The sequence below is a fragment of the Rouxiella sp. T17 genome, from assembly GCF_036663475.1.
Taxonomy (GTDB): Bacteria; Pseudomonadota; Gammaproteobacteria; order Enterobacterales; family Enterobacteriaceae; genus Rouxiella.
The window spans coordinates 56,932-114,602 of record NZ_JAWUEA010000025.1; the positions used below are offsets into that span (position 1 = coordinate 56,932).

Sequence of the window (57,671 nt, forward strand, 5' to 3'; positions counted from 1 at the left end):
CCAACGCTAATGCCGCGACTTTGCAGACGCGCGGCGGTGTCTTCTACCTTGGCGCGGCTGCCGCAATAAATAATGCCGCTTTTGCCGCGCTGGTCTTGAACAAAGCGCAACAGCTGATCCAGCGGTTTAAACTTTTCAACCAGCGTGTAACGAATATTGGGGCGGTCAAAACTGCTGACCTGAACTAACGGATCGTTGAGTTCGAGCAGGCGCACGATGTCATTACGCGTAGCCTCGTCGGCAGTCGCCGTCAGGGCGATGACCGGCAGTTGCGGATAGCGTAGTTTCAGCTGGCCGAGCGCGCGATATTCGGGACGGAAATCATGGCCCCACTGAGAGATACAGTGCGCTTCGTCGACCGCCAGCATCGCCGGATTCCACTGCTGCAACTGCTCGAGGAAATCGCCCATGGTCAGACGCTCGGGGGCGATATAAAGCATTTTAATGCGCCCGCTGCGACAGCCGTCCATGACGTCGAGCTGCTGCTCGCGAGTTTGGGTTGAGTTCAGACAACCGGCTTCTACACCGGCGGCCATCAGCTGATCGACCTGATCTTTCATCAGGGAAATCAGCGGAGAAACCACCAGCGTCAGTCCGTCCATGACCAGAGCAGGAATTTGATAACACAACGATTTACCGCCGCCCGTAGGCATAACGACCAGACAGTCTTTGCCTGATATCGCCGTGTTGATGATCGTTTGCTGACCCGGTCGGAATTGCTGATAGCCGAAGGTATCGCGTAGCACCTGTTCTGCCAGCAACTCTTTATCTATTACTGCCGCCGTTGACACTCTCTTCCCCAAAATTTATGACACTCATGCGCGATAGCCGACTAACCTGCTGGATTAACAGCGGATTAGCGAAAATACCGCGCCGAGTTTGGCTAGTGCCGGTGAGTCTTTTACATCATATCGTTGAGTATGATACCAACACCGACGCGAGTCTGCTTGTAGTTGTAGTCAATCAATGACTCCCCGTAACCGCTGAACACCTGGGTGTAGAAGCGAACGTGAGGGGTAATCGGATAGCTCCACGCCAAATCACCGCCGCCGTAACCGGTGTTCCAGTTGTAGCGCGTGGTCAGGCTGATCACACTGTCACCCAGCGCGTAGCCTATTTTAAGCCGGTAGTAACCCATATACTTGGTCATGTCCGGATTATCGTCATTATTTTCGTTTTCTGGAATGCGGTACCACGGTTTAAGGTCAACCTGCCAGTTTCCGTTTTGCGCCATAAAACGCGCATAGACGCGGTTCCAGCTGCGAGAGGTCGGATCGGCACGGCCATTCGACTGGTGGTTAACACCATATTCCGCTTCACGCAGGGTCCAACCCAGCGCTTCGTAATCTGTAGCCCAAGCCAAAAACAGCTGCGGCTCGTAGTTGGTTTCGCGGAACGGCGAAGACTCGGCGCTGTTCGACAGCTGCCAGAACGATTTTTGCGTGTAAGACGCGCCCAGCACCGAGTTATCACCGGCAATGCCGCGCCACAGTGGGAACGCCAGACTCAGCTGAAACTCGACCTCATCATTTTTCGCATTATCCGCCCAGTTATAGGACTGAATCGCGTCTTTGTTGATGTGGTTGGTGTAGGTATAAAGAATGTAGTTTGATTCGTAAGGATAAAGCGTAAAAGGGTTGTCGTGCTTTTGCAGCATGTTGGCGATCACGCTGCCACGCACGCTTGGCGTATCATGCACGTCCTGAATCTTTGCTTCATCAGCGTGGCTGATTAAAGGTATGGCTAACATGGCAGCGCCAACGGCCCAAGAATTACGCATTCTCTTCATCCCAAAATAAAAATGTTTTGTCAGTCGACGGCATTCTCAAGGTTTGCCGATTGATTTATTTTTCAAAAAAACAGGACATTCTACACACAATTTCACGTCGCGTTAGGTTTAGCATTGGTAAGCTGGAAATCAATATTTTTGCGGCCTAAAATCAACAATTAATTTACAACTTGCCCACGCCTTTTTTTATCGATCAGGAAATTTTCATGTCTGTAACGCCGTTGACGCACGATTCCGCCCGCCAGCTGATTGGCCGGATTTTCATCTATGACATGCCCTTCAACCGCGAGCTTGGGCTTGAACTTCAACGGCTGGAAAAGGATTACGCCGAGCTGAATTTCAAGAACCAACATCGTCTGGTGGGTAACGATGTGCAGAAAATTCTTCACGGCGGCGTGATTGCTTCCGTGCTCGACGTGGCGGCCGGACTGGTCTGCGTCAGCGCCGCGCTGGTGCGTTTCGACAAACCCGAGCATCCGCTGCTGGAAGCCGAGCTGCGCCAGCGTTTATCGAAGATGGGCACCATTGACCTGCGCGTCGACTATCTGCGTCCGGGCCGTGGCGAGCATTTTACCGTCAGCAGCACGCTAATTCGCGCGGGTAATAAAGTGTCGGTGGCGAGGGTTGATCTGCACAACGATCAGGGATTACATATTGCCACCGCCACGGCGACTTATCTGGTGGGTTAGCGAACTTTTTATTCACTCGATTTCTCGTCACTCGCCTTAGCAATAATCATTATTTATTGATTATTAACCACTTATCAGGACATTGTCATGGACGCCAAACGCACCCGACAGGGCGTGATTTTTGCTTTTATCGCCTATTTTATCTGGGGCCTCGCGCCCGCCTATTTCAAGCTGCTTAAACAGGTTCCCGCCGAAGAGATTCTGACCCATCGCGTCATCTGGTCGTTCTTTTTTATGCTGCTGTTACTGTCGCTGAGCCGCAGCTGGGGCGACGTGCGCAAGGTATTTGCGATGCCGAGAAAGGTCTGCATGCTGCTGATAACCGCGCTGCTGGTCGGCGGAAACTGGCTGCTGTTTATCTGGGCCATTAATCACAATCATATTCTTGAGGCCAGTCTGGGCTATTTTATTAATCCACTGGTGAATGTGTTGCTCGGGATGCTGTTTCTTGGCGAACGTTTTCGCCGCCTTCAGTGGGTCGCCGTGGTGCTGGCGTTTGCGGGCGTGGTGGTGCAACTGTGGGTCTTCGGTTCCTTGCCGATTATTGGTATCGGCATTTCGCTGACCTTCGCTTTCTATGGCTTGCTGCGCAAGAAAATCGCCGTCGACGCGCAGTCGGGTATGCTGATTGAAACCCTGTGGCTGCTGCCTGCCGCCGGAATTTATCTGTTCTTTATTGCCCACAGCGCGACCAGCAATCTGGCGGCCAATCCGCTGTCGCTGGACCTGCTGCTGGCGGCGGCCGGGATTATCACCACCATCCCGCTGCTCTGCTTCACCGCCGCCACCTCGCGACTGAAATTCTCGACGCTCGGTTTTTTCCAGTACATCGGGCCGACGCTGATGTTCTTGCTGGCGGTGATGTTTTACGGCGAAACCGTTAAGCCGTCGCAGCTGGTGACCTTCGCCTTTATCTGGGGCGGGCTGGCGTTCTTTATCGCCGATGCCCTGCGTCATCAGCGCCAGCAAAGAATTGCCAGCGCCACGGCGGAAAAAGGACTACCAAGCCAAACGGTCAATTAGAGGAGACGGGCGTGGCGCTGCGGGAAATAAAGCGCGCCATCGCCGGTCCGGTCACGATAATGGTCAGCAGCCGCAAGGTTTGCATCGCCATAATAAACGAAATATCTACGTGACTGCCCGCCGCGATAATTGCCACCGTGTCCAGCCCGCCGGGACTGGTGGCGAGATAGGCAGTCAGCAAATCAACGTTGATAACTTTGGTAATAACCCACGCCATCGCGCCGCACAGCAGCATCAAGCCGATAATCGAGGCGATCATTTGTGGCAGCGTGCGCAACGCCAGTTTGAAGATGGGACGGGTAAACCGCAGGCCCACGCTCCAGCCGATAAAGGTGTAAGCCAGCGCCAGCAACCATTCCGGCACCTGAAGTTCCAGCGTGCCGGTGGAATGCACAAACGCGCCGACGATAGCCGGGATCAGCAGCGCGCCGGACGGGATCCGCAAAATCGGCGCCAGCCAGACGCCCGCCAGCGCGAGCAATGGCGTGGCGAGAAAACGCCAGTCCAGCGGCGGGAACCACACCACGGACGCCGCGCCGGACACGGCATCGCCAAGACTCATGCGCGCGACAAAGGCGGCGGCCGTCGCGACGAATAACACCCGCAAATACTGCATAAACGCCACTAAACGGACGTCGGCGCCGAAATCACCCGCCATCGCCACCATTGCGCTCGCCCCGCCCGGCGAAGATCCCCACGCGCCCGTCGGCCCCGGCAAGTCGCTGAATTTCACCAGCAACCAGCCCGAAAGCCCGCTGGCGAGCAGCGTGCAAACCAGCACCATCAGCACTAAAAACCAGTCGTGCAGCAGCGGCGGCAGAATCGACGGCGACAGCGCCTGCGCAATCATGCAGCCGATTACGCCCTGCGCGATTTTAAAGAAAATGCCCGGAATACGCACCGTCGCGCCGAAAATCCCCATCACCACGCCCACAATCATCGGCCCTAAAAGCAGTGCCGCCGGAACGTTAAAGTATTGGAAGACAAAGCCCAAAATCAGCGACGCCACCACCAGCACGCACCACTGGAGGCGGGGCGCCATACTTTCCATAAACATTGATAAGATCTGCGTTAAATAAACAATGGGGATATTGTTAACATATTTGGGCGGGAAAGGGATACGAAAGGGGCGGAATTTCCCCGGCGAACCGGGGAACGTGTGACTGGGGAAAGCGGTTATTGAAAAACGCTGTTCACTAAAAATGCTATTTACTGGAGATGCTGTTCAATGAAAGTAAAAACTACAGCCAGTTTTTCCGTTTGAAATAAAGGTAAGGCGCGAGACCCGCGAGCACCATCAGCAGCAGCGCCGCCGGATAACCAAAGTGCAGCTTCAGCTCGGGCATAAATTCGAAGTTCATGCCGTAGCTCGACGCGACCAGCGTAGGCGGCAGGAAGACCACGGAGACCACCGAGAAGATTTTGATGATGCGGTTCTGCTCGATGTTGATAAAGCCCATCGCCGCCTGCATCAGGAAGTTCACCTTCTGGAACAGCGATTCGTTGTGCGGCAGCAGTGATTCGATGTCGCGCAGCACTTCACGCGCCTGCTCCAGCTGTCCGCCCGGCAGACGCGCCTTGCGCACCAGGAAGTTCAGCGCGCGCTGGGTATCCATCAGACACAAACGCACCTTCCAGCCGATATCTTCCAGCTCGGCCAGCGTCGAGAGCGCAGCGTCGTATTCGTCGCCCTGCTGCCCTTCCATAATCACGCGGCTCAGCTTTTCCAAATCGCTATAAATGTTTTCTATCTCATCCGCCAGCTGTTCGATTTTGGTTTCGAACAGATCCAGCAGTAGCTCGTAGGCGTTGCCGTCGGTCAGCTGCTGATTACGTGCGCGCATGCGATAAAGGCGAAACGCCGGCAGCTCGCGCTCGCGCAGCGTGTACAGACGACCGTCACGAATGGTAAACGCGACCGTGCTGTTGCCCGCGTGGTCTTCGGCATCTTCGTAATAAAAGAAGGAGTGAATATGCAGCCCGTCTTCATCTTCGAAGAAACGCGCCGATGCCTCGATATCGTCCAGTTCCGGCCGGGTTGCCAGACTTTGCCCCAGCTCGTGCTGAACGCGATCGCGCTCCAGCTCGTCAGGCTCAACCAAATCGACCCACAGAGACTCTGACAGCAAAGCCTCTGATTCATCCAGTTCCAAACGGGATAAGCGGCTATTTTCTAATTTAAATGCACTCAGCATGTGCCCGTTCTCCCTAATGGTGTCAGCCTAATGGCGACAGGAATAGACAACGCTTTGAAGCACAAGGGGGAAACACGGGGTGAAGCTCACCGTTATGTTTCAGACCCGATTCAGGTCTGACTCACAGCGACGGGGTGAGGTCGCTGACAACCAAATTAAGCAGGATTCATTGATCCGCTCTCCGGCCGTCAGCAAATGAGGACGGCCTAGGAGTGGAACCTGCTTAACAGATTATTGAGCCAGTATCGACTGGGTGCGTCCAAGGCGAAAATCCTCATAAATAATAGTGCGCGCATGTTACGCCGAGAAGAAAAAGACTGTCAACCGGCAACATGTCTAAAATCGCAACATTTCGGCACGATTTTCAACCTGCCATCAATAGCCTATACAGATACCCCCATGAGGATTTATTGACTACACTGATTGGCAAACAGCGTCACTCCTAACTTCTTGCATGCACACTTCCCGGGAATAAAAATGATAAAGCAGATCTCCAGCGAAAACCTGACCCAGCTTGCCACCAAGGCCATCGAATCACCCCGTTTACGCAGCAACCTTAACCTTCACCCAGACGTCAGCGATCCCGTCCAGCGCCTTGCTATCGTCATGGAGCCCGAGAGTTATGTGCGCATTCATCGCCATCCTCACACTTGGGAAGTCCTTACCTCGCTGGCCGGCCGTTTTGTTGTATTGATTTACAATTCAGAAGGGGAAGTCACAGAAAGAGTGGTATTGGGAGAAGAAGCTCAAGTAATAGAAATACCCGCCGGAATCTGGCACAGCGCCCTCTCCCTCGACAGCGGCAGCGCCTTCTTCGAACTGAAACAGGGTCCTTACGTCCCCGTTCCCGAAGAAGACACCTTCCCTAACAGCCCAGCCGAAGGCGACGAAAAATCCCACGCCATCATGGCCTGGTACGCCACCGCCAAAGTCGGCGATAAGATCAAGTTTTAAGGTTTTAACTACAGCTCTACCCGAGGGCGCAAGCGTCGCGGCTATATTGAGTGCGGACAGCGCGCAGAACCCGCAGCATACATGAGTATGTGAGGAGTTCGAGCACTGCCCAATCTCAATAGAGCAAGTAAGCTAGCCCGTCCAGAATAACTTCAAGGGCGCAAGCGTCGCAGGCATATTGAGTGCGGACAGCGCGCAGCAAGCGGAGCGTACATGGGTACGTGAGCATTGCGAGCACTGCACAAGCTCAAAATGGCAAGCAAAATAGCCCGCCTAAGCTTACGCGCCGTTAGACTGCGTCTAAACGGGCGTAAGCCATCACCAGCCATTTGATGCCTTCGTTGGGAAAGGCAACTTGCAGCCGGCTGTGATCCCCACTGCCTTCCATATTTACTATCGTGCCTTCGCCGAATTTCGGGTGACGCACGCGCTGCCCTAGCTTGAAGCCGCTGTCGTTTTCCGCGACCACCGGCGTTCCCATGCTGCGATGGTTGACCTTGCGAGTCACGCTGGCACGCAGACGCACCTCTTCGACACAGTTTTCGGGCAGCTCGCCAACAAAGCGCGACGGACGGTGATAAACCTCTTTACCATACAGTCGGCGGGTTTCGGCGTACGTCAGCGTCAGCTTTCTCATCGCACGCGTCACGCCCACGTAAGCCAAACGGCGCTCTTCTTCGAGACGACCGCCCTCATCGAGCGACATCTGGCTCGGGAACATGCCCTCTTCCATGCCGACAATAAAGACCTGCGGGAACTCCAGCCCTTTGGCCGAGTGCAGCGTCATCAGTTGAACGGCATCTTGATAAGCATCGGCCTGGCCTTCGCCCGCCTCCAGAGACGCGTGAGAAAGAAACGCCTGAAGCGGCATCATGTCCATATCTTCATCCTGATAGCTGAACTGACGGGTTGCCGTCACCAGCTCCTCAAGGTTTTCGATACGCGCCTGGCCTTTTTCGCCCTTCTCCTGCTCATACATGATAAACAGGCCGGAATCTTTGATAACGCGGTCGGTTTGCACGTGCAGCGGCATCTCGGAGGTTTCATGCGCCAGCGCGTCGACCAGCTCGGTAAAACGCTGAAGTGCGGAGGCAGCGCGTCCGGCCAGCGCTTTTTCTTGCAGCAGCGCGCGCGTGGCCTGCCACATTGTCAGCTGGCGATCGCGGGCGGTTTGTCGCACCACGTCGAGCGTGCGGTCACCGACGCCGCGCGTTGGCGTGTTCACCACGCGCTCGAAGGCGGCATCGTCATTGCGATTGGCCATCAAACGCAGATAAGCCAGCGCGTCTTTGATCTCCTGACGTTCGAAGAATCGTTGACCGCCATAAATACGATAAGGCATCGCCATTTGCAGCAGCGCCTCTTCCAGCACGCGCGATTGGGCGTTGCTGCGATAGAGAATGGCGCAGTCTTGCAGCGCGTTGCCGTTTTCCTGCCACGCCTTGATGCGATTGACCACGAAGCGGGATTCGTCCAGCTCGTTGAAGGCGCAATAGAGCGAAATCGGCTCGCCCTCGACGTCTTCGGTCCAGAGGTTTTTACCCATTCGGCCACTGTTATTGGCGATTAAGGCGTTGGCGGCGCTGAGAATGGTGCTGGTCGAACGATAATTTTGCTCGAGGCGAATAGTTTCGGCGCCCGGGAAATCACTCAGGAAACGCTGGATGTTTTCGACCTGCGCGCCGCGCCAGCCATAGATTGACTGGTCATCGTCGCCGACGATCATCACGTTATTATTTTCACCGGCCAGCAGGCGAATCCAGGCGTACTGAATGCTGTTGGTATCCTGGAATTCGTCGACCATCAGGTTGGTAAAGCGCTCGCGATAGTGCTGCAAGATGTGCGGCTTGTTCAGCCACAGTTCGTGAGCGCGCAGCAGCAGCTCGGCGAAATCGACCAGACCCGCGCGATCGCAGGCTTCCTGATAGGCCTGATAGATGCGTAACCAGGTAGCTTCCACCGGATTATTATAGCTTTCAATGTGTTGCGGACGCAGACCTTCATCTTTTTTGCCGTTGATGTACCACATTGCCTGACGTGGCGGCCACTGTTTGTCGTCGATGTTCAGCGCCTTGATGATGCGCTTGAGCAGACGCAGCTGGTCGTCGCTGTCGAGAATCTGGAAATCCTGTGGCAGATTGGCGTCAAGATGGTGCGCGCGCAGCAGGCGGTGCGCCAGCCCGTGGAACGTACCAATCCACATGCCACCCTGACTGGTGCCGATCAGCTGTTCGATACGATGGCGCATCTCGGCGGCGGCTTTATTGGTAAAGGTTACCGCCATAATAGAATACGGCGAGCAGTTCTCTACCGACAGCAGCCAGGCGATGCGATGCACCAGCACGCGCGTTTTGCCGCTGCCCGCGCCCGCCAGCACCAGCAAATTGCTGCGCGGCGCGCCTACGGCCTCGCGTTGTTTTTCATTTAGGCTGTCGAGCAGGTCAGAAACGTCCATAAGCACCGTTTGTCCGGATAGAGAAATGCATCCCCGCGCTGTGCGTTGCATTTTTGCAAAATACGTTTACAAAACATGTTTACACAATACGTTTACAACATACGTGCGCGCAACGCGAGGAGGTTTACTGCTGTTATATACAGTATTTTAGCCGAAATGGCTACCTGCGGATTATAGCAGCGTGGTCAGCGATGCCAATTGGTTGATCTCGATGTGGGGCAGCAGGCGCGCATCGCGGGCGGTCATCAGATTGTGTTCGCGCAGGTTTATCCAGCAGGCCTGCATGCCGCAGCGCACCGCGCCGGCGACGTCGGTAGTGAGATCATCGCCAACGTGAAGAATATTTGCCAGCGGCACGTTTAAACGCTCGGCCGCCAGGTGGTACATGTCGCGCCACGGTTTTGATCGTCCATCGCGTCCGGCCACCAGCGTAAATTCAAAATACTTTGAAAGCCCGAACAGGTCAGGATTGGCATTGCCGTTGGTGATCGCCACCAGCGGGAACTTTTTGCCGAGCGCGGCGAGCGTGTCGTGGGTTTCTTGCGGCACGTCAATGCGGCTGCGCCACTGGGCGAAGTTTTGCATGGTGGCTTCGGCACCCGCCGTCGCTTCGGCTTCACTCAGTCCGCGACGCAGCATGGTGAGATGCAGCGCCCTGTGCCGCCACGCGGTAACATCATGATAAATCTCGGCATCCTGTTCAAGCAGCTCTGCCCGCACCGCCTTCCACTCTGCCGCTTCGATATCCGCCGTAGCCGGATGATACTGGCGCAGAAACGCCATGGTTTCCGATTCGGTACGCACGATGACCGGATAATTGTCGTAGAGCGTGTCGTCGAGATCGAAAGTGATCGCGTCGATCTGTCGTAGGGGACGATAAAACTTCATCAGGATTTTCCTCGTTTAGCGCGGGGATGCGCGGCATCGTAAACGGACGCCAGATGTTGGAAGTCGAGGTGGGTATAGATTTGGGTGGTCGACAGATTGGCGTGGCCCAGTAACTCCTGAACCGCGCGCAGATCGCCGCTCGACTCCAGAACGTGAGTCGCAAAAGAGTGGCGCAGCTTGTGGGGATGAATATGGCTGTTCACGCCCTGCTTGATGCCCCACTCGGCAAAACGTTTTTGCACGTTGCGGGTAGAAATCCGTCGGCCTTGATTAGAGAGAAACATTGCGTCATCTTCGGGACCAAACAAATCCCGCAGCGCCAGCCAGTTTTCGAGCCAGGTCACGGCGGTGCGGCCAATCGGCAGCTTGCGCTCTTTGCTGCCTTTACCCATCACCCAGACTTCACCGGAAGGCAAATCGACGTGGCCGATATTAATGCCGACCAGCTCGGAAAGACGCAGACCCGCGCCGTACATCACTTCCAGCATCGCGCGGTCGCGCACGGCTAAAGGATCATTGAGGTCGATATCCAGCAGTTGCCCGACTTCGTCGACATCAATATTTTTCGGCAGGTGCCGCGGCGCACGCGGGGTCGAAATCCCTTTTGCCGGATTGGCCTTCAACACGCCTTGATAGACCTGCCAGTCGAGAAAACTGCGCAACGCGGACATGCGCAGCGCCAGACTCGACGCGCCGAGACCGGCACGCTTGCTGCGCGAGGCCAGCATTCTGACCTTCGCGGCATCGAGGTCGCGCCAGTCGGTAAGGGTTAACTCTGTCGCCATGCCGATCAGCGCCTGCAGCTGATGATGATAACTGCTCTGGGTCAGCGGACTTAGCTGACGTTCAACGCGCAGATAACGCAAAAACGCGTCGACGGCGGGTTGCAGAGGCGAATCGGCGGGGGCAATCATACGCGTTCAATCCAGCGCGAAATCAAACCGGGCAGCATTTTGGCGAGCTGGTCGAGCATCACCGTGCCCATTCCGGCCTGATAATGCTGGGGATCGCGGCTGCTGAAAATCAGCATGCCCAACTCGCCGTGATCGCCCATTAATGACAGCGCGACGGAACCGACCGCCTTGGCCTGTGGCAGAACCAGCAACAGCTCTGGCCCGTTCAGGCTGCCAAGATAGTGCTGGGTGTCGCCAAGCCGTTGAATACGAAGTGATTCAAACGCACTGCGGTTTAACGCCAGATGCGTGAAATCAGACGGCGCGCCGATGCGCCAGCTTTCGCTGAACAGTCGAATATTGGCACCGGCCAGACCAAAACCGCGCCCCCAGCGTTGCAGGCGGTTAAGCATGTCCTGCAAGCTGGTGGCATCGGCCAGATTGGCCTGCAATTCAATGAGTCGCGCAAACAGCGTTTCGTTGATGGTCGCCTGCTCCATCAGCAGCGTGATCTCTTCTTCGAGCTGCGCGATTTGATGGCGCTGACGTCCGAGCTGCCACTCCACCAGCGAGGTGCTGCCTTTCACCGGATGCGGCACGTGCAGCTGTTCTACGCTTCGCGCGTTTCTGATAAAGAAATCCGGGTTTTGCAGCAAATACTGCATGACCAGCTCGTCATCGAGTTCGGTTACGCTATCAATCTGGTCATCGAGATTGTTCATAGATGAATAAATCCGTCATAAACATGGGTGGCAGGACCGGTCATATAGAGCGGATGACCCGGGCCTTTCCAGCGAATGTCGAGGCTGCCTCCCGGCAGTTCTACCTGAACTTCTTCTTCCAGCAAGCCTTGCTGAATGCCAATCGCGACTGCCGCACAGGCGCCGCTGCCGCAGGCCTGCGTTTCGCCCGCGCCGCGCTCGTAAACCCGCAGCTTGACGCTGTTCGAATTGAGCACCTGCATAAAGCCGACGTTCACGCGCTCGGGAAAACGCTCGTGACTTTCGAGCAGCGGACCGAGTTGTTCAACGCTGGCGGTCAGCACGTCATCGACCTGCAACACGCAGTGCGGATTGCCCATCGACACCACGCCGCACAGTACGGTGTGCTCTTCCGCCCGCAAAATGTAGGTTTTCTCGGGTTTCGGCGCGCGGAAGGGAATTTGCTGCGGCTCGAAAATCGGCTCGCCCATATTCACCGTCACCAGCTCGTCTTCGGTGACCGTCAGCGTCATGCGGCCGTTCTGGGTGCTGACCTGAATGTCGCGCTTGTTGGTTAAGCCTTTAATCCGCACGAAACGGGCGAAACAGCGCGCGCCGTTGCCACACTGCATCACTTCGCTGCCGTCGGCGTTGAAGATACGGTAGTGAAAATCCAGCTCGGGATCGTAAGGCGGTTCGACGACCAGCAGCTGGTCAAAGCCGACGCCACGGTGACGATCGGAAAGTCGGCGGATCAGTTCGGGAGAGAAGTAAACATTTTGGGTGACGGCGTCAACGACCATAAAGTCATTGCCCAAGCCGTGCATTTTAGCGAACTGCATATCTTACTCCGCTTGACGCCTGGCCATCGCCAGACGTAATGATCCTGTAGCCTGATGATTAGTATTGCGACGAGCTGTTCTTTTGCGCGTCACGATCGGGAGAGACGCCCGGCGTGGCCGACGGCTGCTGGTTAGGCACCACGACTTTTTTGGCGCTGGTTTTGTCGGCCGGCGGAAAATAGAGAGGGCCTTTCAAGCCACAGCCGGAGAGCGCAAACAGGACCATCGAGGCCAGAGACCAACGGAGTGCGGTTTTCATATTCAGCGTTTTCATGTTGTTTGTTTTCATTTTAATCGGGATCTGCGAGTCACCGTCCAAGCTCTCTATAATCGCAGGTGGATCATGAAAAGCAATAGGAATCGGATATCAAAACAGGGAACGACCGAGGCTGCATTTAGCGCAGAGGCGGTGGATCAGTGGATTTGAAACTGCTGCGCCAGATTGGCCGCCGCCAAGCCTGCCTCTGGCGCGACGGCTGCCAGCTGAGGCAGCACGTTGCTGCGAAAAGGGATCACCTGCGTGCGGCCGTCGAGTGAAACAATCTGGTAAAACTGCGGCAGATTAAAGTTCACAAAGCTCGAGCCGTAGGTAAATCGGTCGTGTGACGACGAGTAGAAACGGCTGACGTCGCGCACCAGATCCTCTTTACTGCCTTCGCAATGGTGATAAACCTCGACGCGGTTCGACTCGTCGAGAATATAGATGGTAAAGCCGCCGTCTTCGCTGGTGGACTCGAAGAAGAACTGAATGATCCCTTCGCTGGCGTAGCCATCCACCGCCGACGGCAGATGCACCTGCGAAGTATCGACTTTTATGGAGCGGCCGTGCAGCTTGTTGTTCGAGATAGCGCCGTAAAACTCGATGGCGTTTTCGAGTTTCTGCACGGAAACGCTCAGACGTTCGAAGAACAGGCCCCACGTTTGCCCAGAAACTCGCACCGCTTTGAATCGGCCCGGCTCCAGACGTTTGCTCGACAGGCGCAGCTCGATGCATTCAGAGACTAACTGCTGAATTCGGGTGCGGATTAAGCCGCGCAGGTGCTGGCTGTAGCAGAATACTTCGACGGATTCGGGCGGCGCGGCGTCTTGATGCATCTTGCCGAGAATGGTTTTCAGCGCCTCGAGCACAGCCTGCTCGCTGTTGAAATGCAGCGTTCGCACTTCGTTCCACGAGTTGCGATAGAGCAGGTCGATACTGCCGACCAGACACTGCTGCTGCTCGCCGAAGCTGAAAACGTCGAGTTTACGGAAGTCAAAATGCACCACCTGATTGCGGAACGCCGCGGTCGGATCGTGTTCGAGATTGACGATAATCGACAGGTGGCGAATTTCGCAGGGGCTGTACAACGCTTTCGGCGTTGGCGCGGGCAGGCGAATCGGGAAGTTGTGCGACACGTCGGCGACCAGCTCGCGCAGCTTGGAAATATCACACAGATTGCTGCTCTTTATATGCAGACGGGTCGTCGGCGTCAGCAATCCGTTGAAATAGGCCCACGCCACCAGCTTGCTCAGATAGCGGTTATATTCCAGCGGCTGATGGCTGATGATTGAATCCATCGACGGCGACTGGTTATAAAGATACCAGCCGGTACGATTGGCGCGGCCAACGGGTACATGAATAAAGGTCAGGTCGCTTTCGGACAGGTCGGGAGAAATTTGCGGATTGACCAGCGTGACCTTGCCCGGCAGCGCTTCAAACGCGGCGTAGAGTTTGCGGGTCAGCACGCCGATATCCTGCGGACTGGCGCTGACGCTGAGATTGTTGCGGCGCGCAAAGCGGATAAGATTTCGATAGCTTTGCATCATCGCGTCGAGCAATTCGTTGTGCGCTTCACGCACGCGCTCGATTTTCCAGTTGGCGCGGTTGTCGAGAATTTCAAGACGCTCGGCGCTCCAGCCCCATTCGCTGACCAGCTGGGTCAGGATTTCACGTCGCCAGCCGACAGAAGCGCGCGCGCGCGAAAGCTTCTCGCACACTTTGAGATAGAAACAGCGGCGCACTAAATCGAGGCGGGTGAAATCTTCAATTTGCGTCAGATAACGGGTAACGCGGTCCAGCATCATGCAGTAAGCGTCGAGCCCAAAACAGACGATTTCGCCCTGATGCAGGCGCTGTTTGATATCCATCGCCAGCAGTTGGGTATTCGGATATTCCCAGGAATAGGCTTCGAGCAGCAGCGTTTTCAACACGGCTTTATAAGGCGAGTCGATACTTTTATAGAGCTGCCACAGGCTGGCACCGAAATACTCTTCGGCTGAGAGCGTGCTCAGCCCGCCGAGGTCGAGCCACTCGTTCGGGGTCAGCGCGCCCTGTGAATAAAGGGAGAGCACGTATTCGTCGTAATGCGGCTCTTCTTCGCCGGGCACCATATTCCACAGAATACGTTTACCCGCGAGGCGCACGGCGGTACGGTAAAATTCGTCGAGCAGCAGAATATGTTGCGTGGAACCGCAGTCTTCACCGCTCAGGCTGCCGCTTTCATTATGACGGAAACGGTTTTCGTCGATCATGAAGAAGCTGACTTCAACGCCCAGCGACGCCGCCCACTGTTCGAGCAGCGAACATTTTTGCTGCAGGCGGTTGCGCTCTTCGTTGTCGAGCCAGGATTGGTGGCAGACCCAAATGTCGAGATCAGAGCTTTGGCTCTGGCCAATAGAGGAGGTGCTGCCCATCGAATAAACGCCGGTTATCGGCAATTCGCCCTTTATGGTCGGTTCGATCGGGTGAGCGCTTTTTTCTTCGAGGTCGTTCAGCCAGGCTTGCTGGGATTCATCAGGCGTGAAGATGCAGACGCCGTGGGGCACTTTACCTTCAAGGTAACCCGGCATCAGTGGATGATGATGATGTAACAAGATGGGCAACAGACTGTAGACCTGCTGGAAAGCGGGACCCTGAGCCACAACGGCGCGATCAACGCGTAGCTGATTTATTGCATCCAATCTTTGCTTTAATGTCTCGATGTAGAGGTACAAGACTATTCGCCTGATTTTCAGTGTTTGGAAACAACCCCGTCTCCAAATTCGTCGTGAGCTTTTACTAAGCTTTAATTTATATTATGAATTGACGAATATTTGCTGGAAACGTGATCAATTTAACACCTTGCCGTTTGACGGTAAAGGAAGTAACGCACCACAATTACTGTTGCGTCTTTATACATTTTACTTCCTTATACGTCACGCCACAAATTTCCCTGTTTACCCGCACTAACTCCCCTGAACGCTGACACCTTGACACTGTAGGTGTTAGGATGGTCCGCGAAATTAAAAAAAACGGTAACAAGCATGTTAGACAAAATCATTCGAATTGCCACCCGTCAGAGCCCGCTGGCTCTGTGGCAGGCACAATTTGTACAAAGCCGCCTCAAAGCCTTCCACCCCGATTTACAGGTGGAATTAGTGCCCATGGTCACCAAGGGTGACATTATTCTCGACACGCCGCTCGCCAAAGTCGGCGGTAAAGGCCTGTTCGTGAAAGAGCTTGAACTGGCGATGCTCGAAGGCCGGGCGGATATCGCCGTGCATTCGATGAAAGACGTGCCGGTCGACTTCCCTAAAGGTTTAGGTCTGGTGACGATTTGCGAACGCGAAGATCCGCGTGACGCCTTTGTCTCCAACGATTTTGCCAGTCTCGATGATTTGCCTGAGGGCAGCATTGTCGGCACATCCAGCCTGCGTCGTCAGTGTCAGCTGCGCGAACAGCGCCCTGACCTGATTATCCGTGATTTACGCGGCAATGTCGGCACCCGTTTGGCAAAATTAGATAAAGGCGATTATCACGCCATTATTCTGGCCTGCGCGGGCCTGATTCGCCTGGGTCTGGAGTCACGCATTCGTACTTCGCTGTCGCCGGAAGCCTGTCTTCCTGCTGTCGGTCAGGGCGCGGTCGGCATTGAGTGCCGTCTCGACGACACGCGTACTCGCGAGCTGCTGGCGCCTCTTGCCCACCGCGAAACCACCCTGCGCGTGCTGGCCGAACGCGCGATGAACACCCGTCTCGAAGGCGGCTGTCAGGTGCCGATTGGCAGCTACGCCGAGCTTGATGGCGACACGCTGTGGCTGCGTGCGCTGGTTGGCGCGCCGGATGGCAGCCAGATGGTGCGCGGCGAACGCCGTGGGCCAAGCAGCGAGGCCGAAAGTATGGGGATTAGTCTGGCAGAAGAGCTGCTCGAAGGCGGCGCGCGCGAAATTTTGCAGGAAGTTTATCAGGGTAATCTGCCGCGATGACCATTCTGGTGACCCGCCCCTCTCCTTCCGGAGAACAGCTTGTTGCCCGGCTCAGAACGCTGGGAAGGGTCGCCTATCACTCGCCGTTAATCGAATTTGCGCCGGGAAATGACCTGCCGCAGCTTCCCGCCATGCTCGCCACGCTTGCGCCAAAAGACCTGATTTTCGTGTTGTCGCAGCACGCCGTGAAGTACGCAGACCGCGCGCTGCATGAGCAGGGCCAACACTGGCCGGATTTTGTAAGCTATTATGCTATAGGACGAACCACCGGTTTGCTGATGCATCGGGCAAACAGCCTGCCGATAATTTATCCGCAGGACGGTGAAACCAGCGAGACGCTGCTGACGCTTTCGGCGCTGCAAACCTCTGCAATTTCGGGTCATAACGCCTTGATTTTGCGTGGCAACGGCGGACGTGAACTGCTGGCGGACACGCTAAGGGAGCGCGGTGTTAACGTGAGCTATTGCGAATGTTACCGACGCAGCCCGCTTTATTATGACGGCAGCGAGCAGAGCTCCAGCTGGCAGCGAGCCGGAATTAATACTCTGGTGGTCACCAGCGGAGAAATGTTACAACAGTTATATACGTTAGTTCCTGATTACTATCGAACAACTTGGCTCTTGGGCTGCACGTTGGTAGTAGTGAGCGAACGTTTGGCGACTCTGGCCCGTCAACTTGGCTGGCAATCGATTAGGGTCGCAGAAAACGCAGATAATGATGCGCTGATCCGTGCATTAAAAACCGTGTAAAAAAACTGACTAAGGGATGTGCCCAGATGACGGAACAAAAAAATCCTTCCGTAGAGCTTGATAAACAAGACCTTGCGGTTGAGAGCCCCCAACAGCCAGATTCTGCTCCTCGTGAAACTGTACCTAGGGAAAAACGTACGGGACCTGTGTTGGGTGCTATCGCCATCGTCTTGGTGATCGCGCTGGGCGTAGGCGTTTACTATCACGGACACCAACAGGCCAAGGCGGATATCGCCACCAATGAAGCGTTGCAGGCCCAGCTTGCCGAGCTGAAAAATAGCCAGTCGCAGGACAAGCAGCAAATTAATACCTTGCTGGGTCAGCAGGATAAATCGTTGCAGGAAGCCGCGCGCCAGCAGGCGTCGTTCAGCCGTCAGTTGAGCGAATTGCAGGATAAAGTCGCCAGCATTTCCGGCAGCGATGCCAAAACCTGGATGCTGTCGCAGGCAGATTTCCTGGTCAAACTGGCCGGTAGAAAACTGTGGAGCGATCAGGATGTCACCACCGCCGCCGCGCTGCTGAAAAGCGCCGACGCCAGCCTCGCCGACATGAACGATCCTAGCCTGATTGACGTTCGCAAGGCGATCAATGAAGACGTGGGCAGCCTGTCCGCCGTGACGCAGGTCGATTTCGACGGCATCATTCTGAAAGTTAATCAGCTCTCCAATCAGGTCGATAATCTGCGTCTTGCCGACAACGATACCGACGATTCACCGATGGACAGCGACAGCGGCGAGCTTTCCAGCTCTCTGACCGAATGGCGTCAGAACCTGAGCAAAAGCTGGCACAACTTTATGACGGATTTCATCACCATCCGCCGTCGTGATACCAGCGCCGAACCTTTATTAGCGCCGAATCAGGACGTTTATCTGCGCGAAAATATCCGTTCTCGCCTGCTGGTCGCCGCGCAGGCCGTGCCGCGCCATCAAAACGAGATCTACAAACAGTCGCTGGAAACCGTGTCGACCTGGGTTCGCGCCTACTTTGATACCACCGATCCGGCGACCAAGGCGTTCCTGAACGATCTGGACAATCTGAGTCAGCAGTCTGTTTCGATGGACGTGCCTGACCAGCTGAAAAGCCAGCCGATGCTCGAAAAACTGATGCAGACGCGCGTGCGTAACCTGCTCCAGCAGCCCGCCGCCGCGACCACCGCCAAACAGGGGGAATAACGCATGCTACGTGTTCTCATACTGTTTTTGATCGTTATTGCCGGGATTGTCGTCGGTCCCATGCTGGCGGGTCATCAGGGTTACGTGCTGATTCAGACGGATAATTATAATGTCGAGACTAGCGTTACCGGTCTGGTCATCATGGCTATCCTGCTGTTTGTGGTGCTGTTTTTCGTCGAATGGCTGCTGCGTCGCCTGTTCCGCACCGGCGCACGTACGCGTGGCTGGTTCGTAGGTCGCAAACGCTCGAAGGCGCGTAAACAGACGCAGCGCGCGATGATCAAACTTGCCGAAGGCGACCATCGTCAGATGGAAAAACTGCTGGCGCGCAATGCCGATCACGCCGAACAGCCGATGGTGAACTATTTGCTGGCCGCCGAAGCTGCCTCACAGCGTGGCGACGAGATCCGCACCAATCAGTATCTCGAGCGTGCTGCCGAGCTGGCCGACACCGATCAGCTGCCGGTGGATATCACCCGCGTGCGTATTCAGCTGGCGCAGGGCGAAATTCACGCCGCGCGTCACGGTGTTGACCGCCTGATTGCCCTGTCGCCGCGTCATCCCGAGATTTTGCGCTTGGCCGAACAGGCTTACATGCGCACGGGTGCCTATGCCTCGCTGATGGAAATCCTGCCGTCGATGGCGAAAGCCGATATCTATGACGAAGAGCAGCTGCAACTGATTCAGGAGCAGGCGTACGTCGGCGTGATGAATCAGCTGATGGCGGAAGAAGGCAGCGAAGGCCTGAAACGCTGGTGGAAAAATCAGAGTCGTAAAACGCGTCACGAGCCTGCGCTACAGGTCGCGATGGCGGCACATTTGATTCAGTGCAACGACCATGATTTGGCGCAAGAGGTGATTCTCGACGGGCTCAAGCGTCAATACGACGAGCGTCTGGTGGCGATGATGCCGAAGCTGCGTTCTGGTAATCCTGAACAGCTGGAGAAGTTCCTGCGCAACGCTATCAAGCAAAATGGCGCGACGCCGTTGCTGAACAGCACGCTCGGACAGCTTCTGCTGAAGCACGGAGAGTGGTTGCAGGCCAGCGAAGCATTTAAGGAAGCCTTGAAACAGCGTCCCGATGCCTACGATTACGCCTGGCTCGCCGATGCGTTGGACAAGCTGCATAAACCCGCCGAAGCCGCTGAAATGCGCCATCAGGGCCTAATGCTGACGATTAATAATTCGCAGCAGTAAAGTGTGTAAGGCTTAAAAACCAGACCATCAAAAGCTCGCTTCGGCGGGCTTTTTTTTACCTATTTTCCGCCCTATTCCCCGTCCAATTACCAAATTACAGGCAAAAAAAAACACTTGCCGAGTGGGCAAGTGTGAAAACAATCAGGTCTTTGACAACAGGGTAGTGTCACACTCAACGTATTGCCTGCTGGTTGATAACGTCTTAAAGAAGTTATCGGTCAGATAGACAGGAGACACTGTAATTTGGCTCTGCATCATTCCCAGGTATATGAAGCTACGCAATCATAAAGGGTGGAATGAGCATCTACGGGGCAGATATTGCAGGAAACATGCCAAAAGATAAAGTCCGAAATTATCAATCCCGCAATAAATTTCAATTCATTGATATTAATAAGAATAATAGACTAAAAATCCTGACGATTTTTGATAGGTCGCTAAACCGCTGTAAGAAAAGCGTTTTGCTGTCGTCATTGTGTCGCTGGGCAGTGACAGTATTGCGATCTTTAATTATTTATGATTATTTTCAACGTGATAAGTGTCTGCTTTTAGCGACAGCCATTATTGAGAATGGAGACACTTTTAAGCAGGCAAACTGGCGGGATGAGATGACAAAAGAAGATAAGAAGATAAGAAGATAAGAAGATAAGAAGATAAGAAGATAAGAAGATAAGAAGATAAAATGCAGAAACAGAAAAACAAAAAGCCCCGCATTTCTGCAGGGCTCTTTATTTGAATTGGTCGGCGAGAGAGGATTCGAACCTCCGACCCACTGGTCCCAAACCAGTTGCGCTACCAAGCTGCGCTACTCGCCGATGTACTGCTTTTCTTTACTATCACAACCTGTGTTACGGATTACGTGGTGCAAAGCGATTAAAGTTGTGTGTGGTGCGAAGAGAGGGACTTGAACCCTCACGTCCGTAAGAACACTAACACCTGAAGCTAGCGCGTCTACCAATTCCGCCACCTTCGCACTGTCACAAACTTTACTCTTATTACTCACACTTACTTCACAAGGAAGAAGTGGGGTGGCTAATGGGGCTCGAACCCACGACAACTGGAATCACAATCCAGGGCTCTACCAACTGAGCTATAGCCACCATTGTATCTTTACTTCACGTCCGAAACTAACACCGCAACTCTTTGCGCAAAACCAACCGAGGTCAATGGTGCGCCCGACAGGATTCGAACCTGAGACCTCTGCCTCCGGAGGGCAGCGCTCTATCCAGCTGAGCTACGGGCGCTTAGCGCCGTTGCGGGAGGGGATACTACGGTCAAACCGCGATCCTGTCTAGTGCTTTTTTTTAAAAAAGTTTCGTTTGATTACGAATTGTCCATTGCGCACTAAAATTAAGCATTTCAGCCTCCCCTCCCCGCTTTCTTTATCGAAAAAGCCGTTATTGGCTTCTACGGTTCATGCCAAGCGCCAGATAAATCAGCGACACGGCAGCAATAAATACGGCACCTACCACCAAAGAAATACGCGTATCCGGGTTAATTGCCATCCCAACCAGCACGCAAAGCAGGAAAGCCAGCGTCAGATAGTTGGTATAAGGGAACAGAATCGACTTGAACGGATGACTTTTCAGCGCCTCGCGATGCGCCTCACGGAAACGCAGCTGGCTGACCAGCACCACAAACCACGGAATCATGCCCGGCAGCACGCTCGCACTGTAGACGTAAACGAATACCTGCTCTGGATTCGGGATCAGGTAATTCAGGCCGGAACCCACCAGCAGACAGATAATCGTGACCGCAATTCCATACACCGGCACGCCGCTCTTCGACACTTTCGACAGAAACGCAGGCAGCTGACGATTCTGCGACAGCGCGTAAAGCATGCGACCGCAGCTGTACATTCCGCTGTTACAGCCTGAAAGCGCCGCCGTCAGCACCACAAAGTTGATGATTCCCGCCGCCGCCGTGATACCGACTTTAGCAAAGGTCAGCACGAACGGGCTGCCGTGGGTGCCCATTTCGTTCCACGGGAAGATAGTGATCACTACGAAGATAGCGCCGACGTAGAAAATCAGGATCCGCCACAGGATGTTATTGATGGCGCGCTTGAGCGTCACCTGCGGATTCTTGGCTTCACCGGCGGTAATGCCGACCAGCTCGACGCCCTGATAAGAGGCGACCACAATACACAGCGCAAACAGGAAGCCTTTCCAGCCACCCGCGAAGAAGCCGCCGTGAACCGTCAGATTATCAAAGCCGATCGCCTGACCGTGGTTACCAAAGCCGAAGAAGATGACGGCCAGCCCGACCACAATCATCACGATAATGGTGGTGATTTTGATCAGCGCAAACCAGAACTCCATTTCGCCATACAGCTTGACGGCGGCCAGATTGGCGGCAGCAACGATAGCGACGGCGGCCAGCGCCGGGATCCACTGTGGAAGCTCGGGGAACCAGAACTGCGCGTAAACGCCGATGGCGGTAATCTCGGAAATGCCGACCGCAATCCACATAAACCAGTAGCCCCACGCGGTCAGATAACCGAAATAGGGGCCAAGATATTTATGCGCATAAACCGCGAAAGATCCCGCGACCGGCTCGAGGTGCAGCATTTCGCCCATCGAACGCATAATGAAAAACACAAATACGCCGGCCAGAATATAGGCCAGCAATACGGAAGGACCGGCCCACCTTAGCGTGCTCGCCGCCCCCATAAACAGCCCTACGCCGATAGTCCCGCCTAACGCTATCAACTCGATGTGGCGGGCTTCCAACCCTCGATGGAGCCCTTGCTTCTCTTCGCTACTCGCCATAAATCCTCTGTTTCTCGAATGTTGTGCTTGCTCTGTGTCCCGGGTGGCCCGGACTATTATTGTTATTTCCCAAGCAAGGAAGGTAAGTCCCAAGCTCAGGGCAGATAAAAACGGCGGTATGGTTCCGTATTTTGCAGTCAGTTGCAAACAGGATTGAACAAAATAGCGGTACAGGTCGAATTTGCGGCGAGATGACGAGAAGAGAGGCTCTGTGACCCGGAGGAATGTCGGGTCACAGAGGGAATGCAAAAAACAGCAACCCTTTGTTTTAATTGATTGAAATTTGCACAGCTCTATATTTAGGCAGTAATATCAAACCAGTCATCAGCATTTGACGATAGATAGCCTATTCACTCTGATAGCAGGTATCACGCTGTGGCAAAGTATCAGATCGACTCAATACAACATTGGGAACCCTTTGAACACGACGGTGTGAGCTACTCACTTTCACATCTTGATGTCCACGAGATGACATATAAAGGAACTAAGCAAGATTATACCTTTGTCGTAACTTACGGCCTGCACTGCTTCGCCAAAGAGGATACGCCCTACGTCATTTCCGTAGTGTATAAAGACGGTCGCGAAAATAAAACCGTTTGCATGGAACGTTACGAAGCCTCAAAACATCTACGTCACATTTTGGAGAATTTGCCTACCCTGGCCTTGTTTCAAACGACTGTAGATAAGTTTTTTACTCTAGATATGCTGAACACTTTCACCAGAAAATATGAGCCCTATAAGGTCTGTATCGCCTTCTATAAAGAAAAGCGCCTGCTGCGGATGCATATTCTTTCAGCATTCTTTGCTCGGACAGGTCCGGGTGCTGTAGGCGTAAAAATCCCCAACAAGTCTGTAAGCTTGTTTAAAGTCGCGATGGACATAGCGGCTAAGCCAAGAAATGCCAATATTCCAAAAGAAGCAACCAATAGAAAAGGCATGGGGCAGAACGTCAAAAGTGGAATTGAATAGAAATAAAGAAGAGTTGAAGCTGAGGCAGAGGCAGAAGAAAAGACGACCCCCTTTCGGGGGTCTCAGCCGCTTTTAGGCGGGTCAGGACACTTTACCGTCATGGACGAACCTGTTGCCAGGAAGTGGGATGCGATTTCGTTGCCAAAATCCCTGTAACCATCCACCGAATAATTCTATACGCATTACGGTGGATGTTCAATCTATGACCAGTGTTATAAACGGCGCGAGTAATAGTAGTAGACGAAACGCAGCAGTTTGAGTTGGCGCGGCAGGCGGCTTGGTTGATTGAGCAGGCGATATAGCCACTCCAGCCCCAGCTTTTGCCAGCCTTTAGGCGCGCGTTTTACTGCGCCGATAAAGACATCGTAAGTGCCGCCGACGCCCATATACAGCGCGTCAGGGTAAACTTTTCGACAGTCACGCATCAGGATTTCCTGACGCGGCGACCCCATCGCTACCGTGACAATTTGCGCGCCGCTGGCTTTGACCCGCTCGAACAGCGCGTCGCGCTCAGCCGGTGTGAAATAACCGTTCTGGCTGCCGACGATATTCACGTTCCACTGCCGGCGCAGTTTGTCTTCCGTTTTCGCCAGCACTTCCTGCCTGCCGCCAATCAGAAAAACCGGCGTACCAAGCTGGCCCGCGCGATGCATCAGCGTTTCCCAGAGGTCGGCGCCCGGCACGCGTTCAACGTGGGCGTCAGGGTATTTGCGGCGAATCGAGGCAATCATGCTCACGCCGTCGGCGTACTTGTAATCGGCATCCTTGATAAGCGCGCGCAGCTGGGCGTCGCGCTCGGTAGCCAATACTTTCTCCGCATTAATCGCTATCAGCGTGCCGGTTTTTACGCCGTTTTCAGAAAGCAGATGATCGCGGAACTCGGTTATATTGCGAAACCCCCACAGCTCGATATCGCGGATGCAATACTTCGGAATAGTAGGCGGAACCGAAGAAGGAATAGCGTTGGAATTCATCATTATCCTTTATCGCGCACCAGAGGTTCGGCGATAGCCACAGCCTCCACGTCGGCGATTTGCCTGACGCGCGCTCTTATTAATCCTGCCGAATCAAACAGCCAGTAAAGCAGCTTGGCGGCGAGTAAACACAGGCCGAAAATAACGGCGAAAAATATTACCCGCGAGAAGAAGGAGTCGACGCCTTCGCGAGCCAGCACAATCATATTGAATACCGCGCCGAAACAAAAGCTCTGCAGAATCGCCGCCTTGTAAGGGTTGGCACTGTTTTTACCCAAGGCATAAATCCAGTCGAACCACTTGATAATCAGCCCAACCGCCACCGCGCCCAGCGGGATAAACGCCGCGCCGCCCATGACGACCAGCGAGCCAATCAGCGTCGGAGAAATGGCGAGGCCGGAATGGTTGTCGAGCACTTCCCAGGTAAAATAGTTGCCGGTATTCATCACCGCCGACGGCCTGCCGTGCCACAGCCAGCTCGGAATAAATACGTAAAAATCGCGCACGATCGGCATCAGTCCCTGGAAGTGAATCTTGTCGTAATTCTGCAAAAGCAGCGCCAGATTCTCCCACGGCGAGAAGGTGTCGCGCGTCAGATACAGAAAGGTATAGAAAGCTTCAGGCCCGCTGACGTCGAGATTATAGCGTTTCAGCGCCAGCCAGAACATGCCGACCACCGCCATCACGCCCGCCAGCAGCAGCATCCACAGCGTTATCCAGCCGCGAATGATGCCGATAAACAGAAACAGCGCCACCGCAATAATGATGTTGGCCCGCGTGCCGCCCACAATCACGTAGGTCAGCAGGCCGAAAGCGAAGGTGCTGGCGAGAAACAGCAGCCAGTTTCGACCCGACTGATTGAGGAAGTAGACCACCAACATTGCCGGAATAAAGAAGTAAAAGAAGCGCTTGAGCGCCACGCCCGACACGTTGCTGGAAAAAATCTGGCTGTAGGAAGTCAGCTTGAACAGCAGGAAGCCGTTGTGGGCAAAGAAAATCCCGAGCGTGACGAACGCCACCAGCGCCATCAGTATCCAGCTCAGATTGGTTTCCACGCGATTCAGGGTGAATATCTCACGCGACGGCCCTTCGCGCGCCTTGCGCAGCCGCGTTTTATACACCACGTAATAGATGGCGTAAAAACAGGTCGCCGACAGCAGCGCCTGCAACAGATAAGGCACCGGCACCACGGTCACGTTGAAATCGAACACTAAAATGCTGGTCAGCGGAAAACCGAAATAAAATGTCAGCAGATAGAGCACTGAAAAAAACAGATTGAAACTGAAACGTACCCGCCGGAATTCGAGGTAGGTGAGCGTCAGGATAAACAGCAGCGAAAACGCATAAACGGCGCTCAGGCCGCCCCACTCTGCCAGCGTCATGATGCCACTCCCGCAGCGCGATTCAGCGCCTCTACCCAACCCTGAATATAATTTGGATTAAAGAAGGCAATCTTTTCGCGATCGGCATTGAGCAGCTGACGGCGCGCTTCGGCGAGCGTCGTTTCATCAAGCGCATCGTCGGTAAACAGCACCGGCAGATTTTGCTCGGTCATATCCTGCCAGAACGGATTTTTACGGCTCAGCACAAACGGCACGCCAAACTGAATCAGCAGGCACAGCGTGCCGATCCCCTGCTGGCGCTCGAAGATAAAGTAGCCCAGCGAGCAGCTTTTCAGCAGCGCTAAATAGTCGGTAAACGCCATCGACTCGGTCAGCAGCTCGACGTTTTCGGCGGGAAACAGCGCCAGCGCCTCGCGACGAACCTGCTCGATATAGGCCTGATTATTGGCCGGATAACCCATCGGGATCACCACTCGAATCGCGCTGCCCCACTGTTTATGAATCGCGCGTAACGCCTCGAGATGTAAATTGCTCGGGTCGCCGGAGTTGCCCACCAGCACGCGAGGCATGCCTTCGGGCGCGGGCGTATTGGCAGGTAGCGTCAGCGCGGGATCCATTCGGGTCGGGAAATAGAGCAACGAGGCCGGCACGCGCGGATGACGCTGGCGGTAATGGCTTAGGTCGCCGCGCGTAGCAAATACCTGTCCGATTCGGCCCTGCGCAATCCGGCGCAAAACGTAAAACATTTTAAACTTGAGGCTTGAGGCGGTTTCGTAAAGATCCGCGCCCCACACGTGCCAACACGCCTGCTGCGGCCTGATTTTTCCGCCCAGCAACGCCAGCCAGATAATCGGATTAAACTGTCCGTGGAAGAAAAAGCGGGTGTTTCTATCGGCCTGCGCTTTGGCGATCACCGCCTGCGCCAGCGATTTTTTATCGCCGTGAACTTCAATATTCAGCTGTGAAAAAGCGGCAAGGGTTTCAGGGTCGCGGCTGGCGACCATAAAATGCTGCGCCTGCGCTTTCGGAACGTGAGTCAGCAGCACGTCATTGAAGAAGCGCAGCACGGTTACATTATGGTGCGGGATATCAGATCCCAAAACGTGAATCAGCGTTGTCATGCTCGTCTACGATAAATAACAAAAAAGGTACAGCACAGCGCAAAGTACAGAATGTAGGTGGCCATGTAGGCCTGCGCGGCGCCGAGGGCACCATGCATCGGAATCAACCAATGCGAAAATAGGGTCAGCAGCGTGAACTGGCTGATTTCGGTCAGCAGGTAAAAACGTAGCGACGCCTTGGCAATCACCAGATATCCAAAAATATAGGCGCTGACTTTTAACACGTCGCCCACTAGCTGCCAGGCAAAAAGATCGCGCATGGCGGTAAATTGCGACGAAAACAGTAGCCAGATAGCAAAATCGCGCAGCAGCCACACGCTAAAACTCACCGCCGCAACTACCGGCATCACGAATTTCAACGCCTTGATGATTTCGCGACTAATCTCGGCCTTGCTGTTTAATCGTGCCAGCGTCGGCAATAAATAGACGCTAAACGAGGCGGTGATAAATTGCAGATAGGCGTCGGAAATGCTGCTGACACCTTGCCAAATCCCAACCGCCTGCCAGCCATCGTGTTCGGCCAGCAGATTACGCATCATGACGTAGGCCACCGGCAGTGTCACGGAGGTCATCAACGCCATCAAGGTAAATTTGGCAAAATGACGCGCCAGCTGGCTGTCCCAGGAAGGTTTTAAAAAGTTAAGCGCAAAGGCGCGACGACGGAACAGCATGATACCCGCAGGTACCACCACCAGCGCCGGAACCAGCGCGAAGCCGACCAGCGCGCCGGAATAACCGCCGAGCGTGAAGCACAGCCAATAGGCCACCAGCCCGATCAGACTGCCGCCGATCACCGCCAGCGCGTTGCCCTGCGCGTCGCGATAACCTTTGAGGATCGCCTGAAACAGGTTGGCGTAGGCGATGCCCATTTGAATCAGCGCCACGGCGCGCACCACGGATTCATAACCGGCATGGCCGAACAGCGCCACGCTGACCGGCTCGGCGGCCAGCAAAAACACCAGCGCCAGCAGCGTCGAGAAGCCCAGCACCATCGCCGAGGCCGTGCCCAATACCGCGCGTAAACGTTCGGGCTGCTGCTGGTGTTCGGCGACATATTTGGTCACGCCGTTATAAATACCCGCGCCCGACAGCACGCCGAGCACCGTAATCAGCTGACGGAAATTTCCCGCCTGTCCGACGCCGGTCGGGCCAAAGGCGACGGCCAGCAGTTTAATGACCACCAAACCGGCGGCGATTTTTATCAGCGTCGAGCCGGCGGTCCAAAGAGAAGCTTTTGCAAGAGACATATCAGGCGAAGAAGCTCCGCAGCGTGGAGATAACCGCCTGTTGCATCACGTTACTCATGTTGTAAAACAGCGGCAGGCGCACCAGCTTGCTGCTCTCTTCGGTGGTAAATTTATCTTCACCGCAGAAGTAGCCAAACTTTTTGCCCGCCGTCGAGGAGTGCAGCGGAATGTAATGGAAGACGGTCAGGATTTCGGCCTCTTTCATGTAATCGATTAACGCATCGCGCTGCGCGCCGCTGTTGAATTTTATGTAAAACATGTGCGCATTGTGCTCGCAGCCGGGCGCGATAGTCGGCAGAATCAGCTCGCCTTTATCGGCCAGCGGCTTCAGCGCCTGCTGATAGTTGTTCCACAGCTCAAGGCGGCGCTGGTTGATTTTTTCGGCGGCTTCGAGCTGCGCCCACAGATAGGCGGCCTGCAAATCGGCCATCAGATAGCTCGAGCCAATGTCGTGCCAGGTATATTTGTCGACCTGCCCACGGAAAAACTGGCTGCGATTGGTGCCTTTCTCGCGAATGATTTCGGCGCGTTCGACCAGCGTGCGATCGTTAATCAGCGTCGCGCCGCCTTCGCCACCGGCGGTATAGTTTTTGGTTTCATGAAAACTAAAGCAGCCGATGTGCCCGATAGTGCCCAGCGCGCGGCCTTTATAGGTCGACATCACGCCCTGCGCCGCGTCTTCGACCACAAACAGCTTATATTTTTCCGCCAGCGCCATAATGGTATCCATTTCACAGGCGACGCCCGCGTAATGTACCGGCACGATAGCCCGCGTTTTCTCGGTGATCGCCGCTTCAATCAGTTTTTCGTCGATGTTCATGGTATCTGGACGAATATCGACGAAAACGATGGTCGCGCCGCGCAGCACAAAGGCGTTGGCGGTCGAGACAAAGGTGTAGCTCGGCATGATCACTTCATCGCCCGCCTTGATGTCCAGCAAAATGGCGGCCATCTCCAGCGACGCGGTGCAGGAGGGGGTTAACAGCACCTTCGGACAGTTGAAATTCTTTTCGAGCCATTGCTGGCAGCGACGGGTAAAACCGCCGTCGCCGCAGAGTTTTCCGCTGCCCATCGCGGCCTGAATATAGTCAAGTTCGGTGCCAACAACGGGAGGAGAGTTGAATGGGATCATAAGGTTACCTGTACAGCCAAAAGGCTGAATGAGACAGTGTGCCGCCGCTGGCGCGATAAAGATTCAGCGCCGCGATATTGCCCGTTTGCGTGGCGACTTTCAGCTGGCTAAAGCCCTGCGCGATGCACCAATGCCTGGCGGCATTGACCAGCTGTTTGCCGATCCCGCGCCCCGTCGCCTGCGGCTGAACCGCCAGCAGCCCGATGCGGGCGATGCCCGGCTCGAGAGGACGCAACGTCACAAAACCGAGCAGCTGGCCATTTTGCGTTTTAAGCGTTAAACAATGAGTATCGAAGGTGCCGAGAATGGCTTTTTCGGCCCACAGCGAATAGAAACGGCCCGAATCGCCGCGCTGATACCACGGCGCGCGAAAACGGCTGAGCTGAAAGGCGCTGCCCGCCAGCTGGCCCACGGCGGCGAGATCGGCCTGCGTGCCTAGCGCGTAATCGACGGCGTCACCTTCTGCATTACCTTCCGCGTCACCTTCTACGCCAACATCGGCGTTGCGCAGGTCCAGCGTGAAGTCGATTTCACCCTCTACCAGCCGAAACCCGAGCGAATACAACGCGTCGAGGGTTTCGCCCTGATCGGCCTGAACCTTGACCTGCACCAGCGGAAAGGCGTTGAAATCCTGCCGCTGCAACACGTTTTCGGCCAGATCGAGCGTCAGTTTAGCGCTCGGACGCGAGAAAAAATCGCTTTCCCACTGCAAATAATCAACTCGCCCGCGGATAAGATTGTCGTTCATTTTTCCCCACGCTCCACGTCACTCGAAATGGACTTAGCGCCACACACCTTTGGTGTCGACGACCCAGCGTTGCGTAATCTTTTCGCCTGCAATGTCTTTGAACGCGCTGTGGTCGACCAGCATCACCAGCACGTCGGCCTGCGCAAGCGCATTCTCGATCGATTGCAGTGTCGCCTTGTTTTCCAGCGCGGCCGGAAGATGGTCGACGTTGGGCTCGACGGCCCAGGTTTCGCCCGCGTGCCAGTCGGCAATCAGCTGCGCGACGTGTACCGCCGGACTCTCGCGCAAATCGTCGATGTCGGGTTTAAAGGCCAAACCGAAGCAGGCGATTTTCACCTCGGCGGCGCGCTTGCCGGTGGCGGTCAGGCAGTCGGCGACGGCGGCTTTCACCTTGTCGACGACCCAAAATGGCTTGCCGTCGTTCACTTCGCGCGCGGTCTGAATCAGTCGCGCGAGGTCAGGATGCTGAGAGACGATAAACCACGGATCGACCGCGATGCAGTGTCCACCGACGCCCGGCCCCGGTTGCAGAATGTTGACTCGCGGATGGCGATTAGCCAGGCGAATCAGCTCCCACACGTTAATGCCCTGCGCATCGCACAGCAGCGACAGTTCGTTGGCAAAGGCAATATTGACGTCGCGGAAGCTATTTTCGGTCAGCTTGCACATCTCTGCCGTGCGGCTGTTGGTCACCACACATTCGCCTTCGAGGAAAATATTATACAGCTCGCTGGCGCGCTGCGAGCACTGCGCCGTCATGCCGCCAATCACGCGGTCGTTTTTAATCAGCTCGACCATCACTTTGCCCGGCAGCACGCGCTCCGGGCAGTAGGCGATATTGACGTCCGGCGCGGCGGCGTCGTGCTGCGGAAAACGCAGGTCAGGACGCAGATCGGCCAGCCACGCGGCCATTTGCTCCGTCGCGCCAACCGGCGAGGTCGATTCGAGAATAATCAAATCGCCTTTCTTCAGCACGGCGGCCAGTGAGGTCACGGCTTTTTGCACGTAAATCATGTCGGGCTGATGGCCGTCTTTAAACGGCGTCGGCACGGCGATCAAAAAGGCGTCGGCGGGTTCGGGCGCCGTCACGGCCTTGAGGAATCCCTCTTCCACCGCCTTTTTCACCAGATTTTCGAGTTCTGGTTCGACGATGTGTACACCGCCGCGATTAATAATCTCGACCGCGCGCTGATTGATATCGACACCAATCACCTTTTTCTGGCGCGAGGCGAAAGCGGCGGCGGTCGGCAGGCCAATGTAGCCAAGCCCGATAACGGAAATAGTGCCAAACGGCGTGTGTGAAACAGAATTCGCAATTACGCTCATGATTTTGCTCAAGTATTCTTTAATGCGCTCAAAATTCGCTGACAGGCCTGGCCGTCGCCGTAAGGATTGTGTGCCCGAGTCATGGTGTGATACGCCTCGGCGTCGTTTAGCAATCGCGTAACTTCACCGACGATAGCGGCCGTATCGGTGCCCACCAGCTTGACGGTTCCGGCCGCCACGGCTTCGGGCCTTTCTGTCGTATCGCGCATCACCAGCACGGGTTTGCCCAGCGACGGCGCCTCTTCCTGAATGCCGCCGGAATCGGTCAGAATCAGATAGGCTTTATCCATCAAATAGACGAACGGCAGATAGTCCTGCGGCTCAATCAGGATAACGTTATCAATGCCTTGCAAGATACGGTTTACCGGCTCGCGCACCTGCGGATTGAGGTGCACCGGATAGAGAATTTGCACGTCATCATGCTGCGTGGCAATGTCGGCCAGCGCGCCGCAGATTCGCTCGAAACCGCCGCCAAAGCTCTCACGACGATGGCCAGTGACCAGAATCAGCTTTTTGGCAGGATCAATAAAGGCGTAGCGACGGGCCAGATCGGCGGTGAGATCCGGTGACTGCTTGAGCAGATTTCGCACCCACAGCAGCGCGTCGATCACCGTATTGCCGGTCACCGTGATGCGTTTTTCATCGACCCCTTCACGCAGCAGATTACCGCGCGAGATGTCGGTTGGCGCGAAATGCCATTTTGCCAGATGACCCGTGAGACGGCGATTGCCCTCTTCCGGCCACGGCGAAAGCAGGTCGCCGGTACGCAGCCCCGCCTCGACGTGACCAATCGGGATCTGCTGATAAAACGCGGCAAGACTGGCCGACAGCGCCGTGGTGGTGTCGCCGTGAACCAGCACCACGTCGGGTTTGAACTCGTCAAGCACGGGTTGCAGGCCCAGCAGAATGCGGCTGGTAATTTCGGTCAGCCCCTGACCGTGCTGCATGATATTGAGGTCATAATCGGGCTTGATGGCGAACAGTTGTAGCACCTGATCCAGCATTTCGCGATGCTGGGCGGTGACGCAGACTTTTGATTCAAAGGCTTCATCCTGAGCCAAAGCATGTACCAGGGGTGCCATTTTTATTGCTTCCGGCCTGGTGCCGAAAATCGTTAATACTTTCACAGAGGCACTCTCTTTTAACAGGCGCCGTTTCATAGACGCATGGCATGTTGTAGCGCATTGCATAGGGTCGGCGCAGGCCTGACGCTTTATGCGTGTCGGGCGCGCCTGAGCCGCCCGAGGGTTCGTCGCGATATTATTATATTTTTAATTTTATGCCGCGACGCGACGACGACGGACCAGCGCGACGCCAGCGCCAATTAATCCGCCGACAATGCCCCACATGATCATCATCAATGCGCGGCGAGGACTATCGCGGGTAACGGGCTCTTCCGGCGTGCGAAGATAGCGATAAGTCTGGAATTTGGCGTTCAAAACCGGCCCCACATTAAGCGTAGCCAACATCGCTTTGTTCTGATCGTAATCGATGTCAAAACTCGGCCCGGAAGCCTGTAATAGCTTGAGGCGCGCCTGTAACAGCGGCGTGCCCAGCAGGAACATGTCGGCATCCGGCAGACGATCGGGCGTGGCTTCGGTCATGCTGTGATCGATATTTTGCTGCTGGGCAATCGTCAGCGCCTGCTGGGTATTGTTCAGCTCGCGATTGTAGATGGCGGTGGCAACGGCTTCCTGACGTTTGACCTGCGCTTTCATTGATTGCGCACGGGCAGCCCACGCGCCCTGAATTTCATCGGAAAGATGTGACGCCGCGCGCGCACTGGCAAAATCGACATACTCACGCAGCAGCTGGTTGGCGTCGGCCGCGGTTTCCACCGTCAGCTTTACGCTGTCATTCGGCAGCTTTTTGTCATCACGCGGGGTAAATTGAATCGCGGCGATCAGCTTGTCGAGCAGCACGGCATCGGCCGCCGCATCGCCCTCTTTGCGCTGCACGTAATAAGGATTGCCCAGCCAAAAATCACGGCGAGTGTCGTACGCCGCGAGCTGCATCACAAATTCGCTGTACGCATCATCGGAAATCGAGGCCTGATCGCCCGCAGGCGTAAAGGCATTTTTGGCATCGAGATTGCGCAGGAACTGTTCCTGAGAGAAATAGGCGGCCAGATTATTTACTGTCGGCTTGTCCGTTACCGCCGTGGTGCTCCACGCCTGCTTCATCAATAACGAAATCAGCAGGGCAACGATCGCAAAACCTGCCGCCAGCCCGATAATCCACAGCTTGCCTCGCCACAGCGCGCAGCAAAGCCCGCGAATATCCAGCTCGTTATCAAGGGCGAGCTCCTTCCTTGTCGTCGTCTCTGACTTCATCGTTCCCACCAACCGTTATTAATATTCAGGATTACCGTTTACAGGATGACCGCTTAATTATTTATCTTTTAAAAATAAAGAGTTATTTATATTTTCCTAAAAAACAAAGAGTTATTTCTTGGTCTTTAAAAATAAAACGTTAACGCTAGGCCGCCGGTCGACGCAGTTTTCTTTTGATGCGTTTAAGCAGGCGCGCCACTCGCCAGGCACGTTTTATACAGTAGCCGTAAAACATGAACGCGACCAAAAACAGGCCGAGCATGACCCATTCCGGAAATTTGAGATGCTCGCCGACAACGCCAATGGAAGCCAGCACGGCGGCGGCCAGCGTGATCAGCATGAAGGCCTGACGCGGGGTAAAACCGGCGCGCATAATCAGATGGTGAATGTGCTGGCGATCGGCGGTAAACGGGCTTTGACCCTTGCGCAAACGGCGATACATGATGGCAATCATGTCCATCAGCGGAATGGCGATGAGCCACAGCGCGGTCACCGGCGTCATCGGCGGATGGAACGACGTGCGCGACGTCTGGGTGCATTGCAGCAAAATCCAGATGACGGTGAAGCCAATCAGCGTGCTGCCCGCGTCGCCCATAAAGACTTTAAAGCGGCGGCCAAATACGCCAAGGTTGAGCATAATATAAGGAACGATGGCGGCGATCATCGCAAAGCACCACAGCGCCAGCGAGTCGTTGCCCGCGTAGAGCATAACCACGCCCATCGAGCCAAACGTCACGCAGGAAAGCCCGCCGAGCAGGCCATCGATGCCGTCTACCATATTGAACGCGTTGATGGCGGCCCACACCGCGAACAGTGTGACCAGATAGCCGAACGGACCCAGCACCATCTGCCAAGGCCCGATAATACGGCCAAGGTCATGCAGCACCATGTCGCCGTAAACCATCATTAAGATGGCAACCAGCGCCTGCACGCAGGCGCGAATTTTAACGCTGATATCAAATTTATCGTCTAACGCGCCCACCAGCACCAGTAAACCGGCGCAGCCGAGATAAAGGAATTTATGGGGAATTTGGGGATTGCTGATCAGAAAGGCAAAGCAAACGCCGACGTAGACGGAGATACCGCCCACCAGAGGAATTAGACCTTGATGACGTTTACGGAAATCTGGTTTATCAACTAATCCAATTTTTTTGGCTATTTTTCGCGCCAAAAATAAGAAGAGAAATGAAAACAAGAAGACAACGACAAGTTCAGTACTCATATTGAGTAAATTCACAGTAAAAACGTCTCTGCATTAATGGTAAAACTGCACGACTGTTCGGGCAGCGTGGTCTTGAATCTGGCAGCAGCCATTACCACCTAGCGGTATTGATGCCATATCCTATGATGACAATTCGGATTTTTATTAGCTTTAGTTGATGATTCCGAAGCGCCCTTCCTGCCCGTTATCGCACGCCGACACAATAATAAAATGGGTCTACGCTGACTATCCGGCGTTATCTGATTCTGTCTTGAAATACGCAGTGACACTTATATTGTTATCACTACACATCACATCGTAGCGACCAAAAGCAAAAAACGCCACGTCTACACGCAGCGTTTTTTTCTGAATCGACCGTTCGAATATTACGAACGTTTCATCATATCGAAGAACTCGTCATTGGTTTTGGTCATTGCCAATTTATTAATGAGGAATTCCATTGCGTCGATTTCGCCCATCGGGTGAATAATCTTGCGCAGGATCCACATTTTTTGCAGCTCTTCGGAAGAGGTAAGCAGCTCTTCTTTACGGGTACCGGAACGGTTGTAATCGATAGCAGGGAATACGCGCTTCTCGGCGATTTTACGCGCCAGGTGCAATTCCATGTTACCTGTACCTTTAAACTCTTCGTAGATGACTTCATCCATTTTAGAGCCGGTATCAACCAGCGCGGTCGCGATGATGGTCAGGCTTCCGCCCTCTTCCACGTTACGTGCCGCACCGAAGAAGCGTTTTGGACGATGCAGGGCGTTGGCGTCAACACCACCGGTCAACACTTTACCTGACGCTGGAACCACGGTGTTGTAGGCACGCGCCAGACGGGTGATGGAGTCGAGCAGGATGATCACGTCTTTCTTGTGCTCAACCAGGCGCTTGGCCTTCTCGATAACCATTTCCGCAACCTGAACGTGACGTGATGCCGGTTCGTCGAAGGTAGAAGCAATCACTTCACCTTTAACCAAACGCTGCATCTCGGTCACTTCTTCCGGACGTTCGTCAATCAGCAGTACCATCAGTACGCAGTCAGGGTGATTGTAGGCGATGCTCTGCGCGATGTTTTGCAGCAGCATGGTTTTACCGGCTTTCGGCGGTGCCACAATCAGACCACGCTGACCACGACCAATTGGCGAAGCCAGGTCGAGAACGCGAGCGGTGAGGTCTTCGGTTGAACCGTTACCGCGTTCCATACGCAAACGCGAGTTGGCATGCAGTGGGGTAAGGTTTTCGAACAGGATTTTGTTACGGGCGTTTTCTGGTTTGTCGTAGTTAACTTCGTTAACTTTCAACAGGGCAAAATAGCGTTCACCTTCTTTAGGTGGGCGAATTTTACCTGAAATGGTGTCACCGGTACGGAGGTTGAAGCGGCGGATTTGACTTGGAGAAACGTAGATATCATCTGGACCGGCGAGGTAGGAGCTGTCACCCGAGCGGAGGAAACCGAATCCGTCCTGCAATATCTCCAGAACACCGTCACCGAAGATATCTTCTCCGCTCTTGGCGTGTTGCTTCAGGATTGAAAAGATAATGTCTTGCTTACGCATGCGGGCCTGGTTTTCCAGTCCCATATTTTCGCCGAGGGCAATAAGCTCAGAGACCGGCGTATTCTTTAATTCGGTAAGATTCATAATGATGGGTTCTTAAACTCGGGGGATGTCTCGAAAAACTGTCGTGAATGAGGATGGCAAGGTTGTTCCATGCCAGCTTATGTTTTTTTGAATAAACAATTTAAGGTAGAGCTGTAGATAAATCTTTAGGGTAAAGACATTCAATTTGCAGCTTCTGATGACAGGTCACGGGTGAGGCTCGCGAGCTATTTCTTGAAAGAGGGCAGACTTAAATTGAAGGTGTCTTAATGCCGGTTTGTTTGAAACAGAAAGATGTAAACCGGTTAGATTGTCAACGCACATCGCCATTCACCTGTTTTTAAACAAGTCTTCTTCTATGTAAGCCGTTTTTTCAAAGCAGCTTTAATAGGCAGATGGTTTCGACACAGAGTAAAACGCTAGAATCAAACTACAGGTAAGCTCAAATATGCAGTAAGCGTAAACTTAGCACGCTTCTTTGCAGGCGTCTAGCGGTCAGCGTGAAAAACACACGTCGCCCGCCAAACGCCTGATTTCGGTCATTGAATCGATTACAGATTTGCGTTGAGGAACTCTTTCAACTGACCTTTAGACAGTGCGCCAACCTTGGTCGCAGCCACTTCGCCGTCTTTGAACAACAGCAGGGTTGGGATGCCACGGATACCGTATTTTGGCGCGGTGCCCGGGTTTTCGTCGATGTTCAGTTTGGCAACAGTCAGTTTGCCTTCGAACTCAGAAGCAATTTCGTCCAGGATCGGTGCAATCATTTTACATGGACCACACCATTCAGCCCAGAAATCGACCAGTACCAGTCCATCGGCTTTCAGTACGTCTGCGTCGAAACTGTCATCAGAAAGGTGAATAATTTTATCGCTCATGTTCTACTCCAAAGGATTATCTTTACCTTGTTGATGTAGCATTAACCAACAGTAGGTTGACTCTATTACACCGCGTTTATTTCAACGGATATGCTTTCGTAAAGCAATAGTTAGCTGATATTCTACCACACTATGAGCAAAACACACTTAACCGAACAGAAGTTTTCCGACTTCGCCCTGCACCCGCTCGCGGTCGAAGCCCTTGAAAAGAAAGGGTTTCATTACTGCACGCCTATCCAGGCATTGGCACTCCCTATCACGCTCTCAGGACGTGATGTTGCAGGTCAGGCGCAAACCGGTACCGGCAAGACGCTGGCTTTTTTAGCGTCTACTTTCCATTATCTGCTTTCCAACCCGCCTGCTGAAGGTCGTCAGACCAATCAGCCGCGTGCCCTAATTATGGCACCAACGCGCGAATTGGCAGTACAAATTCATTCCGACGCCGAAGCGCTGTCAGAATCTACCGGACTGAAACTCGGTCTGGCCTACGGTGGCGACGGCTACGACAAACAGCTTAAAGTGCTGGAAAGCGGCGTTGACATTCTTATCGGCACCACCGGCCGTTTAATCGATTATGCAAAACAGAACCATATTAATCTGGGTGCAATCCAGGTCGTGGTGCTGGACGAAGCCGATCGCATGTTCGATCTGGGCTTTATTAAAGACATTCGCTGGCTGTTCCGTCGCATGCCGCCAGCCAACATGCGTTTGAACATGCTGTTCTCCGCAACGCTTTCGTATCGCGTTAAAGAACTTGCGTTCGAAAACATGAACAATGCCGAATCGATTGAGATCGAACCGGAACAGAAAACGGGTCACCGTATTCAGGAAGAGCTTTTCTACCCTTCAAACGAAGAGAAAATGCGCCTGCTGCAAACCCTTATAGAAGAAGAGTGGCCGGATCGCTGCATCATCTTCGCCAACACCAAGCACCGTTGTGAAGACGTTTGGGGCCACCTGGCTGCCGACGGACACCGCGTTGGCCTGCTGACCGGCGATGTGGCGCAGAAGAAACGCCTGCGCGTGCTCGAAGATTTCACCAAGGGTGATCTCGATATTCTGGTCGCTACCGACGTTGCCGCCCGTGGTTTGCACATTCCTGCCGTCACTCACGTCTTTAACTATGACCTGCCTGACGACTGCGAAGACTACGTACACCGCATCGGCCGTACGGGTCGCGCCGGTTTGAGCGGACACTCGATAAGCCTGGCCTGTGAAGAATATGCCCTGAACCTGCCGGCCATCGAAACCTATACCGGCCACAGTATTCCGGTCAGTAAATACAACAGCGATGCGTTGTTGAGTGATTTGCCTGCGCCCAAACGCCTTGCACGTACCCGCAATGGCAACGGCCCGCGCCGTAATTCATCATCTTCATCTTCTTCTTCACGACGCGGTGGTAATGCACCACGTAACAACCGCAAACGTTCGGGCTGAAAACTATGCTGAGTTCCACCTCACTTTATGCAGCGATCGATCTGGGCTCCAACAGCTTTCATATGCTGGTGGTCCGTGAGGTGGCAGGCAGTATTCAAACGTTGGCCAGAATCAAACGCAAAGTGCGTCTGGCGGCCGGACTGGATAAAAACAGTCATCTTTCTGCAGAAGCCATGCAGCGCGGATGGCAGTGCCTGAAGTTATTTTCTGAACGTTTACAGGATATTCCGCGCGAGCAGATTCGCGTAGTCGCGACGGCGACGCTGCGTCTGGCGAAAAATGCCGACGCTTTTCTTGAAGTTGCCGAGCAGATTCTGGGTTGCGAGATTCAGGTTATTAGCGGCGAAGAAGAAGCGCGGCTGATCTACCACGGTGTTGCTCATACTACCGGCGGTCCCGATCAGCGGCTGGTTGTCGACATTGGCGGCGGCAGCACCGAGCTGGTGACCGGCACGGGCGCGCAGGCAAATTCGCTGTTCAGCCTGTCGATGGGCTGCGTCACCTGGCTCGAGCGTTATTTCTCCGATCGCAGTCTGGCGAAAGAGAATTTCGAGCAGGCCGAGCAGGCCGCCGTCGAGATGATAGTTCCGGTCGCGCCAGAGCTGATTGCCAAGGGTTGGCAGGTTTGCGTCGGCGCTTCCGGCACCGTGCAGGCGTTGCAGGAAATCATGGTGGCGCAGGGCATGGACGAACGCATCACGCTGTCCAAACTGCAACAGCTCAAACAGCGCGCTATTCAATGTGGCAAGCTCGAAGAGCTGGAAATCGAAGGATTGACGCTGGAACGTGCGCTGGTTTTCCCGAGCGGACTGTCGATTCTTATCGCCATCTTCAAGACGCTGAATATCGAATCGATGATGCTGGCGGGCGGCGCGCTGCGAGAAGGTCTAGTTTATGGCATGTTGCATCTGCCGGTCGAACAGGACATTCGCCAACGCACGCTGCACAATTTACAGCGCCGTTATCTGCTCGACGTTGAGCAGGCCAATCGCGTCGCGGCGCTCGCCGAAAACTTCTCGCTGCAGGTTTCAAGCACCTGGCAGCTTGACGTGCGTGCTCGCGAGCTGCTGACCAGCGCCTGTCTGATCCACGAAATCGGCCTGAGCGTTGATTTTAAACAGGCGCAGAATCACGCGGCCTACCTGATTCGTCATCTTGATTTGCCCGGTTTTACCCCGGCGCAGAAAAAGCTGCTGGCAACCTTGCTGAAAAATCAGAGCAGTAATCTCGATTTACCGCTGCTGAATCAGCAAAACGCGCTGCCGCCACGTCAGGCGGAACGTCTTTGCCGCATTATGCGTTTGGCGATTATTTTTGCCAGCCGTCGTCGCGACGACACGCTGCCCGCCGTTCGACTGCGTGCCAATGACGATGAGTTACACGTGTTGGTGCCTGCCGGATGGCTGGAACAGCATCCTTTGCGAGCCGAAGAGTTGGAGCAGGAAAGCCACTGGCAAAGTTATGTCCATTGGCCGCTGTACATCGAAGAAGCCAGCAAATAGCCGCATTTAGCGACGCATTTTCTGAATGAAATCATGCCGGCAACATGTGCGTACTCAAGTGAAATGTGCGCGCTGAAGTGAAAAGAATGCTGCAAAATGATTAGGGAGCCCTCGGCTCCCTTTTTACTATTTATCTTAACGTCAGGCTTTCTCTTACCGTCATGCTTTGCTTTGCCCGGCCGCTTTGGCGCTGGCGAGCTGCGCCCGAATCTTCTCGAGATGACTCTGCCCTTTCACCATTCGCTCCTGCGGCGACACAATTTTGCGTTCGCTTTCCCACGCGAGGTCGTCCTGCGGCAACTCTTGCAGAAAACGGCTGACTTCCGGGCGGATTAACTCACCATACTGACGGCGCTCGCGGCAGTGCGTGAAAAACAGCTCTTTCTGCGCGCGCGTAATGCCCACGTAGGCCAAACGACGCTCTTCGTCGACGTTATCTTCGTCCATGCTGCTCTGATGCGGCAGCAGCCCTTCTTCCATACCGACCAAAAAGACATACGGGAATTCGAGGCCTTTCGAGGCGTGCAGCGTCATCAGCTGGACCTGATCCAGCTCTTCGTCGTTTTCGCCGCGCTCCATCATGTCGCGCAGCGTAAAGCGCGTGACCACCTGCGTCAGCGTCATCGGCTCGTCGAGATCGGTGCCTTCCAGCATTTCGGTCATCCAGCTAAACAGCTGATTGACGTTTTTCATGCGCATTTCCGCCGCCTTCGGGCTTGGCGAGGTTTCAAACAGCCAGCTTTCGTAATCCATGCCGTGAATTAAATCGCGCACGGCGGCGATCGGCTCGCGTTCGACCTGATCGGCAATGCTGTTCATCCAGTGGGTAAAACGTTGCAGCGACTCGAGGCCGCGCCCGGTCAGCGTTTGGCCCAGCCCAAAATCGGAGCTGGCTTTAAACAGGCCTTTATTGCGCTGGTTGGCCCACTCGCCGAGCTTTTGCAGCGTCGCGGCACCGATTTCACGCCGCGGCGTATTGACGATTCGCAGGAAGGCGCTGTCGTCGTCGGGATTGGTGAGCACCCGTAAATAGGCCAGCAAGTCTTTGATTTCTGGACGCGAAAAGAACGAAGTTCCGCCGGAGATGCGATACGGAATACGGTTCTGCATCAGCATTTTTTCAAACAGCCGCGACTGATGGTTGCCGCGATACAAAATCGCGTAATCGCCGTGATTGGTTTTATTCACAAAACGGTGGGCAATCAACTCCCCCACGACGCGCTCCGCCTCGTGGTCTTCATTATTGGCGGTAATAACCTTCAGCGGCTGGCCATACGCCAGCTCCGAAAACAGTCTCTTTTCAAAGACGTGCGGATTATTGGCGATCAAAATGTTGGCGGCTTTAAGAATGCGCTGCGAGGAGCGGTAATTCTGCTCGAGCTTAATCACCTGTAACGCCGGAAAATCTTCTTTCAGCAGGACCAAGTTTTGCGGACGCGCGCCGCGCCACGAGTAAATTGACTGGTCATCGTCGCCCACCACGGTGAAGCGCGCGCGGTTGCCCACCAGCAGTTTTACCATCATATATTGGCTGGTGTTGGTGTCCTGATATTCATCGACCAGCAGATAACGCAGCTTGTTCTGCCAGCGTTCGCGCACCTCTTCGTTACGTTGCAGCAGCAGCGTGGGCAGCAGGATCAGGTCGTCGAAATCGAGAATGTTACAGGCGCGCATGTGATCATGATAAAGGCTGTAACAGAGCGCGAAGGTGTGATCGCGTTCGGATCGCGCCATTTTTGCCGCGCCCGCCGGGTCGATCAGATCGTTTTTCCAGTTGGAGATCGTCGAGATCAACTGCTGCACCAGCGTCTTGTCATTTTCCAGCCACTTTTCGCTCAGCTCTTTCAGCAGCGCCAGCTGGTCCTGATCGTCGAACAGTGAAAAGTTGGACTTCATGCCGAGCGCCGCGTATTCGCGCTTGATGATTTCCAGACCCAGCGTATGGAAAGTCGAAATCAGCAGCCCGCGCGACTCTTTACGCCCCAGCGTTTGCGACACGCGCTCTTTCATCTCGCGCGCGGCTTTGTTGGTAAAGGTGACGGCGGCAATATGGCGCGCCTGATAGCCACATTCGCGGATCAGGTGAGCAATTTTATTGGTAATAACCCGCGTTTTACCCGAGCCCGCACCGGCCAGAACCAGGCAGGGTCCGGTAACAAATTCGACGGCGTGTTGTTGGCTGGGATTTAATCGCATTGGTTTATTTCTGCTCACTGGAAGACGCGGGAGGAGGATTGTAGCAGAAACTTCCGCCGGAAATGAGAGTCAAAATGATCAAGTTCGGAGCTTGGGAGGCATCGCGCAGTCCACTTCTGTTGTTGCAGATGTTACATTACGCGCCTGAGCAGTTTTTGATTAATCTTATCTAAAGGTCCTACTATTATGGCGAATACCGCTTCTGCATTACACATTCTGGTGGCTGACGAAAGCAAAGCCAATGAACTGCTGGCCCAGCTCGAAAAAGGCGCGGATTTTCAGGAATTGGCGCGCAAGCATTCAACCTGTCCGTCCAAGCGTGACGGCGGTTCGCTCGGCGAATTCCGTAAAGGCGACATGGTGCCAGCGTTTGATAAAGTCGTGTTCAGCGGCGAGCTGCTGAAGCCGCTTGGCCCGGTGAAAACCCAGTTCGGTTACCACCTGATCAAAGTGTTGTACCGTAACTAATCACGCTTTTTAATTGTCGAATCGAAAGCAAAGAAAAGCACCGCCGAAGCGGTGCTTTTTTGTTTTGTAGGATGTTACAGGTAAGACTTTTTTATTAGCTGGCAACCGCGATGCGTTTCATGTCAGTCATGTAGCCGCGCAGTTTCTGGCCTACCGCTTCGATAGCGTGGGCACGAATAGCTTCGTTCACGTCGCGCAGCTGGGCGTTATCGACTTCAGTCGCCGCCACAGATTTGCCCAAATCGCCCGCTTGCAGCGTGGTCATGAACTCTTTCAGCAGTGGCACAGCCGCGTTGGCAAACAGATAGTTACCGTATTCTGCGGTATCAGAGATAACCACGTTCATTTCATACAGACGCTTACGGGCAATGGTGTTGGCGATCAGCGGCAGCTCGTGCAGTGATTCGTAGTAAGCGGACTCTTCGATGATGCCGGAAGCGACCATCGTTTCGAATGCCAGCTCAACGCCTGCTTTCACCATCGCAATCATCAGTACGCCGTGGTCGAAGTACTCCTGCTCGGAGATTTTACCTTCAAACTGTGGTGCATTTTCGAATGCAGTTGCGCCCGTCTCTTCACGCCAGGTCAGCAGTTTAACGTCGTCTGCCGCCCAGTCAGCCATCATGCCGCCAGAGAATTCGCCGGAGATGATGTCATCCATGTGTTTCTGGAACAGCGGCGCCATGATCTCTTTCAGCTGCTCGGACAGCGCGAAGGCACGCAGTTTCGCCGGGTTCGACAGGCGATCCATCATCAGCGTAATCCCGCCCTGCTTCAGCGCTTCGGTGATGGTTTCCCAGCCGAACTGCTGCAGTTTTTCTGCGTAAGCCGCGTCAACACCTTCTGATACCAGCTTGTCGAAGCACAACAGAGAACCAGCTTGCAGCATGCCGCACAGAATAGTCTGCTCGCCCATCAGGTCAGATTTCACTTCCGCAACGAAAGAGGATTCCAGCACGCCCGCACGGTGGCCGCCGGTGGCCGCAGCCCAGGCCTTGGCAATCGCCATGCCTTCGCCTTTCGGATCGTTTTCAGGGTGAACCGCAATCAGGGTCGGCACGCCGAAACCGCGTTTGTACTCTTCACGGACTTCGGTGCCCGGACATTTTGGCGCAACCATGACAACGGTGATGTCTTTACGAATCTGCTCGCCGACTTCAACGATGTTGAAACCGTGAGAGTAACCCAGCGTTGCGCCATCTTTCATCAGAGGCTGAACCGCTTTTACTACCGCGCTGTGCTGCTTGTCTGGCGTCAGGTTGATGACCAGATCGGCCTGCGGGATCAGTTCTTCGTAGGTGCCGACTTTAAAGCCGTTTTCGGTCGCCTTGCGCCATGAAGCACGCTTCTCGGCAATCGCTTCTGCACGCAGGGTGTAAGAAACGTCCAGACCGGAGTCACGCATGTTCAGACCCTGATTCAGGCCCTGCGCGCCACAACCAACGATCACCACTTTTTTACCTTTTAGGAAGCTGGCTTCATCGGCGAATTCATCGCGAGCCATAAAGCGGCACTTGCCTAATTGCGCCAGCTGCTGACGCAGGTTCAAGGTGTTGAAATAGTTAGCCATGATAAAACTCCGTTCGCGGTTGTTGGGTACTTCAGAATTTGTTTAACCCGATACTTCGAGTTGGTTTAAACACTATATGACAAGAGCTTCATTGCTTAAATTGATATATTAAGAAGATGATATTGCAGTTTATGCAACGTCGATAAATCCCCAGCCAATGTATGACTTAGCCGGAAAATCTTATGGACCTACGCGATCTGAAACTGTTTTTAAATCTGGCCGAAAGCCGCCATTTCGGTCGTTCGGCCAAGGCGATGCACGTCAGCCCGTCAACGCTTTCACGGCAGATCCAGCGCCTTGAGGAAGAGCTCGGGCAGGCGCTGTTTCAACGTGATAATCGCACCGTGCAGCTGACGCAGGCGGGCCAGCAGCTCAAGGATTTTGCCCAGCAAACGCTGCTGCAATACCAGCAGCTGCGCCACGCGATGGGGCAAAACGGCCCGACGCTTTCCGGCGAGCTGCGATTATTCTGTTCGGTTACCGCGGCTTACAGTCATCTGCCGCCTATTCTTGACCGTTTTCGCGCGCAGCATCCGCTGGTCGAAATTAAATTGACCACCGGCGACGCCGCCGACGCGGTCGCAAAAGTGCAGTCAACCGAGGCGGATCTCGGCATTGCCGGTTATCCAGAAACGCTGCCAACAAGTATAGACTTTACGCCGATTGGCGAGATTTCAATGGTGCTGATTCTGCCGTCGCTGCCCTGCGCGGTGCGCACGCAGGTGCTGCAACCCTCGCCGGACTGGTCGGAGATTCCGTTTATCATTCCGGAACACGGCCCGGCCCGTAAGCGCATCGACGGCTGGTTCCGTCATCATCGGCTCAATAATCCGCTGATTTATGCCACGGTTTCAGGGCACGAGGCGATTGTGTCGATGGTGGCGCTGGGCTGTGGCGTGGCGCTGATCCCGGGCGTGGTGCTGGAGAACAGCCCTGAACTGATCCGCGACCGTATTTCGGTGCTGGATAACGTGACGGTTGGCGTGCCTTTGCCGCTCGGCGTGTGCGTGCAGCGCAAAAGGCTTAACGAACCGCTGATTGAGGCATTTTGGCAATTGTTGTTGCAGAGAACGGCGGGATAAAACGATCGACCCCGCGTGAAATGATCGGCGGGATCGCGCGTTTGAAGGGTTAGCTTTTCATGTGAAAGGCTAACCCTGTATTCGAAAGCTTAGCCTTGCAGGAAGAAACGGAAGGCGGGGTTATCGGATTCGTTATGACAATCGTAACCCAACGCCGACAGATTCTTTTCGAACTCGGGTTCAAGCTCGGTCAATTCGAAAGCCGCCAGCACGCGACCGAAATCGGTGCCGTGGCTGCGATAGTGGAACAGCGAAATATTCCAGTGCGTACCCAGCGTGTGCAGGAACTTCAGCAGCGCGCCCGGCGATTCCGGGAATTCAAAGCTGTACAGACGCTCATGCAGCGGCTTGCTTGGACGCCCGCCGACCATGTAACGCACGTGAAGCTTCGCCATCTCGTCGTCGGATAAATCCACCACCTGATAGCCGCCCTCGCTGAGCAAATCGATAATCTCTTTGCGCTCGGCGTGACCACGCGTCAAACGCACGCCAACGAAAATGCAGGCGTTATCGGCATCGGCGTAACGATAGTTGAATTCGGTCACCGAACGGCCGCCGAGCAGCTGGCAGAATTTCAGGAAGCTGCCTTTACGCTCGGGAATTGTCACCGCCAGCAGCGCTTCACGCTGTTCGCCCAACTCGCAACGCTCTGAAACGTAACGTAAACCGTGGAAGTTGACGTTCGCACCCGACAGCACGTGCGCTAAACGCTCGCCCTGAATGTTGTGCTCCTGAACATACTTCTTTAAACCGGCCAGCGCCAACGCGCCCGAAGGTTCGGCGATAGCGCGCACGTCTTCGAAAATGTCTTTCACCGCCGCACAGATAGCGTCGCTGTCGACGGTAATGACGTCATCGAGATATTCGCGGCAAAGACGGAAGGTTTCGTTACCGATGCGCTTAACCGCCACGCCTTCGGCAAACAGCCCGACGCGCGCCAGATCCACCGGCTCACCGGCGTCCAGCGCGGCACGCAGGCAGGCAGAATCTTCGGCTTCGACGCCAATCACCTTGATTTGCGGCATCAGCTGTTTGATAAGCACCGCCACGCCCGCGGCTAATCCACCGCCGCCCACCGGCACGAAAATACGATCGAGATGCGCATCCTGCTGCAACAGCTCCATCGCCAGCGTGCCCTGTCCGGCGATCACCGCCGGATGGTCGAAAGGCGGCACAAAGGTCATGCCCTGCGTCTGCGACAGTTCAATCGCCCGCGCTTTCGCCTCATCAAAATTAGCGCCGTGCAGCAGCACTTCGCCGCCGAAATTACGCACGGCGTCGACTTTGATATCGGCGGTCGCGACCGGCATCACAATCAGCGCTTTAATCCCTTTTCGCGTCGCCGACAGCGCAACGCCCTGCGCGTGATTTCCGGCAGAAGCCGTCACCACGCCGCGCGCCGCCTGCTCTTCGGTCAATCCGGCAATCATTGCATACGCCCCGCGCAGCTTGAAGCTGTGCACCGGCTGACGGTCTTCTCGTTTAACCAGAATGACGTTTTCCAGTCGGCCCGAGATTTTTTCCATGACCTGTAACGGGGTAACCTGCGCCACCTCGTAAACGGGCGCTCGCAGCACGGCGCGCAGATATTCCGCGCCGCACGGCTGGTCGGGCAAAGGTTGTGATACCGCCATAACAGTTAGCCTCCCAGCTTACTCTTGTCGCGAATGGCACCTTTGTCGGCGCTGGTTGCCAGTAAAGCGTAGGCACGCAGCGCGTAGGAAACCTGACGGATACGGTTTTTCGGCGTCCACGCCTTGTCGCCACGCGCCAGCTCGGTTTCACGACGGTGCGCCAGCTCGCTGTCTTCGACTTCCAGCTCCATGCTGCGGTTCGGGATGTCGATGGCAATCATGTCGCCGTCTTCGATTAATGCAATCAAACCGCCGCTGCCCGCTTCCGGAGAAACGTGGCCGATCGACAGACCTGACGTGCCGCCGGAGAAACGGCCATCGGTGATCAGCGCACACTCTTTGCCCAGACCCATCGACTTCAAATAAGTGGTCGGATAGAGCATTTCCTGCATGCCCGGCCCGCCTTTTGGCCCTTCGTAGCGAATCACAACGACGTCGCCAGAGACCACTTTGCCGCCCAGAATAGCTTCAACCGCAGCGTCCTGACTTTCGTAAACTTTGGCCGGACCGCGGAATACCAGGTTGTCTTTGTCAACGCCGGCGGTTTTCACGATGCTGCCGTCAATCGCCATGTTGCCGTACAGCACGGCCAAACCGCCTTCGGTGCTGAATGCGTGGTCGAGAGAACGGATACAGCCTTCGGCGCGGTCATCGTCCAGCGTGTCCCAACGGCAATCCTGAGAAAATGCCTTGGTGGTACGAATACCGGCCGGGCCTGCGCGGAACATTTTTTTGATGCTTTCGTCTTCGGTCAGCATGATGTCGTACTTTTGCAGCGTTTCCGGGAATTTCATCTCCAGCACGTTGCTCACGTCGCGGTTCATCAGGCCTGCGCGGTCGAGCTCACCCAGAATGCCCCACACGCCGCCCGCGCGGTGAACGTCTTCCATGTGATATTTCGGCGTGCTCGGCGCAACTTTACACAGGTGCGGAACCTTGCGGGAGAGCGCGTCGATGTCGGTCATGTTGAAATCGACTTCGCCTTCCTGCGCGGCGGCCAGCAGGTGCAAAATAGTGTTGGTCGAGCCGCCCATCGCGATATCCAGCGTCATGGCGTTTTCGAATGCGGCTTTGTTGGCGATGCTGCGCGGCAAGACGCTTTCGTCATCCTGCTCGTAGTAACGTTTGGCCAAACTCACGATGCGCGTACCGGCGGAAAGGAACAGCTCTTTACGGTCGGCGTGAGTCGCCAGCAGCGAGCCGTTGCCCGGCTGGGAGAGGCCCAGCACTTCGGTCAGACAGTTCATCGAGTTGGCGGTAAACATCCCGGAACAGGATCCGCAGGTCGGACAGGCAGAACGTTCGATCTGCTCGCTGTCGGCGTCGCTGACTTTCGGGTTGGCGCCCTGAATCATGGCGTCGACCAAGTCCAGCTTGATGATTTTATCGGAAAGCTTGGTTTTACCGGCTTCCATCGGACCGCCGGAAACGAAAATCACCGGAATGTTCAGGCGCAGAGAGGCCATCAACATTCCCGGGGTGATTTTGTCGCAGTTGGAGATACACACCATGGCGTCGGCGCAGTGTGCGTTGACCATGTACTCCACCGAGTCGGCGATCAGTTCGCGCGAAGGCAGTGAATACAGCATGCCGCCATGGCCCATGGCAATTCCGTCATCGACGGCGATGGTGTTGAACTCTTTCGCCACACCGCCGCAGGCTTCGATTTGCTCGGCAACCAGTTTGCCCATGTCGCGCAGGTGAACGTGACCCGGCACAAACTGGGTGAAGGAGTTGACGACGGCGATGATTGGCTTGTTGAAATCATCGTCGGTCATTCCGGTGGCGCGCCATAATGCGCGGGCGCCGGCCATGTTGCGGCCCTGAGTCGTGGTAGCGGAACGGTACTTAGGCATGCTCTATTCACTCCAATTAATGCTTGTTTGTGGACGGCGAAACCGCCGCCCACTTAATTTTTTCACCCTGTAGATTTCATGGTGCAGGAAGCCAACGCATCTGCAACGTGAAAGATGACGGGTGTTGTTATTCTGGGTTTACTGGGTCTAACCAACCATATTTGTCTTCGGTTTCGCCGGTGAACAGGCCGAAGAAGGCGCTCTGAATCTTCTGGGTCACTGGACCGCGCTTGCCTTCGCCTACCTGAATGCCGTCTACGCTGCGCACCGGCGTGATTTCTGCTGCGGTGCCGGACATGAAGACTTCGTCGGCCAGATACAGCGATTCACGCGACAATACCTGCTCACGTACTTCGATACCCAGGTCTTTCGCCAGCTTGATGATGGCGTCACGGGTGATGCCCGGCAGCGCGGAAGAGGTAAATGGCGGCGTAAACAGAATGCCATCTTTCACTTCGAACAGGTTTTCGCCTGCGCCTTCGGAAACGTAACCGTTGACGTCCAGCGCGATCCCTTCCTGATAGCCGTGACGACGGGCTTCGCTGCCCACCAGCAGGGAAGAAAGGTAGTTACCGCCGGCTTTTGCCGCCGTTGGAATAGTGTTGGCTGCGACGCGATTCCAGGAAGAGACCATTGCATCGATACCGTTTTCCAGTGCTTCGGCGCCCAGATAAGCACCCCAAGGGAACGCCGCAATGATCACGTCGGTTTCATAACCGTCTGGCGGGTTAACGCCCAAACCTACGTCGCCAACAAAGACCAGCGGACGAATATAGGCACTTTTCAGATTGTTTTTGCGCAGCACGTCGCGGCACGCTTCCATCAACTCTTCAACAGACTGTTTTACCGGGAAGCGATAGATTTTTGCAGAGTCGCGTAGACGTTGCATATGCTCACGATGGCGGAAAACGACCGGGCCCTTGTGCGAGTCATAGCAGCGCACGCCTTCAAATACTGAAGTACCGTAGTGCAGTGCGTGAGACATTACGCTGACCTTCGCGTCTTCCCACTTAACCATCTCGCCGTTGAACCAGATAAAATCAGCTTTCTTCGTAGACATTCTTCTCTTCCTTAAACTTTAACTTACGCGTTGGCGCAGATTTGTTGAGTAGTCGATTGTGAGGTGTGCTGCTGGACTTCGACGCTGCCGACATCCATGAGTTTGCTTAACTGTACTGACAGTAAATCGACCGGCCGCTGGCTGGCAACGGTCAGCTCGATATTGATTTGCTCGTCGCCCACCATGGAGCGCATGTTCATGGCGCAGACCTGGAATCCACGGTGGCGAACAACGCGCAGGACGCGCTCCAGAACTTCTGGACGGAAACGGGCCTGAATCGAGAGGTTGTGCTGCATCATGACATTTTCTCCAACATAGTTTCGTTGCCTGCGCCCGGTGGCACCAGTGGCCAGACATTCTGGTTTTCGTCGATGGAGACCTGAAGCAGATAAGGGCCTTTGCTAGTGAAGAAAGCGTCCAGAGCAGCGTCGACTTGATCTTTACGACTGATACGTTGGCCAGGAATATCAAACGCCTTGGCCAGCATCACAAAATCGGGGTTATCCGAGAGGTTGGTTTCACTGTAGCGCCCATCGAAAAACAGCTCCTGCCACTGTCGAACCATTCCCAGTCGCTGGTTATCCAGCAAGAGGATTTTCAACGGCAGCTGTTTTCGCTTGATGGTGCCCAGCTCCTGCACGTTCATCATGAACGAGCCGTCACCGGAAACGCAGATAACCATGTCATCGGGGCGAGCAACCTGCGCACCCACGGCGGCCGGCACGCCAAAGCCCATGGTGCCGAGTCCGCTGGAGGTGATGAAATTCTCGGGACGCGAGAACGTCATGTGCTGCGCGGTCCACATTTGATGCTGGCCCACGTCGGTTGTCACCACGGTGTTGGCGTCCATGCGATCGGAAATTTGTTTCAGCAGCAGGGGCGCGTAGATAGCTTCGCCGGGGTGGTCGTAACGCCACTCGCCTGCTGCTTTCAACGTCATGACGTCGTCGCGCCAGGCGTTAATGGATAATGGCTGTTGCAGCGCGGGTAGCATGGCAGTCAACGAACCCTGCAACGCAACGTGCGCCTGACGCAATTTGTTTAATTCGGCCGGGTCGATATCCATGTGGATAACGCTGGCGTGTGGCGCGAAGGTGTTGAGCTTGCCGGTTACGCGGTCATCGAAACGCGCGCCGACGGCAATCAGCAGGTCACAGGTCTGAACAGCCAGATTAGCGGCCTTGGTGCCGTGCATGCCCAACATGCCCAGATAACACGGGTCGTTGGCATCAGGCGCGCCCAATCCCTTAAGTGTAGCAACGCACGGAATTCCCGTGGCGCGAATAAACGCCCGCAGCGCCGGAACCGCGCCCGCCATGCCAACGCCGCCGCCAACATAGAGAACGGGCTTTTGCGCCTTGGCAATCATTTCATAGGCTTGCGCCAGATCTGCCGTCGGATGCGGCATCTCCTGCTCGACCGGCATCAGGTGCGGAACCAAATCGGCGGCCGCCAGCTGAATGTCTTTCGGGATGTCGATCAGAACCGGACCCGGGCGACCGCTGGTGGCGATAGCAAAGGCTTCGGCCATGATTTCCGGCAGCGCGTCCAGCGATTCAACCAGAAAACTGTGTTTGGTGCAGGAGAGAGACAGGCCTAAAACGTCGATTTCCTGGAAGGCGTCGGTGCCGATGAACGCAGAGCCGACCTGACCGGTGATCGCGATAACGGGAACAGAGTCCATCAGCGCGTCGGCGAGGCCGGTTATCAGGTTGGTTGCGCCCGGACCGGAAGTCGCGATACAGACGCCAACTTTGCCGGTGGAACGTGCATAACCGATAGCTGCCATCGCCGCGCCCTGCTCGTGGCGGCACAGTAGGTGTTCGACGCCGCCGTCATAGAGTGCATCGTATACCGGCATAATCGCTCCGCCAGGATAGCCAAACACCTTATCTACCCCATGCGAACGCAAAGCTTGTACTACCCACTGTGCTCCATTCATCTCTATTCTCCTGCCTTTTGGCTACCAGCGCAGAATTTTATGCTGTTGTTCATAATTTCTCCCGCCTCATTCCGCTAGAAAATACCCTGTACAAAAAAAAACCCCCGGACCTTTCGGTGCGGGGGTTCTTTTCAGGTTCAGGCTTGTTTAGTAAGCCTTTCTTCGTCCAAGTGCAGCCCCGCACGGTGGGATAATAATCACCACCACGCTAATCACGACTAGGCTGAGTACTTGGAGAAGGGCTTTCATTTTTAGGTTTCTTAAATTCTTCTTTCGAACGATTGCCTACAGAGTTATCACAGTTAGCTATCGAATGACAACACTTTTCTTGCGTTATCATTTTACCTTTTCGCCTCAAAAATCATGAAAACCTCAGGCTTTTCAGGTGCTCGGGCCGCGCTCGGCGTGATTGACATTTGATGCTGAATTTATCGCCTTGCCCTGCGTATCCCTTCCGAAGAACACCAGCACGGAAATGATAATCGCCACGGTTCCGGCGACCATTGCCATCGCCAATCCATAATTATGGCCGTGACTTTCGGCGATATAAGCTTGCAGCGTGGCATTCACCGACGCAATAAGATTACCCAGTTGATAGACAAAACCGGGCAGCACGGCGCGCGTACCGGCCGGAACCAGCTCGGTGAGATAAGTCGGGATCACGCCCCACGCGCCCTGCACCATGAATTGCATCAGGAAAGCGCCAAGGCCGAGGGTCCAGGATCCGCCCGCAAAGGCCCACAATGGCAGCACCGGAAGCGAAAGCAGCGCGGCGATAATAATGGCTTTTTTGCGGCCAATTTTTTCTGAAAGTGTGCCAAACGTGACGCCGCCAATAATCGAGGCGATGTTGTAGCAGATGGCGATAATGCTGACGGTGTGGGCGTCAAAGCCGTGCTGGACTTTAAGAAACGTCGGGTAGAGATCCTGCGTGCCGTGACTGAAAAAGTTGAACGCCGCCATCAACAGCACTAGATAAACGCACAGCTTCCAATGGGTTTTCAGCACCGGCAACAGCGCGGTGCTCTCTTTACGTTCGCGCGCCGCTAGCCAGACCGGCGACTCCTGCACTTTGTAGTAGATAAACGGCAGCAGGAAGATAGGCACGGCACCGATCACGAACATGCCGCGCCAGCCCACCACGCTATAAAGCAGCCCGTAAACCACGCCCGCCAGCAGATAACCAAACGGATAACCCGCCTGAAAAATGCCGGACATCAGGCCACGCGAACGATCGGGAATAGTTTCCATCGCCAGTGAAGACGCCACGCCCCAAACACCGCCCATCGCCACGCCATAAATCACCCTGAGGATCAGGAAAACGGTCAGCGAAGGCGCGGCGGCGGTACACAATTCGAAGAAGGAAAAGAACAGGATATTGACCATTAATACGGGCTTGCGTCCGTACTTTTCCGCCGCGCGACCAAACAGCAGCGCGCCGATGGGCCTCACGGCCAATGTCAGTAAAATCGCGAGGGTAACGTCTTTGATATCAACCTGATACGAGGTTGCGATATCACTGAGCAGAAACACCAGCAGGAAAAAATCAAAGGCGTCCAGCGTCCAACTCAGGAAACTGGCGATGGCGACATTACGTTGCCGGGAGGTCCAACCAAACATGGGATACACCTTCTAGAAAGAGGTAGGGATACAGCGACGACAGAAAAGATGTTTTGTATATTTTTTGTTAATTACTCTGTCTAATTAATACACATGGCTTCTATGAGCAGCAAGATTATTAGCGGGCTAATTTGTATCCAAAAAAGGCGAAGTGTGAATTTTTATTTCATTGATTTTGAGGAGATGAATTTCCGATAGAGTTCCCAAGGTTCTGCAAGCCCCCGTACGTTGCAGAAAATGTTTGCGGCATTTCGCGGAAGAAAGCTTTTTGCCGCTGGGGAGAAATTTTGCCCGCGAGCATACTGCCCTCCTGATGCTATTTGCTGCAAAACGGGAAGGCTGCATGTCGCTGTCGGTCGTCAATACTCGAGCGTCGTTAGGCGTAGTCGCGCCCCGCGTCTCCATAGAAGTACACATTAGCAACGGGCTGCCCGCGCTGACGCTGGTGGGCCTGCCGGAAACCACGGTCAAAGAGGCACGAGATCGCGTTCGTAGCGCGTTGATAAACTGCGGCTTCACTTTTCCGCCCAAGCGCATTACGGTCAATCTCGCGCCCGCAGATTTGCCCAAAGAAGGTGGCCGTTATGATTTGCCCATCGCGTTGGCGATTCTCGCGGCCTCTGAGCAACTTAATACCGATCGGCTAGGGGAATACGAGTTCATTGGCGAATTAAGCCTTTCTGGTGCGTTACGCGGCGTTAATGGCGCGATCCCTGCGGCGATGGCGGCGCAAAAAGAGGGACGACGATTAGTGTTGCCTATGGATAATCAGCGTGAAATGGCGTTGCTGGAAAAAGACACGGTGTGGGTTGCCGATCACCTGCTTGAGGTCTGCGCTTTTTTGCAGGGCGCGGGCGAGTTAAAAGAGGTTGAACGCGATCTCGCCGACCTTCCCGAAGCGCAGGTCGGCGATCTCTGTGAAATTATTGGTCAGGAGCAATCTAAACGCGCGCTGGAAGTGGCGGCGGCGGGCGGACATAACCTGTTATTACTGGGGCCGCCCGGCACAGGGAAAACCATGCTTGCCAGCCGATTGCCCGGCATTTTACCGCCGCTGACCCAGCAGGAAGCTTTGGAAACCGCCGCGATAGTGAGTTTGGTGTATTCGCCTCAAGGGCAGTCAGATACGCATTCGGCCTATTCGCGCCTGCGCCCTTTTCGCGCGCCGCACCACAGTATTTCGCTCAACGCGCTGGTCGGCGGGGGATCAATCCCGCGTCCGGGTGAAATTTCATTGGCGCATAACGGCGTGCTGTTTCTGGATGAGCTGCCCGAATTCGAGCGTAAAGTGCTGGATGCTCTGCGACAGCCGATGGAATCAGGAGAGATAACGATTTCGCGCACCCGCGCCAAGGTCGATTTTCCGGCGCGAATGCAGCTGATTGCGGCGATGAATCCGAGTCCGACCGGCCATTATCAAGGGCCGCACAATCGCACGCCGCCGCAGCAGATTTTGCGCTATCTTAGCCGCCTCTCCGGCCCGTTTCTCGACCGTTTCGATCTTTCTCTTGAGGTTCCACTGTTACCCCCCGGACTGTTGAGCCAGCAGCATCAGCAATTACTGCCGAAACAGCCGGAAAAAAGCGAGCAGGTCAAAGCGCGGGTGATCGCCGCAAGAGAGGTTCAACTTACGCGTTCAGGGAAATTAAACGCACATTTAAGCAGCCTTGAAGTGCAACTGTTCTGCAAATTGACGCGAGGGGATGCGGAGTTTCTGGAAAGTGTGTTACAAAAGCTGGGATTGTCGGTAAGAGCCTGGCATCGGATACTTAAAGTTGCCAGAACGCTGGCCGATCTGGACGGACAGGCCGACATCGGAAAAGCGCAATTATGTGAAGCATTAAGCTATCGCTGTATGGATCGGCTATTGTTAACGCTACACAAAAATTTGGCATAAAAAAACGGGGACTAGCCCCGTTTTGTTAATCGTCGCTGTCGGTGTAATCTTCCACCGCGTCAGCCTGCGGTTTACCGCCTGACAACGTATGGAATTTCTTCGGACGACGGGTGCGGATGATGTACTTATTCCACACTTTTTCAGCGTCGGTTACCGGCTCGCGGTTACCGCGGCAGACTTCCAGAAACAGCTTTTCTTCTTCGGTTACCGGTTCGCGTTTTCCCAGATCCAGCTCGTTGAAGGCAAAGCCGTGACGTTCCAGCAATTGCGCTTCTTTAATGGTGAAGTCGCCATGCCGGGAAAACCCGCGAGGGTAATGTTTATTGTCAAAAAAACGATTTGTCGTGGTGAAGCTTTCCGCCATCTGACACGCTCCTAATTCTCTCATGGTCGTGCTGTTATGGCGCGGAGTATTAGATAGGCTTGACAATCTGTAAAACAAAACATTTAAATCTTAACGACAAAAAATTTTGGAGATGGTAGTGGACACGGAATTACTGAAAACCTTTTTGGAGGTCAGTAGAACTCGTCACTTTGGTCGGGCGGCTGAATCTCTCTATTTGACGCAGTCCGCAGTGAGCTTTCGCATCCGTCAGTTGGAGACCCAACTGGGCGCAAATTTGTTTACGCGTCATAGAAATAACATCCGTCTGACGCCTGCTGGAGAGCGTCTGCTGCCCTATGCAGAAAACCTGATGTCGACGTGGCAAATTGCGAAAAAAGAGGTTGTGCGTTCACTGCAGCACTCAGAATTGTCGATTGGCGCGACGGCGTCGCTTTGGGAGTCTTATCTGACGCCCTGGCTACAGACGCTTTACCAGCAGCGCGAAGCTTTGCGACTCGAAGCGCGCGTGGCGCTACGCCACTCGCTGGTCAAACAGTTGCACGAAAGGCAGCTCGATTTACTGATTACTACCGAGCCGCCGAAGATGGACGAGTTGTCGAGTCAGCTGCTGGGTAATTTTTCGTTACGCCTTTATTGTTCGCAAAAGCAGGATAAATCGGCTCAGAGTGCTTACATCAGGCTGGAATGGGGCGCGGATTTCCCGCAGCAGGAAAGTCGTATGCAGGCCAGCGATCAGGAACCCGTGTTGACCACCACCTCGGCCCATTTAACGCGCCAGCTGCTGGAAACGACGGGCGGTTGCGCCTTCCTCCCAAGTCACTGGGAGAAAGACTATCCGGAACTGTCGATTTATTCGGATGTGCCGCCCGTCATCAGGCCGCTTTACGCCGTGTGGCTGCAAAACAGTGACCAGCAGGTGTTAATCAAGCAGTTGCTTAAAACGCCGCTGGAAACGGACATTTAACGCATTTTCACCGCGCGTTACGTGGTTTTTAGTTGCGGATGGCGGGCTCGTCGAGTGGTCCAGTATGAGCCGAGGCCTTTCTGCAGCGCGATGAAAATAAACAGTAAAATGCCCATCACGATTTTGGTCCACCACGAGCTTAGCGTACCGTCAAAGGTGATGTAGGTCTGAATCAGCCCCTGAATCATCACGCCAAACAGGCTGCCTAACACGGTGCCTACGCCGCCGCTCAGCAGCGTTCCGCCGATGACCACGGCCGCGATGGCATCCAGCTCCACGCCGCTGGCCGCCAAGGCGTAACCGGCTGAAGTGTAGAGTGAAAAGACAATGCCTGACAGCACGGCAAGCGTCGTGGAAAGCATATAAATCGAGATGGTGGTTTTTCTGACGGGCACGCCCATCAAACCCGCCGAGGTAATGTTGCCGCCAATTGCATAGACGTTATTACCAAATTTCGTTCTGTGCGCCAGCACCATGCCGACCAGCACGACGCAAAGCATCACCAGCGCCAGCAGCGTAAAACGCCCGCCTCCCGGCACTTTCCAGGCGAAATTGGCCAGCGTGGTATAAAGCGGATGATTGATGGGCAACGACTCTTCGGAAACGATAAAGCTCATGCCTCGAACAAAAAACATGCCGGCCAGCGTGATGATAAAAGCAGGCAGTTTGAGGGTATCGATAA

General features: G+C 54.7%; 50 protein-coding genes and 4 tRNA genes (2 of these 54 only partly in view). 15 read left to right on the top strand and 39 right to left on the bottom strand.

Annotated features, from left to right (window positions below; translation table 11 throughout):
* Nucleotides 1-791: the beginning of an ATP-dependent DNA helicase RecQ gene (gene recQ, locus SC206_RS06355; RefSeq protein WP_332735295.1), read on the bottom strand. Its footprint begins 1,042 nt before the window's first position; 791 of the gene's 1,833 nt are visible here — the first part of the coding sequence; its start codon is at nucleotides 789-791; its stop codon lies beyond the left edge, outside the window.
* A gap of 110 nt (nucleotides 792-901) precedes the next feature.
* Nucleotides 902-1,780 carry a phospholipase A gene (pldA, locus tag SC206_RS06360; protein ID WP_332735298.1) on the bottom strand — a complete coding sequence of 293 codons (879 nt, stop codon included), beginning with the start codon at nucleotides 1,778-1,780 and terminating at the stop codon, nucleotides 902-904.
* 215 nt (nucleotides 1,781-1,995) lie between these two features.
* Here pldA and SC206_RS06365 point away from each other — a divergent pair, with 215 nt between their 5' ends.
* Together SC206_RS06365 and rarD are read left to right on the top strand one after the other, a co-directional pair.
* Nucleotides 1,996-2,478, top strand: coding sequence for a thioesterase family protein (locus SC206_RS06365; protein WP_332735300.1), 483 nt, complete (start codon nucleotides 1,996-1,998; stop codon nucleotides 2,476-2,478).
* A gap of 87 nt (nucleotides 2,479-2,565) precedes the next feature.
* Entirely contained in the window at nucleotides 2,566-3,501 is a 936-nt protein-coding gene (gene rarD, locus SC206_RS06370; protein ID WP_332735302.1) for an EamA family transporter RarD, read from the top strand.
* Here the strand turns inward: rarD and SC206_RS06375 are convergent.
* Nucleotides 3,494-4,543 carry an AbrB family transcriptional regulator gene (locus SC206_RS06375; protein WP_332735304.1) on the bottom strand — a complete coding sequence of 350 codons (1,050 nt, stop codon included), beginning with the start codon at nucleotides 4,541-4,543 and terminating at the stop codon, nucleotides 3,494-3,496. The two genes, rarD and SC206_RS06375, sit on opposite strands and share 8 nt — an antisense overlap.
* 199 nt (nucleotides 4,544-4,742) lie before the next feature.
* A complete protein-coding gene (gene corA / locus SC206_RS06380; RefSeq protein WP_332735307.1) occupies nucleotides 4,743-5,696 on the bottom strand; it encodes a magnesium/cobalt transporter CorA in 954 nt (317 codons plus the stop codon).
* 477 nt (nucleotides 5,697-6,173) lie between these two features.
* On the opposite strand from corA, the gene SC206_RS06385 reads away from it, so the two are divergent.
* A complete protein-coding gene (locus SC206_RS06385; RefSeq protein WP_332735309.1) occupies nucleotides 6,174-6,650 on the top strand; it encodes a WbuC family cupin fold metalloprotein in 477 nt (158 codons plus the stop codon).
* 289 nt (nucleotides 6,651-6,939) lie between these two features.
* On the opposite strand, the gene uvrD is transcribed toward SC206_RS06385, so the two are convergent.
* The 7 genes from uvrD to SC206_RS06420 all read right to left on the bottom strand — a co-directional run bounded on the left by uvrD (nucleotide 6,940) and on the right by SC206_RS06420 (nucleotide 15,402).
* The gene (gene uvrD, locus SC206_RS06390; RefSeq protein ID WP_332735311.1) at nucleotides 6,940-9,105 is read right to left on the bottom strand and encodes a DNA helicase II; all 2,166 of its coding nucleotides are present in this window, start codon (nucleotides 9,103-9,105) and stop codon (nucleotides 6,940-6,942) included.
* A gap of 171 nt (nucleotides 9,106-9,276) precedes the next feature.
* A complete protein-coding gene (yigB, locus tag SC206_RS06395) occupies nucleotides 9,277-9,993 on the bottom strand; it encodes a 5-amino-6-(5-phospho-D-ribitylamino)uracil phosphatase YigB (RefSeq protein WP_332735313.1) in 717 nt (238 codons plus the stop codon).
* Nucleotides 9,993-10,907 (bottom strand): tyrosine recombinase XerC, encoded by a 915-nt coding sequence (xerC, locus tag SC206_RS06400; protein ID WP_332735315.1) that lies wholly within the window; start codon nucleotides 10,905-10,907, stop codon nucleotides 9,993-9,995. Before xerC ends, yigB begins: the two co-directional genes overlap by 1 nt.
* A complete protein-coding gene (locus SC206_RS06405; RefSeq protein ID WP_332735317.1) occupies nucleotides 10,904-11,608 on the bottom strand; it encodes a DUF484 domain-containing protein in 705 nt (234 codons plus the stop codon). Before SC206_RS06405 ends, xerC begins: the two co-directional genes overlap by 4 nt.
* On the bottom strand, nucleotides 11,605-12,429 hold the full coding sequence (gene dapF / locus SC206_RS06410; RefSeq protein ID WP_332735319.1) for a diaminopimelate epimerase: 825 nt from the start codon (nucleotides 12,427-12,429) through the stop codon (nucleotides 11,605-11,607). The genes SC206_RS06405 and dapF overlap by 4 nt, the downstream gene beginning before the upstream one ends.
* Nucleotides 12,430-12,487: 58 nt before the next feature.
* Nucleotides 12,488-12,688 (bottom strand): LPS translocon maturation chaperone LptM, encoded by a 201-nt coding sequence (gene lptM, locus SC206_RS06415; protein WP_332735390.1) that lies wholly within the window; start codon nucleotides 12,686-12,688, stop codon nucleotides 12,488-12,490.
* Between the two features lie 155 nt (nucleotides 12,689-12,843).
* Complete coding sequence (locus SC206_RS06420; protein WP_332735321.1) at nucleotides 12,844-15,402, bottom strand: class I adenylate cyclase; 2,559 nt, start codon at nucleotides 15,400-15,402, stop codon at nucleotides 12,844-12,846.
* Between the two features lie 309 nt (nucleotides 15,403-15,711).
* Here SC206_RS06420 and hemC point away from each other — a divergent pair, with 309 nt between their 5' ends.
* From hemC to SC206_RS06445, 5 genes are all read left to right on the top strand, one after another.
* Nucleotides 15,712-16,653, top strand: coding sequence for a hydroxymethylbilane synthase (gene hemC / locus SC206_RS06425; protein ID WP_332735322.1), 942 nt, complete (start codon nucleotides 15,712-15,714; stop codon nucleotides 16,651-16,653).
* Complete coding sequence (hemD, locus tag SC206_RS06430; protein WP_332735324.1) at nucleotides 16,650-17,402, top strand: uroporphyrinogen-III synthase; 753 nt, start codon at nucleotides 16,650-16,652, stop codon at nucleotides 17,400-17,402. Before hemC ends, hemD begins: the two co-directional genes overlap by 4 nt.
* 26 nt (nucleotides 17,403-17,428) lie before the next feature.
* Nucleotides 17,429-18,574: a uroporphyrinogen-III C-methyltransferase gene (hemX, locus tag SC206_RS06435; protein WP_332735326.1), complete on the top strand. Its 1,146-nt coding sequence runs from the start codon at nucleotides 17,429-17,431 to the stop codon at nucleotides 18,572-18,574.
* A 3-nt stretch (nucleotides 18,575-18,577) separates the two neighbouring features.
* Complete coding sequence (gene hemY / locus SC206_RS06440; protein ID WP_332735328.1) at nucleotides 18,578-19,771, top strand: protoheme IX biogenesis protein HemY; 1,194 nt, start codon at nucleotides 18,578-18,580, stop codon at nucleotides 19,769-19,771.
* A gap of 296 nt (nucleotides 19,772-20,067) precedes the next feature.
* Entirely contained in the window at nucleotides 20,068-20,409 is a 342-nt protein-coding gene (locus SC206_RS06445) for a hypothetical protein (protein ID WP_332735329.1), read from the top strand.
* Between the two features lie 97 nt (nucleotides 20,410-20,506).
* On the opposite strand, the gene SC206_RS06450 is transcribed toward SC206_RS06445, so the two are convergent.
* The 5 genes from SC206_RS06450 to thrP form a co-directional block, all read right to left on the bottom strand.
* A tRNA-Pro gene (locus SC206_RS06450) sits at nucleotides 20,507-20,583 on the bottom strand.
* A gap of 71 nt (nucleotides 20,584-20,654) precedes the next feature.
* Nucleotides 20,655-20,741: transfer RNA gene (locus tag SC206_RS06455), tRNA-Leu, on the bottom strand.
* Nucleotides 20,742-20,792: 51 nt separating this feature from the next.
* Nucleotides 20,793-20,868: transfer RNA gene (locus SC206_RS06460), tRNA-His, on the bottom strand.
* 67 nt (nucleotides 20,869-20,935) lie between these two features.
* Nucleotides 20,936-21,012 (bottom strand) — tRNA-Arg (locus tag SC206_RS06465).
* Between the two features lie 153 nt (nucleotides 21,013-21,165).
* A complete protein-coding gene (thrP, locus tag SC206_RS06470) occupies nucleotides 21,166-22,539 on the bottom strand; it encodes a bifunctional threonine/serine APC transporter ThrP (protein WP_332735330.1) in 1,374 nt (457 codons plus the stop codon).
* 375 nt (nucleotides 22,540-22,914) lie between these two features.
* On the opposite strand from thrP, the gene SC206_RS06475 reads away from it, so the two are divergent.
* Nucleotides 22,915-23,508: a hypothetical protein gene (locus SC206_RS06475; protein WP_332735332.1), complete on the top strand. Its 594-nt coding sequence runs from the start codon at nucleotides 22,915-22,917 to the stop codon at nucleotides 23,506-23,508.
* 212 nt (nucleotides 23,509-23,720) lie between these two features.
* Here the strand turns inward: SC206_RS06475 and wecG are convergent, their stop codons facing one another.
* The 12 genes from wecG to trxA form a co-directional block, all read right to left on the bottom strand.
* Nucleotides 23,721-24,485, bottom strand: a complete 765-nt coding sequence (gene wecG / locus SC206_RS06480; protein WP_442976034.1) for a lipopolysaccharide N-acetylmannosaminouronosyltransferase — start codon at nucleotides 24,483-24,485, stop codon at nucleotides 23,721-23,723.
* Complete coding sequence (gene wzyE / locus SC206_RS06485; RefSeq protein WP_332735334.1) at nucleotides 24,485-25,864, bottom strand: ECA oligosaccharide polymerase; 1,380 nt, start codon at nucleotides 25,862-25,864, stop codon at nucleotides 24,485-24,487. The genes wecG and wzyE overlap by 1 nt, the downstream gene beginning before the upstream one ends.
* On the bottom strand, nucleotides 25,861-26,946 hold the full coding sequence (locus SC206_RS06490) for a TDP-N-acetylfucosamine:lipid II N-acetylfucosaminyltransferase (RefSeq protein WP_332735336.1): 1,086 nt from the start codon (nucleotides 26,944-26,946) through the stop codon (nucleotides 25,861-25,863). Before SC206_RS06490 ends, wzyE begins: the two co-directional genes overlap by 4 nt.
* On the bottom strand, nucleotides 26,943-28,193 hold the full coding sequence (gene wzxE, locus SC206_RS06495; RefSeq protein WP_332735338.1) for a lipid III flippase WzxE: 1,251 nt from the start codon (nucleotides 28,191-28,193) through the stop codon (nucleotides 26,943-26,945). Before wzxE ends, SC206_RS06490 begins: the two co-directional genes overlap by 4 nt.
* A gap of 1 nt (nucleotide 28,194) precedes the next feature.
* A complete protein-coding gene (gene rffA, locus SC206_RS06500) occupies nucleotides 28,195-29,325 on the bottom strand; it encodes a dTDP-4-amino-4,6-dideoxygalactose transaminase (RefSeq protein ID WP_332735340.1) in 1,131 nt (376 codons plus the stop codon).
* A 4-nt stretch (nucleotides 29,326-29,329) separates the two neighbouring features.
* A complete protein-coding gene (gene rffC, locus SC206_RS06505; RefSeq protein ID WP_332735342.1) occupies nucleotides 29,330-30,073 on the bottom strand; it encodes a dTDP-4-amino-4,6-dideoxy-D-galactose acyltransferase in 744 nt (247 codons plus the stop codon).
* A 33-nt stretch (nucleotides 30,074-30,106) separates the two neighbouring features.
* Entirely contained in the window at nucleotides 30,107-31,399 is a 1,293-nt protein-coding gene (gene wecC, locus SC206_RS06510) for a UDP-N-acetyl-D-mannosamine dehydrogenase (protein WP_332735344.1), read from the bottom strand.
* Between the two features lie 8 nt (nucleotides 31,400-31,407).
* The gene (gene wecB / locus SC206_RS06515) at nucleotides 31,408-32,526 is read right to left on the bottom strand and encodes a non-hydrolyzing UDP-N-acetylglucosamine 2-epimerase (protein WP_332735346.1); all 1,119 of its coding nucleotides are present in this window, start codon (nucleotides 32,524-32,526) and stop codon (nucleotides 31,408-31,410) included.
* Between the two features lie 150 nt (nucleotides 32,527-32,676).
* Nucleotides 32,677-33,732 carry an ECA polysaccharide chain length modulation protein gene (gene wzzE, locus SC206_RS06520; protein WP_332735348.1) on the bottom strand — a complete coding sequence of 352 codons (1,056 nt, stop codon included), beginning with the start codon at nucleotides 33,730-33,732 and terminating at the stop codon, nucleotides 32,677-32,679.
* 145 nt (nucleotides 33,733-33,877) lie between these two features.
* Entirely contained in the window at nucleotides 33,878-34,969 is a 1,092-nt protein-coding gene (wecA, locus tag SC206_RS06525) for a UDP-N-acetylglucosamine--undecaprenyl-phosphate N-acetylglucosaminephosphotransferase (protein WP_332735350.1), read from the bottom strand.
* Nucleotides 34,970-35,319: 350 nt separating this feature from the next.
* Nucleotides 35,320-36,579 (bottom strand): transcription termination factor Rho, encoded by a 1,260-nt coding sequence (gene rho, locus SC206_RS06530; RefSeq protein WP_045049796.1) that lies wholly within the window; start codon nucleotides 36,577-36,579, stop codon nucleotides 35,320-35,322.
* A 509-nt stretch (nucleotides 36,580-37,088) separates the two neighbouring features.
* Complete coding sequence (gene trxA, locus SC206_RS06535; RefSeq protein ID WP_332735352.1) at nucleotides 37,089-37,415, bottom strand: thioredoxin TrxA; 327 nt, start codon at nucleotides 37,413-37,415, stop codon at nucleotides 37,089-37,091.
* Between the two features lie 132 nt (nucleotides 37,416-37,547).
* On the opposite strand from trxA, the gene rhlB reads away from it, so the two are divergent.
* Entirely contained in the window at nucleotides 37,548-38,852 is a 1,305-nt protein-coding gene (gene rhlB, locus SC206_RS06540) for an ATP-dependent RNA helicase RhlB (RefSeq protein ID WP_332735354.1), read from the top strand.
* A gap of 5 nt (nucleotides 38,853-38,857) precedes the next feature.
* Complete coding sequence (gppA, locus tag SC206_RS06545) at nucleotides 38,858-40,354, top strand: guanosine-5'-triphosphate,3'-diphosphate diphosphatase (protein ID WP_332735356.1); 1,497 nt, start codon at nucleotides 38,858-38,860, stop codon at nucleotides 40,352-40,354.
* 159 nt (nucleotides 40,355-40,513) lie between these two features.
* Here the strand turns inward: gppA and rep are convergent, their stop codons facing one another.
* A complete protein-coding gene (gene rep, locus SC206_RS06550) occupies nucleotides 40,514-42,550 on the bottom strand; it encodes a DNA helicase Rep (RefSeq protein WP_332735358.1) in 2,037 nt (678 codons plus the stop codon).
* A 186-nt stretch (nucleotides 42,551-42,736) separates the two neighbouring features.
* Between rep and ppiC the strand changes: the two genes are divergently transcribed.
* Nucleotides 42,737-43,018, top strand: coding sequence for a peptidylprolyl isomerase PpiC (gene ppiC / locus SC206_RS06555; protein WP_332735359.1), 282 nt, complete (start codon nucleotides 42,737-42,739; stop codon nucleotides 43,016-43,018).
* Between the two features lie 94 nt (nucleotides 43,019-43,112).
* Here ppiC and ilvC read toward each other — a convergent pair whose 3' ends face one another.
* Nucleotides 43,113-44,588, bottom strand: coding sequence for a ketol-acid reductoisomerase (gene ilvC / locus SC206_RS06560; RefSeq protein ID WP_332735361.1), 1,476 nt, complete (start codon nucleotides 44,586-44,588; stop codon nucleotides 43,113-43,115).
* 182 nt (nucleotides 44,589-44,770) lie between these two features.
* On the opposite strand from ilvC, the gene ilvY reads away from it, so the two are divergent.
* Nucleotides 44,771-45,670, top strand: a complete 900-nt coding sequence (gene ilvY / locus SC206_RS06565; protein ID WP_332735363.1) for an HTH-type transcriptional activator IlvY — start codon at nucleotides 44,771-44,773, stop codon at nucleotides 45,668-45,670.
* Between the two features lie 89 nt (nucleotides 45,671-45,759).
* On the opposite strand, the gene ilvA is transcribed toward ilvY, so the two are convergent.
* The 7 genes from ilvA to SC206_RS06600 all read right to left on the bottom strand — a co-directional run bounded on the left by ilvA (nucleotide 45,760) and on the right by SC206_RS06600 (nucleotide 53,782).
* Nucleotides 45,760-47,304 carry a threonine ammonia-lyase, biosynthetic gene (gene ilvA / locus SC206_RS06570; RefSeq protein WP_332735365.1) on the bottom strand — a complete coding sequence of 515 codons (1,545 nt, stop codon included), beginning with the start codon at nucleotides 47,302-47,304 and terminating at the stop codon, nucleotides 45,760-45,762.
* Nucleotides 47,305-47,309: 5 nt separating this feature from the next.
* The gene (ilvD, locus tag SC206_RS06575) at nucleotides 47,310-49,160 is read right to left on the bottom strand and encodes a dihydroxy-acid dehydratase (protein ID WP_332735367.1); all 1,851 of its coding nucleotides are present in this window, start codon (nucleotides 49,158-49,160) and stop codon (nucleotides 47,310-47,312) included.
* 127 nt (nucleotides 49,161-49,287) lie between these two features.
* The gene (locus SC206_RS06580; protein WP_332735369.1) at nucleotides 49,288-50,220 is read right to left on the bottom strand and encodes a branched-chain amino acid transaminase; all 933 of its coding nucleotides are present in this window, start codon (nucleotides 50,218-50,220) and stop codon (nucleotides 49,288-49,290) included.
* Between the two features lie 23 nt (nucleotides 50,221-50,243).
* On the bottom strand, nucleotides 50,244-50,519 hold the full coding sequence (gene ilvM, locus SC206_RS06585) for an acetolactate synthase 2 small subunit (protein WP_332735371.1): 276 nt from the start codon (nucleotides 50,517-50,519) through the stop codon (nucleotides 50,244-50,246).
* Entirely contained in the window at nucleotides 50,516-52,162 is a 1,647-nt protein-coding gene (ilvG, locus tag SC206_RS06590; protein ID WP_332735373.1) for an acetolactate synthase 2 catalytic subunit, read from the bottom strand. The genes ilvM and ilvG overlap by 4 nt, the downstream gene beginning before the upstream one ends.
* Nucleotides 52,163-52,309: 147 nt before the next feature.
* Nucleotides 52,310-52,411 carry an ilv operon leader peptide gene (ilvL, locus tag SC206_RS06595; protein WP_072045129.1) on the bottom strand — a complete coding sequence of 34 codons (102 nt, stop codon included), beginning with the start codon at nucleotides 52,409-52,411 and terminating at the stop codon, nucleotides 52,310-52,312.
* Nucleotides 52,412-52,543: 132 nt separating this feature from the next.
* Nucleotides 52,544-53,782, bottom strand: coding sequence for an MFS transporter (locus tag SC206_RS06600; protein WP_332735375.1), 1,239 nt, complete (start codon nucleotides 53,780-53,782; stop codon nucleotides 52,544-52,546).
* Between the two features lie 343 nt (nucleotides 53,783-54,125).
* Between SC206_RS06600 and SC206_RS06605 the strand changes: the two genes are divergently transcribed.
* Complete coding sequence (locus SC206_RS06605) at nucleotides 54,126-55,679, top strand: YifB family Mg chelatase-like AAA ATPase (protein WP_332735376.1); 1,554 nt, start codon at nucleotides 54,126-54,128, stop codon at nucleotides 55,677-55,679.
* Nucleotides 55,680-55,704: 25 nt separating this feature from the next.
* Here the strand turns inward: SC206_RS06605 and SC206_RS06610 are convergent, their stop codons facing one another.
* Complete coding sequence (locus SC206_RS06610) at nucleotides 55,705-56,043, bottom strand: DUF413 domain-containing protein (RefSeq protein WP_332735378.1); 339 nt, start codon at nucleotides 56,041-56,043, stop codon at nucleotides 55,705-55,707.
* Nucleotides 56,044-56,161: 118 nt separating this feature from the next.
* On the opposite strand from SC206_RS06610, the gene hdfR reads away from it, so the two are divergent.
* A complete protein-coding gene (gene hdfR / locus SC206_RS06615) occupies nucleotides 56,162-56,989 on the top strand; it encodes an HTH-type transcriptional regulator HdfR (protein WP_332735380.1) in 828 nt (275 codons plus the stop codon).
* A gap of 17 nt (nucleotides 56,990-57,006) precedes the next feature.
* Here hdfR and yjfF read toward each other — a convergent pair whose 3' ends face one another.
* A protein-coding gene (yjfF, locus tag SC206_RS06620; RefSeq protein ID WP_332735382.1) for a galactofuranose ABC transporter, permease protein YjfF crosses the window boundary here: on the bottom strand, nucleotides 57,007-57,671 show its 3' portion. 322 nt of this gene lie beyond the right edge of the window; only the last 665 of its 987 coding nucleotides appear in the window; its start codon lies off the right edge, out of view; the stop codon is at nucleotides 57,007-57,009.

What these genes read in the sequence shown, in the direction of transcription:
- pldA (WP_332735298.1), bottom strand. Translation starts at nt 1,780, where the DNA reads ATGCGTAATTCTTGGGCCGTTGGCGCTGCCATGTTAGCCATACCTTTA.
- SC206_RS06365 (WP_332735300.1), top strand. Translation starts at nt 1,996, where the DNA reads ATGTCTGTAACGCCGTTGACGCACGATTCCGCCCGCCAGCTGATTGGC.
- rarD (WP_332735302.1), top strand. Translation starts at nt 2,566, where the DNA reads ATGGACGCCAAACGCACCCGACAGGGCGTGATTTTTGCTTTTATCGCC.
- SC206_RS06375 (WP_332735304.1), bottom strand. Translation starts at nt 4,543, where the DNA reads ATGGCGCCCCGCCTCCAGTGGTGCGTGCTGGTGGTGGCGTCGCTGATT.
- corA (WP_332735307.1), bottom strand. Translation starts at nt 5,696, where the DNA reads ATGCTGAGTGCATTTAAATTAGAAAATAGCCGCTTATCCCGTTTGGAA.
- SC206_RS06385 (WP_332735309.1), top strand. Translation starts at nt 6,174, where the DNA reads ATGATAAAGCAGATCTCCAGCGAAAACCTGACCCAGCTTGCCACCAAG.
- uvrD (WP_332735311.1), bottom strand. Translation starts at nt 9,105, where the DNA reads ATGGACGTTTCTGACCTGCTCGACAGCCTAAATGAAAAACAACGCGAG.
- yigB (WP_332735313.1), bottom strand. Translation starts at nt 9,993, where the DNA reads ATGAAGTTTTATCGTCCCCTACGACAGATCGACGCGATCACTTTCGAT.
- xerC (WP_332735315.1), bottom strand. Translation starts at nt 10,907, where the DNA reads ATGATTGCCCCCGCCGATTCGCCTCTGCAACCCGCCGTCGACGCGTTT.
- SC206_RS06405 (WP_332735317.1), bottom strand. Translation starts at nt 11,608, where the DNA reads ATGAACAATCTCGATGACCAGATTGATAGCGTAACCGAACTCGATGAC.
- dapF (WP_332735319.1), bottom strand. Translation starts at nt 12,429, where the DNA reads ATGCAGTTCGCTAAAATGCACGGCTTGGGCAATGACTTTATGGTCGTT.
- lptM (WP_332735390.1), bottom strand. Translation starts at nt 12,688, where the DNA reads ATGAAAACCGCACTCCGTTGGTCTCTGGCCTCGATGGTCCTGTTTGCG.
- hemC (WP_332735322.1), top strand. Translation starts at nt 15,712, where the DNA reads ATGTTAGACAAAATCATTCGAATTGCCACCCGTCAGAGCCCGCTGGCT.
- hemD (WP_332735324.1), top strand. Translation starts at nt 16,650, where the DNA reads ATGACCATTCTGGTGACCCGCCCCTCTCCTTCCGGAGAACAGCTTGTT.
- hemX (WP_332735326.1), top strand. Translation starts at nt 17,429, where the DNA reads ATGACGGAACAAAAAAATCCTTCCGTAGAGCTTGATAAACAAGACCTT.
- hemY (WP_332735328.1), top strand. Translation starts at nt 18,578, where the DNA reads ATGCTACGTGTTCTCATACTGTTTTTGATCGTTATTGCCGGGATTGTC.
- SC206_RS06445 (WP_332735329.1), top strand. Translation starts at nt 20,068, where the DNA reads ATGAGCATCTACGGGGCAGATATTGCAGGAAACATGCCAAAAGATAAA.
- thrP (WP_332735330.1), bottom strand. Translation starts at nt 22,539, where the DNA reads ATGGCGAGTAGCGAAGAGAAGCAAGGGCTCCATCGAGGGTTGGAAGCC.
- wecG (WP_442976034.1), bottom strand. Translation starts at nt 24,485, where the DNA reads ATGATGAATTCCAACGCTATTCCTTCTTCGGTTCCGCCTACTATTCCG.
- wzyE (WP_332735334.1), bottom strand. Translation starts at nt 25,864, where the DNA reads ATGACGCTGGCAGAGTGGGGCGGCCTGAGCGCCGTTTATGCGTTTTCG.
- SC206_RS06490 (WP_332735336.1), bottom strand. Translation starts at nt 26,946, where the DNA reads ATGACAACGCTGATTCACGTTTTGGGATCTGATATCCCGCACCATAAT.
- wzxE (WP_332735338.1), bottom strand. Translation starts at nt 28,193, where the DNA reads ATGTCTCTTGCAAAAGCTTCTCTTTGGACCGCCGGCTCGACGCTGATA.
- rffA (WP_332735340.1), bottom strand. Translation starts at nt 29,325, where the DNA reads ATGATCCCATTCAACTCTCCTCCCGTTGTTGGCACCGAACTTGACTAT.
- rffC (WP_332735342.1), bottom strand. Translation starts at nt 30,073, where the DNA reads ATGAACGACAATCTTATCCGCGGGCGAGTTGATTATTTGCAGTGGGAA.
- wecC (WP_332735344.1), bottom strand. Translation starts at nt 31,399, where the DNA reads ATGAGCGTAATTGCGAATTCTGTTTCACACACGCCGTTTGGCACTATT.
- wzzE (WP_332735348.1), bottom strand. Translation starts at nt 33,732, where the DNA reads ATGAAGTCAGAGACGACGACAAGGAAGGAGCTCGCCCTTGATAACGAG.
- rho (WP_045049796.1), bottom strand. Translation starts at nt 36,579, where the DNA reads ATGAATCTTACCGAATTAAAGAATACGCCGGTCTCTGAGCTTATTGCC.
- trxA (WP_332735352.1), bottom strand. Translation starts at nt 37,415, where the DNA reads ATGAGCGATAAAATTATTCACCTTTCTGATGACAGTTTCGACGCAGAC.
- rhlB (WP_332735354.1), top strand. Translation starts at nt 37,548, where the DNA reads ATGAGCAAAACACACTTAACCGAACAGAAGTTTTCCGACTTCGCCCTG.
- gppA (WP_332735356.1), top strand. Translation starts at nt 38,858, where the DNA reads ATGCTGAGTTCCACCTCACTTTATGCAGCGATCGATCTGGGCTCCAAC.
- rep (WP_332735358.1), bottom strand. Translation starts at nt 42,550, where the DNA reads ATGCGATTAAATCCCAGCCAACAACACGCCGTCGAATTTGTTACCGGA.
- ppiC (WP_332735359.1), top strand. Translation starts at nt 42,737, where the DNA reads ATGGCGAATACCGCTTCTGCATTACACATTCTGGTGGCTGACGAAAGC.
- ilvC (WP_332735361.1), bottom strand. Translation starts at nt 44,588, where the DNA reads ATGGCTAACTATTTCAACACCTTGAACCTGCGTCAGCAGCTGGCGCAA.
- ilvY (WP_332735363.1), top strand. Translation starts at nt 44,771, where the DNA reads ATGGACCTACGCGATCTGAAACTGTTTTTAAATCTGGCCGAAAGCCGC.
- ilvA (WP_332735365.1), bottom strand. Translation starts at nt 47,304, where the DNA reads ATGGCGGTATCACAACCTTTGCCCGACCAGCCGTGCGGCGCGGAATAT.
- ilvD (WP_332735367.1), bottom strand. Translation starts at nt 49,160, where the DNA reads ATGCCTAAGTACCGTTCCGCTACCACGACTCAGGGCCGCAACATGGCC.
- SC206_RS06580 (WP_332735369.1), bottom strand. Translation starts at nt 50,220, where the DNA reads ATGTCTACGAAGAAAGCTGATTTTATCTGGTTCAACGGCGAGATGGTT.
- ilvM (WP_332735371.1), bottom strand. Translation starts at nt 50,519, where the DNA reads ATGATGCAGCACAACCTCTCGATTCAGGCCCGTTTCCGTCCAGAAGTT.
- ilvG (WP_332735373.1), bottom strand. Translation starts at nt 52,162, where the DNA reads ATGAATGGAGCACAGTGGGTAGTACAAGCTTTGCGTTCGCATGGGGTA.
- ilvL (WP_072045129.1), bottom strand. Translation starts at nt 52,411, where the DNA reads ATGAAAGCCCTTCTCCAAGTACTCAGCCTAGTCGTGATTAGCGTGGTG.
- SC206_RS06600 (WP_332735375.1), bottom strand. Translation starts at nt 53,782, where the DNA reads ATGTTTGGTTGGACCTCCCGGCAACGTAATGTCGCCATCGCCAGTTTC.
- SC206_RS06605 (WP_332735376.1), top strand. Translation starts at nt 54,126, where the DNA reads ATGTCGCTGTCGGTCGTCAATACTCGAGCGTCGTTAGGCGTAGTCGCG.
- SC206_RS06610 (WP_332735378.1), bottom strand. Translation starts at nt 56,043, where the DNA reads ATGGCGGAAAGCTTCACCACGACAAATCGTTTTTTTGACAATAAACAT.